This window comes from Aliirhizobium smilacinae, assembly GCF_006335145.1.
In the GTDB taxonomy this organism is placed as follows: domain Bacteria; phylum Pseudomonadota; class Alphaproteobacteria; order Rhizobiales; family Rhizobiaceae; genus Neorhizobium; species Neorhizobium smilacinae.
In genome coordinates this window covers 1-56,319 of the sequence record NZ_VDMN01000002.1, presented here as the reverse complement: position 1 = coordinate 56,319, position 56,319 = coordinate 1, and the positions used below count along the sequence as shown (strand labels likewise).

The following is a 56,319-nucleotide window of genomic DNA, read 5'->3' as shown; positions in this document are numbered from 1 at the left end:
TCTGCTGGTATCGCCGCTTGCCATCACTTGTTCCATTCGCGCAAGCTTGTGGTGAGCGGAAACCAATCTTGCCTCCCATTCCACCCCACCGTTTTCGAAGGATTGCGCCAGCGCATGGGTCTCCAGAAGCAGGCGAAGTTCGGCGGTTTCCTTCAGGTCCGTCACTGAGATGGTCGCCACTTCGAAACCGCGCTGCCCTTCAGCCGTCACAAGTCCCTCCGAAGACAGGCGGTTCAGTATTTCCCGAAGCGTACTGACGCTTGTTGCATAGCCGTCCTTCAGTTTGTCGAGCTTCAGTTTTTGGCCAGGATGCAGCCTTCCGAAAATGATGTCGGCTCTAATTCGATTATATGTGCTCTCGGCAACGGTTTCGGCGGGGGTATCCAGCAACATCAGCATTTCTCGGGCATTTTTCTTATCGTCATATAATCGCACCGATGCCATCTGCTCAAACGATATCGCAATTTTCGACGCGCCAGCTGAAACAAAGGCATGAACAACTTGGCTCACAGCTTTGGTACACCTTCGGGCCGAAGCGCTTTTTTCAAGGCCGCTATACGGAAAATGGCATTGGCGGCACCATAACCACGATAACCGCTGCGCTGCACGATTTCGAAAAAGAAGCCTTCGCCGAAGGTCGAGCTGTAAAGCTGGAAATACTCGCCGTGGTCGTCGCGATCATAGAGGATATTGTCCGCCTTCAGCCTTTCGGTGAGATCCGGATCAAGACCGAAGCGCGCTTCGACGTCGCCGTAATAGTTCGGCGAGATTGTCAGAGGTTGAAACCCGTTGGCGCGCAATGCGGCGGCCGTCGCAAATATGTCGTCCGTGTGGAAGGCGATATGCTGCACGCCGGAACCGAATTTTTCGGCGATGAAATGTCCCGCGAGGGTGCGTCGGTTCTCCGCACCGTTCAAGGTGATCCGCAACGTACCGGAAATGTTCTCCACCACCTGACTGCGGACCACCCCAGCGGGATCTATTATGTCGACCATAGGTGTCTTGTGGGCTTCGAAAATGGAGTTGTAGAACAGAAGCCAGGTGAGCATCTCGTCATAGGCGACCGTTTGCGCCACGTGATCGACATGCTGCAGATGTGTCGGCACGATCTTCTCATCGTCCGTCGCCGGCCGGAAGTCGATTTCGGCAAAACGACCAAGTTCGCTATTGGCGTCGATCAGATAGATCAGCCCACCGCCGACACCTCGAATGGCAGGAATTTCTACCTCGCCGTCGGCCACTTGCTGGATGAACGGATCCGCGCCAAGGGCGATTGCGCGTGAAAACGCTTGCTGCGCATCGTCCACCATCAGCGCAATTGCATAGGCCGACGTGCCGTGTACCGCGAAAGACGCGTTGGCAAAGCCCTGTTGTTCCGTGTTGATCAACAGCCGGATACCGCCTTGCTCGAAGATCGACACCTTTTTGCTGCGATGTGTGGCAGTTCTCCGAAACCCGAGTGCTTTGAGGATCTTCTCAAGGTTTTCAGCGTCCGCCTCGTCTGCGGAAAACTCCACGAACCCAATGCCCTTGACGGCCGCGCGTTCCGGCATTTCGGCCATGGTTAATGTGGAGGCATCCGGATTGCGGCGTACCTGGTCGCCCAGATAGATCAGTGAGCGATGCCCGTCGGCGGCGATTGCCTTGGCCGAGCCGCCGCGAAACTGGTCGTTGAATATCTCCAGCGAAAGATATCCGTCGTAGCCGGTCGCCGCCACCGCAGCAGTAAAATCCACGACCGGGAGGTCGCCTTCGCCCGGCATGTTGCGAAAGTGGCGCGACCAGTACAGCAGATCCATATCGATCAGCGGCGCATCGGCCATCTGCACGATGAAGATCTTTTCCTTGGGGATGGAGCGGATCGAATTGATGTCGATCTTGCGGGACAGGGTGTGAAAGCTGTCGAGGATGATGCCGATATTGGCGTGATCGGCACGGCGCACGATTTCCCAGGCGTCGCGATGATCGTTGATGTGGCGGCCCCATGCCAAGGCCTCGTAGCCGACTTTCAGGCCACGTTTTGCTGCGCGCTCGCCGAGTTCATGAAAATCAGCAGCGGCGCGATCGATGCCGCCAAGTGCTGCGGGCGAGACGTTCGAGCAGACGAGAACGAGATCGGTTCCGAGCTGCTGCATGATATCGAACTTGCGCTCTGCGCGGTCGAAGGTTCGGCTTCGCAAGGGTTCCGGCATGCCTTCGAAATCGCGGAACGGCTGGAATAGCGTAATTTCCAAGCCATGATCGCGAACCATTCGTCCAACATCCGCCGGACTGCCATCAAAGGCAAGAAAGTCGTTTTCGAAGATTTCAACGCCGTCAAAACCCGCGGCCGCAATGGCTGCCAGCTTTTCGGGAAACTCTCCGCTGATCGAAACCGTGGCGATCGACGTTTTCATCGCGTTCTCCTGCCAAGCTCCTCCCGAGCTTTGATCTTCATATAATATAACGTGGATTTGATGCGCAAATGAAAATCATCATACATTTTTAAAAAACTATGTTGATGTTGTGCGAATGTCGTGGCAACTTCACGTTTGTCAGCAGGGGAGTGCTGGTGGGCCTTAGGGCCATTAGAGGAGGATCAGATGTTCAAGTTTGCACTAAAGCGCCGGGATGCGCTTTTGGCCGCCGTTGCGCTTGTTGCCGCGACGTCGCTGTCGCAGCCGGCTTTCGCTGTTACGCCGGCGGAAATCAAAGCCAAGGGAAAGATCGTCGTCGGCATTCAGGGTGACAACCCTCCGTGGGGTTTCGTCACCAGCGGCGGCAAGCAGGATGGCCTTGACGCCGATATCGCCACGCTTTTCGCCAAGGAACTGGGTGTCGAGGTGGAATTCGTCCCGCTTGAGGTCAACAACCGAATCCCGGCACTGACCACCGGCCGTGTCGACGTGCTTTTCGCCACCATGGCCATGCTTCCCGACCGCGCCAAGGCGGTCCAGTTCAGCAAGCCCTATGTCGCCAATGCCATTGTTCTCATTGGCCCAAAAGACAAGTCAATCAAGACGAACGATGACATGGCAGGGCTGACGATCAGTGTCGCCAAGGGTGCGGCACAGGATACGCAGGTGACCAAAAATGCGCCGCCGACGGCCACCATCCGCCGTTATGACGGTGATGCGGCCAGCGTCCAGGCTCTTGCGTCCGGCCAGACCGATGCGCTTGGCGGCAATATTTTTTACATGGACCGGGTAGAAAAGGCAGTTCCTGGAAAATTCGAGAACAAGCTCGAGTTCCAGCGGCTTTACAACGGTGCCTGCACTCGCCTCGGCGAGAAAGAGATCAATGTCGCAATCAATGCCTTCATCGACAAGATCAAAGCCAATGGCGAACTGAAGAAGCTCTACGACAAGTGGATGAAGGTGCCTGTCCCGCAGTTCCCTGAAAGCCTCGAAGGCATTTCGTTTACGACGAACTGACCAACTCGCTTCCGATCCAACTTAGCCACGAGGCGACGCGTCGAACCGCGACGCGCGTGCCGGTGCCGGGCTGCTTGCCCGGCACCGGTTCAGCTGGAGCTATTGTCAATGAGCAAGACCATCTTTGTTCTCAACGGTCCCAATCTCAATCTTTTAGGCGAGAGGGAACCCGCGATCTACGGCACGACGACGTTGTCGGATATCGGTGAGCGATGCCGGGCCAAGGCCGAAACCCTTGGTCTCTCGGTCGATTTTCGCCAGACGAATTTCGAAGGCGAGCTGGTGGAGTCTGTGCATCAGGCACGCCGCGAAGCCGGCGGCATCGTCATCAATCCCGCCGGTTACACGTTCACGTCGATCGCGCTTCTCGATGCGCTCAAGATGTTCGACGGGCCGAAGATCGAGCTTCACATTTCCAACGTCCATGCCCGCGAGAGCATCTACCACAATTCTCTGATCTCCCGCACCGCGACCGGTATCATGATCGGTTTCGGCGCCAGGGGCTATGAACTCGCCATCGAGGCCATGGCGGGCATGATCAATCCGTCCTGAGACGGGACTGCAGGAAAAGCCATGAATTATACAATGGATTTCACTCCGGTCATCGACGGCCTGCCCAATCTGCTGGCGGCCTGTCTTGGCACGTTCACGCTGGCGATCTGCGGCATGCTTCTGGCGACCGTCATCGGTATCGGCGGGGTCGTTCTGCGCCAGTCACCGATCAAGTTCCTGCGCTGGCTGGTCATCGGCTTCGTCGAACTGATCCGCAATACCCCGTTTCTGGTGCAGATCTTCTTTATCTATTTCGCTCTTCCGCTGGCCGGCATCCGGCTTGATCCGACACCGACCGCCATTATCGCCCTGGGTATCAACGGCGGCGCCTATGCGATCGAGATCATCCGGGGCGGGGTACAATCCATCCCCAAGGGCCAGATGGAGGCCGGGCTGGCGCTTGGACTGCACAAGGCACAGGTCTTCAGGCTGATCATACTCAAACCCGCATTGCGGGCGATCTATCCCTCTCTGACCAGTCAGTTCGTGCTGCTGACGCTGTCGACCAGCATTGCATCGGCAATCTCTGCCTACGAACTGACTTCGGTATCGCAGCGCATTGAATCCGAGAGTTTTCGCAGCTTCGAGGTCTATTTCACCGTGACGGCTTTCTACCTCGTCATTTCCTGGGTGATGATGCGCATCTTCGCGCTCTTCTCATCCCGCTACTTCAGCTATCCGGTCAAGTGAGGGAGAGATACCGTGGGTCGCGAGGAATTCGTTTTCCTGCTTATGGGTCTGAAATGGACCGTTGCCCTGTCCGCAGTCGCCTTTGTCTGCGGCTCGATCGCCGGGCTCGTCGTGGCATTGGCCCGAACCTGCGGCATCGCTGCTGTCGAGCGCATCATGGCCGCCTATATCGCCGTGTTTCAGGGCACGCCTTTATTGATGCAGCTTTTCGTCGTCTATTACGGCCTGGCGCTGGTCGGCATCAAGATGGACGCCTGGGCGGCGGTCTCGCTGGGCCTGACCCTGCATGCAAGCGCCTATCTTGGCGAAATCTGGCGCGGCGCAATCGAGGCCGTGCCCAAAGGCCAGACGGAAGCCGCCAAAGCCCTCAGCCTCGGTTATGTCTCGCGGATGAAGGATGTACTCCTTCCGCAGGCACTCCGCATATCGCTGCCGGCAACGATCGGTTTCCTCGTGCAACTGATCAAGGGCACGTCGCTTGCTTCGATCGTCGGGTTCACCGAGCTCACTCGCGCCGGCAACATCATTTCCAACCAGATATTCCAGCCGTTGACAGTCTTTAGCGTGGTCGGTGCCCTGTATTTCCTGATGTGCTGCCCGCTGACGATCTACGGAGCGCATCTGGAACGCCGTTTCGCCGCTACATCCCGCTCATGATCACCACGAGCCAATCTTTCGCCTTCCGTGCAAGGACCATTTCGGAGCTTTATCCATGACACAAGCCGCGATCCGACCGGACGCCTCCGAGCCGATGATCACCATGTCAGGCGTCGGAAAATGGTTTGGCGCCTTTCAGGCGCTCCACAATATCGACATGACCGTCGGCAAGGGCGAAAAGATCGTTCTCTGTGGGCCGTCGGGCAGCGGGAAATCGACCCTGATCCGCTGCATCAACCATCTGGAATCTTATCAGCAGGGCGAAATCCATGTCGGTGGCATTCTGCTTGGTCACGCGTCGAAAACGATCGATGCTGTGCGCCGGGAGGTGGGCATGGTGTTCCAGCAGTTCAACCTCTTCCCGCACCTGAGCGTGCTGCAGAACTGCATGCTCGCGCCGATGAGATCGCTTGGGCTCAGCAAGGCGGAGGCGGAAGAGTGCGCCAGGCTGCTACTGGACCGAGTCAAAATTTCCGAGCAGGCGGAAAAATACCCGGCACAGCTTTCCGGCGGTCAGCAGCAGCGGGTGGCAATCGCGCGGGCCCTTTGCATGCGGCCGAAGGTCATGCTGTTCGACGAACCGACATCGGCCCTCGACCCGGAAATGGTCAAGGAAGTGCTGGATACGATGATCGCCTTGGCGGAGGAGGGCATGACGATGATCTGCGTCACCCACGAAATGGGTTTCGCCCGCCAGGTCGCCGATCGGGTAGTCTTCATGGCGAGCGGCGCGATCGTCGAAGAGGCGCCGCCCGCCGAGTTCTTCTCCAATCCCCGGCACGAGCGTACCCGCAAATTCCTGGGCGAAATTCTCGGGCGGCATTGAAACGGTTCCAGATGGCAGCCGGAAGGTAGAAGCCGATGATCAACGGCAACACGAAACTTATCGCGCATCTCGGATTCCCGACGCATTCGTTCAAGGCGCCGCTGATCTACAATCCCTATTTCGAAAAGAACGGTATCGATGCCGTTGTCGTGCCGATGGGATGCCGCCCGGAAGACTACGGGCTTTTCCTGAAACTCGTGTTCCGACTTTCCAATATCCACGGCGCGCTGATCACCATGCCGCACAAGATCTCGACCATGGCACTGCTTGGAGAGATCTCGAAAAATGCCCAGGTGGCCGGGGCCTGCAATGCCGTGAAGCTCAAGCCGGATGGCACGTTGTTTGGCGATATGTTCGATGGCGAAGGTTTCGTGCGGGGTGTCTTGCGCCGCGGGCGCCGGATTGCGGGTAGCAGGGCAATCATGGCCGGTGCCGGTGGTGTCGGTTCTGCAATCGCCGCCTCCCTCGCCAAAGCCGGGCTTGCGGAACTGGCGCTTTCCGATCCTTCGAGCCTGATGTTGGACGGGCTCGCAGACCGGTTGCGCCGTCATTATCCGAACCTGCGGGTCGAAACCGGCATATCCGATCCCGCCGGATACGAGATCGTCGTCAATGCGACGCCGCTCGGTATGAATGATACCGATCCCCTGCCTTTCGATGTTTCGCGGATCGCACCGACAGCCTTTGTCGGGGAGGTCGTGCTCAGCAAGGAAATAACGCCCTTTCTTGCCGCGGCACGGGCTCTCGGATGCCAGTATCAGGTGGGGACGGACATGCTGTTCGAGCAAATTCCAGCCTATCTCGAGTTTTTCGATCTGCCGACGACAACCGCCGAAGATCTCCGCGCCGTAGCCAGATTGTGATGGAGCTATTATGACCTCGACACCCAAAAGGATTGTGTTGCTGGGCGCCGGCTTGATCGGACGTGAACATGCCCTGTTGCTGTCGAAAACCCCGGATGCCGACCTCATTGCGATCGCTGATCCGGCCGATACGGCGAAGGCCGTGGCGAATGCGTTCGGTGCGCGCCATTACGCCGAATTTCGAACGATGCTCGATGAGATGAGGCCGGACGGTGCGATCATCGCCCTGCCGAATGCTCTTCACGCGGATGCGGCCATCGCCTGTGTCGAGCGCGGCATTCCCTGCCTGGTGGAAAAGCCGGTGGCCGATACGCTTGAAGCCGCGATGCGGATTGTCGAAACATCCGAGCGGGAAAACGTGCCGGTTCTGATCGGTCATCAGCGCAGGCATAGCCCGGATATCGCCAAGGCGCGTGAATTGGTTGAGGCGGGCAAGCTGGGACGTCTTGTCGCCGTCAATGCGATGTGGATGGCCGACAAGCCCGCGGATTATTTCGATACCGCCTGGCGCCGCCAGCCGGGCGGCGGGCCTCTGCTGATCAACCTCATTCACGACATCGATTGTCTCCGGTTCATCTGCGGCGATATCGACGAGGTCATGGCCTTCACCTCGAATGGAGTTCGGGGTTTTGAGGTGGAGGACACAGCCAGTATCGCGCTGCGTTTTGCCTCCGGCGCGCTCGGAACGCTGATGATGAGCGATACCGCCGTCTCGCCCTATAACTGGGATACGGCAGCGGGGCAGGCGCTGTATTTTCCCCATCAGCCGGAAAACGCCTATTTCTTTTCCGGCACCCGCGCCGCTTTGGCCTTGCCCTTGATGGAATTATGGCAGCACGAAACGGAAAACGGCCATTGGCAGGACCCGCTTGTCAGGCGACATGTCACGCTCGACGGCAGCCGCGCCTATGAAAACCAGCTTGCCCATTTCATCGACGTCATCGCCAAAAAGGCAAAGCCGCTCGTGTCCGCCCGCGATGGAATGATGACGCTTGCGACCATCCAGGCAATCGCCAGATCGGCGCAGGAGAGGCGGCCGGTGCGCCCCTGACGCTTGTCGTGGTCTTATGCCGGAGTGCCAATGCGCCGGATTTCACCGACCAGTTGATCGGCAAGCCGAAGCGCAGCCGCGGTTGCCATGGTCATCTGCGGCAGGAGCAACCATTCGAGCGTCCAGGCCGCACCCGACCGTTCCTGTTCATGCACAAGTGACTGGTGCAGGCCCGAGATCTGCACGGCATTAAAGCGGGCGAGCGTCACCAGCATTTCAGCCGCAACGGGGTTTTGTTTGTGCACCATGGCGGAAGACGTCCCGCCGCCGGAAAGCTCGATCTCGCCGCCGGACTGAGCCATCAGGGCGATGTCCTGTCCCATTTTCCCAAGTGTACCACTCACCAGCGAAAGGCAATGGCCGACGTTGATGATGGGGTCCCGCTGGTTTTGCCATTGGCGGAGGTCCGAAAGCGCGAGTTCCCGGGCCAGTTCCGCCCTGACCTGATCCCCGAGATTGCCAAGCCGATCGAGCGATCCCGCCGCACCGCCTAACTGTACGGGAAATTCGAGTGCATTAATGGCCTGCAAGTGCCGCGCAAGAGGGTCGCGCCAGGCACGAAGCCGATCCGAAACGGTAATCGGGATGGCGGCCTGCATGCGGGTATAGGCCATCAGCGGCTGTTCCCCAAAGGCCCGATCCAGCTGATCCAGTCTACCGATCACTCTTTCGACACGACTTGCCAGCAGCGACAGGATTGTCTTCATGCGCAGCATCAGGCTCGTATCTATGACATCCTGGCTTGTCGCGCCGACGTGCAGATATTGCGCCTCTTCATCTCCGATGGCACGTCGCAATTGCCTCACCAATTCCGGTACGACGACGGAATCGGTTGCGACCGCTATTTTCAGTTGTTCCATATCCGGGCGGAAGCTACGGCAGACTTCGGTTATGCGATCTGCCGCAGCGGCCGGAACGATCCCGGCCTTCGCCTCGGCACGCGCCAGAGCTGCCTCGAAGGCAAGCATGGCCGTGATATCGGCTTCCGCCGAAAGATGCACTGCTACCTCTTCATCACCGAAAAGCCCGCAGAGAAAGGGATGATCGAACGCAGAAATGGCCATCGGGTATCCCGGTCTCGAACTGATGTGATCCTATAGTGGTCCCGTCAGATATCCAGGAACACGGTTTCCTTCGGTCCCTGCAGATGGATGTCTATCGAATAGGTGTTGCCATCCCGCTGCGCGATCATCGTTTCGACGCGCGCACGATGCTCGATGCGCAACAGCAATGGATCGACGGCGTTGGCCTCGGCTTCGTCGGAAAAATAGGCGCGGGTATGAAGCCCGATATTGATACCGCGGGCGACGATCCAGAGCGTGATATGCGGCGCCATCCAGCGCCCGTCCTTATAGGGCACTTTGCCGGGCTTGATCGTGTCGAAATGGAAAAACCCGTCTTCGCCGCTTGTCGGACAGCGACCCCAGCCGGTGAAATTGGCGTCTGCCGTGCCGCGCAGCTCCGAGGGGCTGTTATGAAACCCGGCGCTGTCGGCCTGCCAGATTTCCACCATGCTATCGCGCAGGACCGTATCGGCACCGTCGAAGATGCGGCCGCGTAGCGTGATCCGTTCTCCGAGTGTCTTGTCGTTGACCATCGCGGTGCCGAGATCGGTATCGTAGACGCCATGTATGTCGCAGAAATTCGGCGTCAGACCGATATGCACATAAGGGCCAGCTGTTTGCGACGGCGTTTCCTTCAGCCGGTGAGGTTCCTGCACCATCAGTTTCCCTCCAGCCGGTTTTCAAACAGTGTCGAACGGCGGCCGCGCAGCACGATGTCGAATTTGAAGGCGCGAGCATCCATCGGGATCGTCTGGCCCCAGTCGAGCGGCGCGATCAATTGCTCGATCGCGGCACGATCCGGGATGGTCTGAACGATCGGACATTTCCAGATCATCGGATCGCCCTCGAAATACATCTGGGTTATCAGCCTCTGGGCAAAGCCGTGTCCGAAGACGGAAAAATGGATATGCGCAGGGCGCCAGTCATTGACCCCGTTCGGCCAAGGATAAGGACCGGGTTTCACTGTCCGGAAGGCATAATGTCCATCATCGTCAGTGATCGTGCGGCCGCAGCCACCGAAATTGGGGTCGATCGCGGCCAGATAGGTCTCTTTTTTGTGGCGGTAACGACCACCGGCATTGGCCTGCCAGAATTCCAGAAGCGCCCCGCGCACCGGCCTGGCACTCTCATCAAGCACCCGGCCATGCACGATGATGCGCTCGCCGATCGCGCTTTCGCCGGGCCGGGCGTAATTCTGGATCAGATCATTGTCGAGTTCGCCGATCATCGAATGGCCAAAGACCGGGCCGGTGATTTCCGAAATCGTGCCGTCGAGCGACAGAAGCGGGCGCTGCGGTGAACGCAGTATCGATGTCTTGTACTCCGGCGTCAGTGCCGGCGCATGCCAGCCGCGGTCACGCGCAAAGAAGGCGCCGGTCTCCGGGCGTTGATTGGATTGGAACGACATGCCTCACTTCTCCTCCTCCGATGTCCGGGCGGCGTCCACCTCGTTATAAACCCGCCTGGCAATTTTGATGGCATGATTTGCAGCCGGCACGCCGGCGTAGATCGCGACATGCAGCAGCGCTTCACGCACGTCCTCCCGTGACGCACCGGTATTGGCAGTTGCCCGCACATGCATGGCGACCTCTTCGTCCTGGCCGAGCGCGGCGAGCAGCGCGATGGTGACGATCGAGCGCTCCCGTTTGGTAAAATTCGGGCGCGACCAGACATGCCCCCAGGCCGCCTCGGTAATCAGCGATTGGAAGGGTTCGTCGAATTCCGTCATGTTGGCGACGGCGCGATCGACATGCGCATCGCCCAGCACCGCGCGCCGCGTCGCCATGCCAAGACGGTGCCTGTCGGTTTCCGTGTCAGCCATGCGGCGGTCCTTCCGACTGGTCGATTGCAGTGCCGATGAAAACCTTGATCACCTCGGTCATCGCCTCCGGCTGCTCGACGCAGGGGATATGGCCGGCATCGGCAATGATCTCGAAACGTGCGCCGGGAATACGCTCCGCCGTCGCCTTGACGAGTTCCGGCGGTGTCGAACCATCCTGGTCGCCAACGAGGCAGAGCGTCGGCACGCTTATTCGTGCTGCTTCCTGAGTATAATTGGCGTCGCGAATGGCCGCGCAGGTCGCTGCATATCCTTCTGCCGGTTGGCGCAACAGCATGTTGCAATATCCCCGGAATGCAACGTTTTCCGGGCTGCGGAAGGCCGGCGTGAACCACCGTTCCATCACGGCGTCGAGAATGCTCTCGATACCGCCCGTTTCGACCGAGGTTATCCTGGCATTCCACATGTCGGCTGTGCCGATCCTGCTCGCGGTGTCTGCAAGGATCAGTGCTTTCACCAGATCGGGCCTTTTATGACAAAGCGACTGGGCAATCAGCCCGCCGACTGACAGCCCGCAGACGATGGCGCCCGACACGTTCAGCATACCCATCAGGCCGGCAAGATCGCTTGAGTGATCTTCAATGGTATAGGGCGTGGTTCCGATATCGGAGAGGCCATGTCCACGCTTGTCGTAGACGAGAATCGGAAAATCGCCGGCAAGCCGAACGATGACATCGCGCCAGATGCGAAAATCCGTGCCCAGCGAATTGATGAACACGATTACCGGCTTGCCGGCCGGCCCGCCGATCACCTGATAATGGATCGCCACGTCGTTGATACGCGCAAATTGCATGATTGATCTCTCCTGAAATTATCTTGGTATATTAAAACGGTTAGGTAAAATGAGTTATCGGCCGAAACTCATATCCAGTTGGTTATAGATCACATGACCGAAAATCGCGTCAAATTTCGCCACCTTCAGGCATTCACCGAGGTCGCCCGTCATCGAAGCGTGGTGAAGGCGGCAGGCGTGCTCAACATCAGTCAGCCGGCCGTGACCAAGACGATCCGCGAACTGGAGGAAGTGCTTGGCGTAGCGCTGACCGAGCGTGAGGGGCGCGGTATCCGGATCACCCGTTACGGCGAGGTTTTTCTCAGACATGCGGGCGCCGCGATGTCTGCGCTTCGCCAGGGGCTTGATTCCGTATCTCACGAACGGGGCGGCGAGGCGCCACTCCTTCGGGTCGGCGCGCTTCCGACGGTGTCCTCGCATATCATGCCAACGGCGATCGACCTGTTCCTGAAAGAGAAGACCTGGAGCCGTATCAAGATCGTAACCGGTGAAAATGCAGTTCTGCTGGAGCAGCTCAGATTCGGCGAACTCGATCTCGTCGTCGGGCGTCTGGCCAGTGCCGACCGGATGGCAGGTTTTCTGTTCGAGCATCTGTATTCGGAGCAGGTCGTCTTTGCCGTGTGCGCGGGGCATCCGCTTCTGGTCTCTTCGGGCTCAATCTTTTCGCAACTCGGTGACTTTCCGATCCTGATGCCAACCCAATCGTCGATCATCCGGCCTTTCGTCGATCAGTTTCTCATCGCCAACGGAGTGTCGAGCCTTCCAAGTCAGATCGAGACCGTCTCCGATGCTTTTGGGCGGGCGTTCGTTCTGTCGAGCGACGCGGTCTGGATCATATCCGCCGGTGTCGTCACCCGCGATGTCGAGGACGGGCGGTTGCAGACCTTGCCGATCGATACGACCGAGACCCGTGGGCCGGTTGGGCTGACCATGCGGACGGAGACCTTGCCTTCGGTTGCCCTGTCACTGCTGATGCAGACGATCAGGGAGGCGGCCAGCGCCCGTGCCCGCATCGTTGCCTGACAAGTGGTGCCGATTGTTTCACGAGAGGACGGTCCGCAATTCCAGGCTGACGCTACGCAGCGGCGGCAGATAGGTGCGGATGATTTCTTCCATCGGCGCAAGAGATGCGGCAAGGCCGGTATTCAGCGCCGCAACGACCATTCCACGGGCGTTTCTCACCGGCACCGCAATCGAGCGCAATCCTTGCTCCACTTCCTGATCGACGGCGGCAAATCCTTGGCTTCGTATCTCTCCAAGTTCGGCCATGATGGCGTCCACCTGCGTCAGCGTCTGAGATGTCCTTGGTAGGAGCGGACCACTCTCCAGATGCGTGCGGGCCTCGCTGTCGGCCAGCGCCGCCAGCATGACGCGGCCCATCGAGGTGCAATAGGCTGGCAGCCGCGAGCCCGGCATCAGCGCGATCGACATGACCTTCCGCTGGGCCGCCCGCGCCACATACACGATCTCGCTGCCATCGAGAATGGCAACCGATGTGCTCTGGCCGATCTCCTCCGACAGACGGTCAAGCCAGGGCTGGACGATGCGCGGCAGCGGCATCGTTGCAAGGCAAGCGGTTCCAAGCCTCAATACGCGCGGGGTAACGGTAAAGAACTTGCCGTCGTAAGCGCAGTATCCATGTTCGGCGAGCGTCAGCAGGCAGCGCCGCGTCGTGGCTCGGTCAAGCCCGGTGATCGCCGCCGCCTCGGCGATGCTGAGCCGCGGCGTGTCTGACGTGAACGCCTCAATCACCCGCAGACCCTTCGCCAACCCGCCCATCATGTCGCCTTGCTTTGTCGCCATGCGTGCCTTCCGTTTCGTGCGATATTGCAACAAATATCTATTAACGCACAAACCCTTTGAGGTCGAGGTGTGGAGGCGTTACAAATTCGCCATGGGTTCCGAAAGGGACCGGTCATGTCCGAGCCTGAGGAGGAGTTTATGGACAAGACGATCGGCAGCCTTGCTGAGGCTGTCTCTGCAATCGGCGATGGCGCAACGGTGATGATCGGCGGGTTCGGCGGATCGGGCGCTCCGATCGAGCTCATTCATGCGTTGATCGACAAGGGGCCGCGGGATCTCACCGTCATCAACAACAATGCTGGCAACGGCCGTATCGGCATCGCCGCAATGATCGACGCCGGCATGGTCGCCAAGATGATCTGCTCGTTTCCGAAATCCTCCGATCCGCGCGCCTTCACAGAACGTTATCTCCGAGGCGAGATCGAACTCGAACTCGTGCCGCAAGGTACACTTGCCGAGCGCATAAGGGCTGGAGGGGCCGGCATTCCGGCCTTCTACACGCCGACCGCTTATGGGACCGAGCTTGCGGACGGCAAGCCAGTCGCCGAATTCGATGGACGGGATTACGTCCAGGAGCGTTGGCTGAAGGCGGATTTCGCCATTGTCAAGGCGCATGTCGGCGACACTCACGGCAACCTCACCTACAACAAGGCGGCGCGAAACTTCAATCCGCTGATGTGTATGGCCGCCGCGAAGACGATCGCGCAAGTGGCAACGATTGTCCCTGCCGGAGAGATCGATCCTGAACATGTCGTCACGCCCGGCATTTTTGTCGATCATGTCGTCCATGTTGCCGATCCCAAACAGGAAGAAGACCTGATCCGTGCGGGAGTGGCCTACGCATGACGAACGAAGAGACAAAACTCTCCAACGCCCAGATCGCCTGGCGGGCGGCGCAGGACATTGCCGACGGCGCCTATGTCAATCTCGGCATCGGGTTTCCGGAAATGGTCGCCCGCTATCAGCCGCCCGGCCGCGAAGCGGTCTTCCACACTGAAAACGGTATTCTCGATTTCGGCGAAGCACCGAAACCTGGTGACGAAGACTGGGATCTCATCAATGCCGGCAAAAAAGCAGTGACGCTGAAGCCGGGTGCCGCCTTCTTCCACCATGCCGACAGTTTCGCCATGGTCCGCGGGGGGCATCTGGATGTCGCCATTCTTGGCGCATTGCAGGTATCGCAGGCCGGCGATCTCGCCAATTGGCGGGTGGGCTCCAAGGGCGTGCCAGCAGTCGGCGGCGCCATGGATCTGGTGCATGGCGCAAAACAGGTTTTCGTCATTACCGAGCATATGACGAAAAATGGCGAGCCGAAACTGGTCGAAACCTGCACATTCCCGCTTACCGGCGTGGCCTGCGTGACCCGCATCTACACCAGCCATGCGGTGATCGACATCGTCGACCGGCGTTTCGTGCTGAGAGAGAAGCTGAACGCAATCGGCATTGACGAACTGCAGGCCATGACAGGCGCGCAGTTGCATGTCGAAGGGACCGTTGCCGATCTCGTCGTACCTGAACTTACAGGAGCATCCCCATGACCGACGCCTTCATCTGCGATTATATCCGCACGCCGATTGGCCGTTTCGGTGGCGCGCTTTCATCCATCCGCACCGACGACCTGGCATCCATCCCGCTCAAGGTTCTTATCGAGCGCAACGCCGCAGTCGACTGGCAGGCCGTCGATGACGTCGTCTTCGGTTGCGCCAATCAGGCGGGCGAGGACAACCGCAACGTCGCGCGTATGGGGTTGCTGCTTGCAGGCCTGCCGGCATCTGTACCGGGCACGACGATCAACCGGCTCTGCGGTTCCGGCATGGATGCGATCATCACCGCTGCGCGTGCGATCAGGGCAGGCGAAGCCGACCTTATGATCGCCGGCGGCGTGGAAAGCATGAGCCGGGCGCCGTTCGTCATGCCGAAAGCGGAAACGGGCTTTTCACGCCATGCAGAAATTCACGACACGACGATCGGCTGGCGTTTCATCAATCCCGCAATGAAGAAACAGTTCGGTGTCGATTCCATGCCGGAAACCGCCGAGAATGTCGCGGAGGAATACCGTGTTTCGCGGGAGGATCAGGATGCCTTTGCTTTCCGCAGCCAGGCGAAGGCGGCTGCGGCGCAGCAAGACGGACGGCTCGCCCGAGAGATCACGCCTGTCGTCATCTCTCAGCGTAAGGGCGACGCGGTGATCGTTTCGGAAGACGAGCATCCCCGTGCGACGACAATGGAAGCCCTTGCCAAGCTCGGAACGCCTTTCCGAAAGGAGGGGGGCACGGTGACTGCTGGCAATGCCTCCGGCGTCAATGACGGTGCGGCAGCGTTGATCATCGCATCGGAGGTGGCGGTCAATAGATATGGACTTACCCCGATTGCCCGCATCATGGGTGGAGCAACCGCAGGGGTGCTGCCGCGTATCATGGGTATGGGACCGGTACCGGCCACGCGAAAACTCTGCAAGATGCTGAAGCTCTCCCCGGAAGATTTCGACATCATAGAGCTCAATGAAGCCTTCGCATCGCAAGGCATTGCTGTTCTACGCGAACTGGATATTGCCGAGGATGCCGAGCACATAAACCAGAATGGAGGTGCGATCGCGCTCGGGCATCCACTGGGCATGTCAGGTGCGCGAATCACTGGCACGGCCGCGATCCAACTGGCCGCCTGCAAAGGCCGCTACGCGCTTGCCACCATGTGCGTGGGTGTGGGGCAGGGTGTGGCTCTGGCGCTAGAGTGTGTTTGAAACGAGTGTTGGGAAAACCATATTTCAAAGCGAGACATGCATCAATTTCAACGTCTTATTTTGGAGATTCTGGCCTGTAACGATGCTATGCGTAGCTCACCCTCGTAGCAGCGAGGCCATCAGTGCGGTCCTGAGACTGGTCAACGGCTTGCTATCTTTCTAACGGCTTTCTGTTCCATATGCTTCACCCAGCGCCGCCTTTTGCCTGATCTGACGGATGGCATCGTTGAAACCCTTCGGCGTGCCGCTGGAGCCAGCCAGCTTGCCGACTCTGACCTGATCGATCCGCTTGCCCACCACGACCTTCGGGACGGCGGCCGCGAATGCGCGTTGCAGTTCGAGAGAGCGGGGAACATAGGCATGCGGCGTCACTGCCACCGCGGTCACAATCCCGTCCTTGAGCGTCGCCTTCACGGTGATATGCGAAGGCTGGCCTCCATATTCCCCGGTCGCGGTGTAGACACCGTCGGCATATCGGGCGGGTCTTGCGCTATGTGCCTCCGCGGTTCCGGCAAGCGTCATGGTCAAAGCGGTGGTAAGGAGAATTCCACGTGTCTTGTTTCGCACTGGTATTCCTTTCAGGTGAAGACTTCGCCGATGAAATTGTCCGAGACCTCGACGCGTCCGCCGGCGAACATGCGGACAAATGAGAAGTCGAAGGTGGACATCAGCCGGGAAGGCGGGCCGAAGAAGAGTGCGGTCGCCAGCCCGTCGGCGGTTGCCGTGTCGGCCGCAACCGCCCAAGTGGCGATTACATCCGTTGTCGGCCGCCCGGTGCGGCCATCGAGGACATGGTGGAGGCTATTGCCCCAGCTTCTCCTGTTCGAGGCCGATGCGCAGATGGAGCCGTTCCGGATCTTGGTGATCCCGACAACTAGACCCGGATCGAGAGGATGTTCGAGACCGACATCGAGCACAACTTCCCCATGATGGCACATGTCTCCACTGCCATCGACCACGAAGGAATCTAACCCATCCGCCTTCAGAAGTTCGGCGACACGATCGACCAGAGTGCCTTTGCCCACCGCGCCAAGATCGATCCCGAGCGGCTGCAAAGTCGTAACGGCCCTGCCGCTTCTTAGAACATCCCGTCGCCAGTTCGGACGGAGAGCTGCTATCGAAACGAAAGCGTCTTTGCTGGCGACCAGCGAGTAGTGTCGATCATAGCCAAGAAGCTCAAGGTCTCGGCCGACGAGCGGATCGACCGCCCCGTCTGTTGCGGCATGTAGCCGATCATAGAGATCGAACATCGAAACCGCATCGGCGGGAAAGCGGAATGTACCGCCGTGGGCAGCCTGCGCGATCCGCGACACGATCGAATCCTGGCGGAACCTCGAATAGACGCTGTCGAAACCTTCAACTAGATCGAGGATACGATTCCTGATTTTCACTCCGAGCGGCGCAGGCGTGTTGATTTCCCAGGACGTGCCTATGGCATCGAACTCAAAACGGGAGGTCAGCACGCCGTCCATCTCAGAGACCTGTCATCTTGAGCACGGATTCAGGCAGTCGCTCGCCAACGACGTCGAAGTTCGTGAGGACTGCCCCGATCTCCGCCAAGTCGGATGGGGTCAACTCGAGATCGACGCTACCCAGGTTCTCTTCAAGACGATGCTGTTTCGTCGTGCCGGGGATTGGCGCAATCCAGGGCTTCTGCGCGAGCAGCCAGGCCAGCGCGACCTGAGCAGGAGTTGAGCGCTTGTGATCCGCAATCGATGTGATGGCAGCCACCAGTGCGAGATTGGACTTGCGGGCCTCTGGGTTGAATCGCGGCACGAGGTTACGAAAGTCCGTTGCGTCAAATGTCTTGCTTTCGTCGATCTTGCCCGTTAGTAGGCCAGCGCCGAGCGGCGTGAACGGCACGAAGCCGATCCCGAGTTCTTCGAGCACAGGCAGCAGCTCTGCTTCCGGATCGCGTGTAAACAACGAGTATTCGCTCTGAAGGGCGGTGACCGGCTGGACGGCATGGGCCTTGCGGATGGTCGCGACGCCCGCTTCCGACATGCCGAAATGTTTGACCTTGCCTTCAGAAATCAGCTCCTTGATGATCCCCGCGACATCCTCGATCGGGACGGCTGGATCGACGCGGTGCTGGTAGAAGAGATCGATGCGGTCGGTCCTCAAGCGTTTGAGGGAAGCCTCGGCGACGGCCCTGATATGCTCCGGACGGCTATTGGTGCCGCCACGGCGTTCGCCGGTTTTGAGATCGATATCGAAGCCGAATTTGGTGGCGATGACCACCTTGTCACGGATCGGGGTCAGCGCTTCGCCGACAAGCTCTTCGTTGACGAAGGGGCCGTAAGCCTCTGCCGTATCGAACAGCGTCACGCCCTGATCATAGGCGAACCGCATAAGCTTGATCATGTCTGCCTTGTCGGCGGCCGGGCCATAGGCCGCGCTCATGCCCATGCAGCCGAGGCCGAGGGCGGAGACTTCGAGGGTTCCGAGTTTTCTGGTTTTCATCGTCGTTCTCCTGAAGTTACTTGCCCACGCGCGACTGGAGGTGGGCGGGATATCTGTCGCCGACGATGTCGATCTTCGCGAGCGCAGTGGCGATGTCCGCGGCGTCCTCCGTCGAGAGTGCGACAGCTGCAGAACCGAGGTTCTCCTCGAGGCGATGAAGCTTGGTGGTGCCGGGAATCGGCACGATCCAGGGCTTCTGCGCCAACAGCCACGCAAGCGCGATCTGGGCGGGCGTGACTCCCTTGGCTTCCGCGATCTGGGTGAGGGCTGCGACGAGTGCCTTGTTGGCTTTCAGGTTTTCGGTCTGGAAGCGAGGGACGACGTTGCGGAAGTCGCCGGGACCGAAGATCGCCGTCTCGTCGATCTTGCCTGTGAGGAACCCTTTGCCGAGCGGGCTGAACGGAACGAAGCCGATGCCCAGTTCTTCGAGTGTCGGAATGATCTCCTTTTCCGGCTCCCGCCAGAACAGCGAATATTCGCTCTGGAGGGCGGTGACGGGCTGGACGGCATGCGCCTTGCGAATGGTCTGAGCGCCAGCTTCGGATAGACCGAAATGCTTCACCTTGCCCTCGGTGATCAGGTCTTTGACGGTTCCTGCAACATCCTCGATCGGCACGTTTGGATCGACGCGGTGCTGGTAGAGGAGATCGATCATGTCCGTCCGCAGCCGCTTCAATGAAGCTTCGACCGACCGGCGGATATAGTCCGGGCGGCTGTTCATGTGCTGGCCGCCATCGGGGCTTGGAATCTCGAAGCCGAACTTGGTGGCAATCACAACCTTGTCGCGGATCGGCTCCAGCGCTTCTCCGACGACGTCTTCATTGGTGAACGGGCCATAGACCTGCGCCGTGTCGAAGAAGGTAACACCGTGGTCATGTGCTGCGCGGATGAGAGCGATGGCATCGTTGGTGTCGGTTGCAGCACCATAGCCATGGCTCAAGCCCATGCACCCGAGGCCGAGGGCCGAGACTTCGAGAGTGCCGATTTTGCGTTTTTGCATGTCAGTCATCCTTGATTACGCCGCGCTCTTCACGGGCGCGGGTTCTGTTTGGTTAACGTCCTGCCGGCGGGCCGCTGGGACGATGGTCATGAGGGCGATCAGAAGGGCGAGTACGACCAACACCGTTCCGGCATCGAATGCGCGCGAGACGCGGTAGGCGGTAAGGTCGGCTCCGCTCAGGCCCGCTGATCCGATGGCCGCTACCGCGATGAGGATGCTGAGACCGACCGAACTTCCCATCTGATGGGCGACGTTCACCGCACCGGAGGCGGCACCTGCGTCGTCTCGGGCGACACGGGCAACACCTGAGGACGTGAGGGGGCTGAGTGTCAGTCCCTGGCTGATCCCGATCAGCACCATCGGCAGTGCCACGGCGGTCCAGTAGCCTGAGCCGACACCCGCGCGGCTCAACCAGGCCATGGCGACGATGCCGATGATCATTCCGACGATGAGGATCGTGTTGCGGCCAAAGCGGCGGATAAGGCGTGGTACGAGGATCGCGATCGGGACATGCAGCATCGTCGCCGGAACAAACGCCAGACCCGTCACCGCCGGACGGAAGCCTGCGACTTCCTGCAGATACAGCGTCGTGAAGAAAAAGAAGCCGACCATTGCGCCGAGATAGAGGACCCGTGCTGCATAGGCTCCGGACCGCTCGATATCCGAAAACAGGCGAAGCGGCAGAATGGGCTGCTTTGCTCGCCATTCGATCTGCACGAAAGCGGCAAGCAATACGGCTGCGGCGATCAGGGTTACGATGGTGATTCCGTCCCATCCCGATTGCGCCGAGCGGATGAAGCCATAGACAAGCGTGCTCATACCCATAGTCGATGTGATTGCACCCGGGATGTCGAACGTGCCGGGACGTCTGTTCGTTTCCGGGATGTAGACACGTGCCGCGAGGATCATGGCGACACCAATCGGCAGGTTGATGAGAAAGCCGACCCGCCACGAGAGCCAGTCCGCCAGCAGCCCGCCAACGATCAGTCCGACGGTCGCCGAGACACCAGCCGCGGCACTGTAGAGCGAAACGGCGCGGACGCGTTCCTCGCCTTCGTCGAAGTTTGTCTGCAGGAGTGCCAGCGTCGAAGGTGCGAGGACGGCGGAGCCCAGTCCCTGGATGGCACGCCAGGACAGCATCCAAGCAGATGATTGCGACGCGCCGATGGCGATCGAGGCGAGCGTGAAGATCGCCATGCCGACGATGAACATGCGGCGGCGGCCGAGGAGGTCGCCTGCGCGTGCGCCCAGAAGCAAGAGGCCGCCGAAGGTGAGTGTGTAGGCGCTTTGCACCCAGGCAAGGCTCGCGTCGGTAAACCCGAGTTCTTGATGGATTTTAGGCAGCCCAGTTAGCACCACGGAAATGTCGAGCACGATCATCACATAGCTGATCAGGATGATCGAAAGGATGGCGCTCTTGTTCGGGGAGGCGGTTGCATTTGGGCCGATCGGCATATCGTGTTCCGTTCAAGGTCGACCATGCCGTCCTCCACGACGGGGCCTCTGTTTCGTTGGACACAAGATATGCCTTGCCGACCCTTCGGATTAGGGGCAGTAATCAGCATGAAGCTATAAGGATTCCTAATGAATGCCGCAGGAGAATTTCAACGATTTGGTCGCCTTCCTGATGGTGGCGCGCGAGGAGAGCTTTACGAAAGCTGCGGTCAAATTGGGCGTATCTCAGTCAGCGCTCAGCCAGACGGTTCGCGGTCTTGAGGAGCGACTGGGTCTCCGGCTTCTGACAAGGACGACACGGCGGGTATCGCCGACGGCGGCAGGCGAACGTCTTCTCAAGACGGCTGGTCCGCGGTTCGAGGAAATCCAGGCGGAGCTGACGGCGCTTAGCGAAATGCGGGACAAGCCCGCCGGGACTGTGCGGATCACCGCGGGCGAGCATGCCGCGATCTCCGTTCTAGCTCCGGCGCTTGATAAATTTCTGCCGGACAACCCGGATGTGAAGGTCGAAATCACGGTGGACTACGGGCTCACGGATATCGTGGCAGAGCGCTATGATGCCGGCGTGCGTCTGGGGGAACAGGTCGCCAAGGACATGATAGCCGTGAAGATCGGTCCCGAGATGCGCATGGCGGTCGTGGGCGCTCCCTCCTATTTCCGGCAGAACCCGTGGCCCGAAAAGCCCGAAGACCTGACTGGACACAACTGCATCCAGATCAGGATGCCGACCCACGGCAATATCCTCTCATGGGAGTTCGAGAAGGACGGGCACGAACTCAGGGTAAGGGTAGAGGGACAACTGGTATTCAACAACATAGCGATGCGGATGGATGCTGCAAAAAGGGGGCTAGGTCTCGCCTACATGCCCGACGACCATGTTGCCGAGCAGATCGCCCGGGGCGAGTTAGTTCGGGTGTTGGAAGACTGGTGCGCGCCTTTTCCCGGTTATCATCTCTATTACCCGAACCGACGACACGCATCTCCTGCCTTCGCGCTTGTCGTCGAGGCTCTCAGGTATCGTGGATAACGCGCTAATCAACCGTCTGTGATTGATAAGGCAGGCTAATGGCCTCAATCGGAAATAGGTATCTAATCACCTGAGTGCCGCTCGGTTAGCTTTCTCCCAACTTAATGTTGTGAGATCGATATGCCCCGCACACTTGCCAAAGCCTTCTCCGTCTTAGCGTTCTCGACCGCAATCGCGATCTCCGGTGTTGCTCAGGCACAGTCGGCGACGAAGCCAGAAGCGCTCGCCATCCAGGAACAGGGCAGCTTCGCCGTCGGCGGAACCGTCTCCAAGACCGCGGGCACCTATAACAACAACGCACCGACAGCCGAAGGACAGTCGCTTCACGGCGACCACGCCTACGTTTTCTATCAGGTCCCCCAGAACCCGAAGCCCCTCCCGATTATCATGCTGCACGGGGCCTTCCAGTCGGCCAGAAGCTGGGAGACGACACCTGACGGTCGCGAGGGTTTCCAGAACATCTTTCTGCGCAAGGGCTTCTCCACCTATCTCGTCGATCAGCCGCGCCGCGGCCGCGCAGGCAATTCCACCATTGCGGCCACGATCGAACCCACACCCTATGATCAGCTTTTCTTCGACCAGTTCCGACTCGGAAAATGGCCCGACTACTTCCAGAACGTCCAGTTTGATCGCAGTCCCGAAGCGCTCGACCAGTTTTTCCGTTCGGTCACTCCGAACACCGGACCTTACGATGCCAAGGTCATCTCCGATGCGATGTCGGCCCTGTTCGACAAGACCGGACCCGGCATCCTTTTCACCCATTCGCAGGCGGGCGGTCCTGGCTGGCTGACGGCGATCAAGAATCCGAACGTCAAGGGCATCGTCGCGCTTGAACCCGGTAGCGGGTTCATCTTTCCGGAAGGCGAAGTTCCTGCCGACATGCCAAGTGCCGCCGGCACGCTGAAGGGAGAGGCAGTCCCCGTCGCCGACTTCGAGAAGCTGACCAAGCTGCCGATCGTCATCTACTACGACGACAATTTCCCGGTCGAACCGACGACCGACCGTGGTCAGGACAACTGGCGGGTTCGCCTTTCGATGGCCAAGCTCTGGGTCGAGGCCGTCAACAAGCACGGCGGCGACGCGACGCTCGTCCACCTGCCGGAGATCGGCATCAAGGGCGGCACCCACTTCCTGATGTCGGATCTGAATAATGGCGAGATCGCCGACCAGGTATCCAAATTCCTCGCCGACAAGAAGCTCGACTGAATCATTGGCGCTAGCCCGTACAGACAAGGAGCCAGACGATGGCTGACGAAATCATCAACACAAGAAGACGCGAGTTCCTCGGAGCGTCCGCGCTCGTCGTCTCCGGTGCAATCTTAGGAGTGTCAACAATGACGACCAAGGCCGTCGCCGCCGACTACAAGCAGAACCCGTTCACCCTCGTTTATGACGGTGCCATCACCAAGAATGAGCCGGGCAAAGTCAATATCCATCCGGTGAAGTATGAGCTGAACGGCCTCGATATCGTCGCCAACGTCTACACCCCGGCCGACTACGATCCGGCGAAGAAGTATCCTACGCTTGTGCTGGCGCATCCGAACGGCGGGGTGAAGGAGCAGACGACCGGTCTTTATGCCCAGCGTCTGGCGGAACGCGGCTTCATCACCATCACGGCCGACGCTGCCTATCAGGGCGGAAGCGGTGGTGCGCCGCGCAGCACCGACAAGCCGCAGTTCCGCATCGAGGACATTCACGGAATGGCAGACTTCATCAGCCAGTTCCCCGGTGTCGATACGGCCCGTCTCGGCCTGTTCGGCATTTGCGGCGGGGGCGGTTATTCGCTCGCGGCTGCAAAGAGCGACAAGCGCTTCAAGGCGGTAGCGACGCTCAGCATGTTCAATTCCGGACGCGTCCGCCGCAGCGGCTTCCAGGACAGTCAGATGGATACGATCCAGCAGCGCCTTCAGCAGGCTTCCGCGGCACGTGCCCAGGAAGCGGCCGGCGGCGAGGTTCTTTATTCCGGAGACGCCAACCTCACCGATGCTCAGATCGCCGCGTTGCCGTTCGATCTCTATCGCGAAGGCTACGAGTATTATTGGCGCACCCATGCCCACCCTGGCTCGACGTTCAGGTACACGACGAGCAGTCTCATGGACCTGATGCGGTGGGATGCGACCGACGAGATCGCGCTCATCGACGTGCCGCTGCTGATGATCGCCGGCAGCGCCGCCGATACCCTCTACATGACGGAAGACGCATTCCCCAAGGCAACCGGGACCAAGGACAAGGAACTCTTCAAGATCGAGGGTGCCAAGCACATCGAGACTTATTGGGTGCCGGAATACGTCGACGTAGCCCTCGGCAAATTGAAACCATTCTTCGATCGATACCTCGCTTCGGCGTGAGGGCAATCCCAGGCGGGTGCGCTCGGCGCCCGCTGCCACGAACGTCGCAAGATGCGCATCGAGAGGAAACAGACGTGAAGAAAATCATCCCGGGAATCCTGGCCGTATCGTTCTGCCTCGGAGCCGGATTGGAGTCCAGCATGGCACAGACACCAACATCGAACCTTGATTCCGCCAAGTCGCGGACACAGCAACTGATGGGCGATATCGCGCCGAAGCTGGCGGAACTGACCGACGATGTCCTTTACACCGACGTCTGGGAGCGCCCACAGCTTTCTCAACGGGATCGCAGCCTCGTGACGGTCACGGCGCTGATTGCCCTCAATCGTCCGGATCAGCTTCGTTCGCATCTCGTACGCGCCAAGGCCAACGGGCTGACGGAGGAACAGCTCGTCGAAACGATCACTCATATGGCGTTCTATTCCGGCTGGCCTAGCGCGGTCTCGGCCGTGGTGATCGCAAAGGAAGTCTTTGCTGAGTAGCTCAGAAAAGTCCTCCGGCTCCCGATGACAGGTGATCAATGAACATGAAGACCGCAATTACTGTAGCTCTTTCCCTTGGTGCGTCCGCCGCGCTTGCCGAAGCCGATAAGGGTGTGTCGGTGACGCGGGCAGGGACGCATGCATCGACGGCTGGTCCATCGAACAACTTCACCGGAGCCGTCCGGGTCGGCTCCCGCTTCTCGGCGACGGCGCCTGCCACAGTCAGTGGAGGGACCGTGACGTTTGAACCGGGTGCGCGCACCGCGTGGCACACACATCCTCTCGGCCAGACGCTGATCGTCACGGCTGGCGTCGGCCTCGTCCAGCACTGGGATGGCGCAGTTCAGGAAATCCGGCCGGGCGACATCGCGTGGATTCCGCCGGGCGTAAAGCACTGGCACGGGGCGACCGAAACTACGGGCATGTCCCACATCGCCATCTCCGAGACGCTCGACGGCAAGTCGGTCGAGTGGATGGAACAGGTTACCGACGAACAATACACGCGCTAACCCTAGGTGAGGCGCCGAACGAAGAGGTTTCGATGAAGAAAATAATCGGCGCAATTGGCGGTGCGATGCTTGCAGGGCTGACGGTCCTGTTTGCTGGCATGCAGGTCCATGCAGAACCGACGCGCGCGACGATGCCGGACATCGACAAGCTGGTTCACTACACTACGGTGACGCGCGGTGAAGTCACCGAGCACATCATGACGACCCGCGAGGCGATCGAAGCTGTCAAAGCTGGAAAACCGATCCCGAACGGCACTCATGTCGCGCTGGTCGATTACCGCGACGGCAAGGTGTTCCGCTACTTCATCATGGAGAAGGGTGAGAACTGGGGGCAGGACTATGCCGAGAACCGCCGTACAGCCGACTGGCAGTTCCAATGGTTCAAGCCGGATGGCACCATCAACACCGCCGAGAACACTGCTCGCTGTCAGAGCTGTCACATGTCCCGGTCTGATAGGGATTTCCTGTACACGTTCAACGAGATGCGGCGGTTCGAATTCGAATGAACCTGTTCCGCATCCGTCTTCTGCTCGATTTTCTGGCTGTCGCCCTCGTCATCGCGTGCCTTGCCTACTGGTGGCTGGACAATCTGTCCCACGAACTGTTCGGTACGGCTCTTCTGGCACTCGTTATCGTGCACAACGTCTTCAACAGGCGCTGGTACGGCGGCGTGGCCAAGCGCAGGATGGACGCGGCTCGCATCGTCAATCTCGTCACCATCGTCGGTCTTGCCATCGGCATGGCGGTCATGTTGGTGACGAGCTTCCTGGTCTCTCGGGACCTGTTTCCATTCACGGCTCTGAGCGGTGCTTTTGCTGTTCGCGAGATCCATATGTTTGCAGGGTACTGGGTATTGCTGATCATCGCGGTGCATCTGGGAACACGATGGGGCGTGGTGATGAATACTGTCAGTTCGTTTTTGGGTCTCACCTCACGTAACGCCGCCCGCATCATCGGACTCCGCGCAGCGGTAATTGGGACTGCGCTTTGGGGTGTGAAAAGTTCTTTTGAAATGGCGTTCGGTGCCAAGCTGATGCTGACCTACTCGCTCGACATGTGGGATTTCAACGAAAGCACTTTTGGCTTTTTCATCAACTACGCATCGATCGTCGGCCTGTACGCCGCCGCTACACATTATGGGCTGATAATGGTCAGACGCGCATGTTGAAGTCACAAAAGCGGCTGTTTTCTGTTCCACGCTTTAGGTCAACCTACCCGAAGCCTCGGGTATCATTACGATCAATTGAGACCAAAATGGCTTTTTCTGGATTTCAAATATCTGTGGGTGCGGCTTTGGCATTTATCGTCAGCGTTGGCTGGGTTGTCCACTGCTGAGTAGCAAAGCTTGTTCTCTACTGATCGCAGACAGCGGTAATCGGTTGAAGCACCCTCTCCCATCGCGCCTGTCCGAAAGTCTGCATGTGAGCAACGGTTCCTGGCAGTCAAACTCGTTGCGAACGCCGAGCATTTCGTAAGTGGGAAATGACGGGCTCACAGTTGAAATTCCTTCAAGACCCGGGACGAAGATGCTCGGCCTGGATGCAGCATGGTCTGGGCGTCCGGGCCGAGCATCTCATCCGATCTTAGGCAGCTTCCCAAACCTGATTGAGGATCTTGGCGGCCAGTGCGGCCTTGTCTTGCGGTAGGAAGCGACCATAGTGCTGTTGCACGACATCCGGTGTATCCTGAATAGCATACCTCGCCTGCTCGTAGGATCCGGTCTGCTTCAAGTGCCTAGAGACGAGCCGCTTGGTTTTCTAAAGACTGCCCCTGGTTCCGAAACACCGAACCAATACCGATAAGGACGGGCTGATCGTACCCCACGTCCTTCATTGCCGCTTCAAGCGAGCCTAAGACGCCAGACCATCGCTTTTCGGTCTCGCCGAACCGCCGCATGTGATAGGTCAACGCGTCCTGAAAGCTCGCTGGATCTTCTGTCGCCTCGAAAAGCGGCACGGGGTAGGGGCTGATCGGCTTCGGTGCAGGTCCAGGCCGTGTCGGCGCAGACAGGTCAAAGGAACCGTCGGCCGCTGTGCGTTGCGGCTTTCTGGTCGAGGATATGGAAGCTCCCTTCTTGACGGGCACCGTTTTGCGCGGGCTAACTGTCGGCTTTGGTGGCCGTCGTCCTTCGGCTGCCGGTGGAGCGCCGAGCCATCGGATGATTGCATCCAGGCCTGGCTGGAGTTGCTTTTTCAATTCTAGCGTCAGCTCGGCTTCGATCCCACATGCCTGACCAATCGTCGTCCAGTCGATATGGCCATTCAGGAGCGGTGGCGATTTCCGGTAGATGATCAAACTGACTAGGTAAGGCTGGATATTCTCCAGCACCCGCCTGGATGCGATTGGCGCGATACGCAACTCGCAGAATTCGGATATCTTTCGCTGAAAATGACGTGATGAAATGTCGTTTTTGGTCATGCTCATTCCGTTTCTCTCGGCGCCAATGCCGAGGGCGAGCGGAAATAGGGTGTCGCATTTAATAAAATCATACCTGTTGCTGTGCGGATTAGGACGTCAACTATTGTGGTCGGCGCCTCGCGACAGTGAGCCCTTGGGGGCTCATTCTGGACTAGGAGATATGTAAGCAGATCATTTTGATAGCGAAACGCTTGACAAAAGAGCCGCATACATTTCCTTTAAGAAAAAATGATCTGCCTGGGTGTCAATGTGAACGATTTGTCAAAACCTCTGTTGGAAATTGGTAGCCTGTTAAAGGCGGCTCGCAAGGACCTGCAACTCACACAGGAGCAGGTTGCCGATATGGCGGGCATCTCGCGCCCGAGGTATCGCGAAATCGAGGTCGGGAGCGCTGCTGCCCGCGTTACGACATTGATCAACATCGCGCGCGCGCTTGGTCTGGAACTGATGCTCATCCCGAAAGCGATCACCCCGGCAGTCAATGCTCTCCTAAAGCCTCATGATGACTATGATGATCTGCCAGCCTTTGCTGTCAGCTCGGAGAGCGACGATCATGACTGATGTTCCGGTTCATCCGAAGTCCATTTCGTCTCTCGAGGTATTCCTAAATGATCGGAAAATTGGGACGATCGTGAGGACCCCTGGCGACTTTAACGCATTCAGCTTCGAGGACAGCTATCGTGCGACTGGCGGGTTCCCTGTGCTCAGCCTGTCTTTTCGTTCAGCCACCGGTGGTCTCCGCAAAGATCCGAAGCCAATAGCCAGAGCACTGCCTGCGTTCTTTGCCAATCTTCTGCCGGAAGACAAGCTGCGCGAAGCGATGGAGAAGCACCACGCAGGCAGTGTCCGGGCCGGAAACGACTTCGATCTCCTTGTCGCGCTTGGTTCGGATCTGCCCGGAGCCGTTCGTGTCGCGCCGAGCGTAGGCGCTGTTGCTTCTGTCGATGCGCGTTCGCGCGCCAGACCAAAAGCCCGATTTTCTCTGGCAGGTGTCCAGATGAAGCTCTCTGTCATCAAGAACACAGGCAAGGGTGGAGGACTGACCATCCCGCTCGGCGACGAGCAGGGTTCGTACATTGCCAAGTTCCCCTCGACATCTTTCCCCGGCGTCTCCGAGAACGAATACGCTCAACTCGCCTTGGCCGAAGCCATCGGGATGGACGTGCCGGAGCGCGAACTTGTCGAACAAGCAGATTTTGAGGGCATTCCGGAAGAATTTGCGACGCTGTCAGATGGCAAAGTCCTATTGGTCAAGCGGTTCGATCGTGAGGCCAACGGTGAGCGTATCCACATGGAGGATTTCGCCCAGGTATTTGGTATCTATCCTTCCCGAAAATACGAAGGGGCGGCGTATCATGACATCGCCAGAGCGCTCGCAATCGCGGTCTCAACGGCGACCTCGCTCGAATTCGTACGACGGCTGGCTTTCGCTGTCATGACTGGTAACGGCGATATGCATCTCAAAAACTGGTCAGTGACCTACGGTGGTGTGGGCGACAAACCAGCGATCGCCCCAGTTTACGACGTACTATCAACAATCCCGTATGTTCCAGCTGACGCAATGGCACTTTCGCTTGCTGGCGAGCGCTCATTCAAGGCGATGAATGCTCAGAGATGGAAAGCATTCGCCAATCGGGCACAATTGCCGGAAGCTGCAGTCCTCAGAGCGGTGACCGAAATTGTGGGCCAGGTCGACAGGTTTTGGTGGTCCTTACCAGAACGGGCTTATGTTCCCCAAAAAGTGCTGGAACGCATCGACGGGCACGTCAAGGCGATGATGCCAATCCTTGGCACATGCGCTGAGTAGGCCGGCTTCGCACCGCTAGAATCGTCCTGCGAGGGTATCCACCAGAAAATCATGAATCGGTGCCAACTGGGGCGTTGGTTCTGATCCAATCAAGACCAGACAAGGTGCAACAAGCTACTCCACCGCGACGGTGGTAATGCGAAACCGCTGGGCATCCACGCCAGGCGACTCGCCGAATGCCCGTCGATACTCGCGATTGAACTGCGAGGCGCTTTCATAGCCAGTTTCGAAGCCGATCGAAGCCACGCTTTGCTGCTACGGGAGCAGCTTCGTGCGAGCATAGATTAGGCGGACGCGTTTCTGATATTGGATTGGCGTCATCGATGTGGCGCGGCGGAAATGCCGATGAAAAGATGTGACGCTCATACCGGCTCGCGACGCGAGATCTTCAATTTGGATCGGCCTGGCATAATTCTGCTTGAGCCATTCATAGCGGTAACCACCCTCGGGATTGGCCCGCCAGGCCGATCTGGCGGATGCTCGAAAAGAGTGCAGATCGTTACTGAAAAGGGCGGCGGCAGTAGGCCGTAAAACGTCGATTGGTGTCGTTGCTGCGTAGGGTGGGCATGCCTCATTGCCTTGAAAGTTCCATTTTAAAGCGCTAAGTCTCTTTTGTCAGCAGTACCAACAGGATGATCGACAATGGATTTCAACCCGATCGCAACGCCACTTTGCCTTGCCATACGGGAAAACCTTGTCCATGCCGCATTCCGTTACTCTCTCCAATCTGTCCTGGTCCACGCCTGACGGTCGTCCGCTCTTCTCCGATCTGAATATCGTCTTCGGCCCCGAACGAGCTGGGCTCGTCGGTCGCAACGGTGTCGGCAAGACGACGCTTCTGAACTTGATCGCAGGTGACTTGTCGCCGGCGTCGGGATCCGTGGCGGCGCCCGCAGGCATCCACATCCTGCGCCAGAGTGTACAGGTCGCGGAAGGGGACACCGTCGCCGATCTCTTCGGTGTCCGTCATGCGCTGGCGCTGATCGAGCGCGCACAGGCAGGCACGGCAACGCTCGAGGAACTGGCTGATATCGACTGGATGCTGGAGCCGGATATCGAGGCGGCGCTGGCGCGTTTTGGCCTCTCCATTCCTTTGTCGACGTCGCTTGCGCAGCTTTCCGGCGGCCAGCGTACCCGTGCCGCGCTGGCTGCCCAGATCTATCACGCACCCGATTTCCTGATCCTCGACGAGCCGACCAACAACCTCGATCGGGACGGGCGGGCGGCGGTGATCGAGCTTCTCGCTGGCTGGCGACAGGGCGCGATGGTCGTCAGCCACGATCGGGAGATTCTGGAAAATGTCGATGCGATCATAGAGCTGACATCGCTCGGCATCAGCCGTTATGGCGGAAACTGGAGCCATTACCGGGAACGCAAGGCTCTTGAGCTTGACACTGCCCGGCATGATCTGGCCGACGCACAGAAGCGGCTCGGCGAGGTCGAGCGCAAGGCACAGGAGACGATGGAGCGGCAAGCGCGCCGCGATGGCGCAGGAAAAAGAAAAGCGGCAGAGGGCGGCATGCCGCGAATTTCGGCCGGCGGCCGCGCCATGCGTGCGGAGCAGACGGGTGGAGAGAAGGCCGCGGCTGCAGGCCGAATGGCGGGAGAGAAGAGGGCCGATGTGTCTGCTGCCCGCGACCGCCTGGAGGTCCTCGATCCCTTCAAGGTTTCGCTGCCATCCACGGGTATTGTAGCGTCGAGGACGGTGCTGCGGGTGGACAAGGTGACGGCGGGTTATGCGAGCGATGCCCCAGTCCTCTCCGATATTTCGCTGACAATGACTGGTCCCGAGCGGTTTGCCGTCATCGGTTCCAACGGCACGGGCAAGACGACGCTACTGTCCGTCATCACCGGAGGTTTGGCGCCGTTTTCAGGCTCCGTCAGGGTCGAGGTGCCATGCGCCTTTCTCGACCAGAAGGTCAGCCTGCTTCAGCCGCAGCTGTCGATCCGGGACAATTTCATGCGGCTCAATCCCGGAGCCAGCGAAAATGCCTGCCGGGCGGCTCTCGCCCGTTTCATGTTTCGTGGCGATGCCGGCCTCAGGCAAGTGAGACAATTGTCGGGTGGGCAGATGTTGCGCGCCGGCCTGGCCTGCGTCCTTGGGGGAGAAAGGCCGCCGCAACTGCTTATTCTCGACGAACCGACCAATCACCTCGATCTTGACTCCATCGCCGCCGTTGAGGCGGGGCTTGTGGCCTATGACGGTGCGCTTCTGGTGGTCAGCCACGACGAGGCTTTCCTCAAGGCCATCGGCATCACCCGGCGTTTTCTGCTTGGCGCGCCGCTCGGAGCGTAACAAAAGCCGCGCCCAAAAAGGCGCGGCTCAGTTTGATGGGAGATCTGTGGGTCCTTACTGTGAAAGGGCTCTTGCGGCCTTTTCGATCACATCGGCAACTTTTTCGGGCTGAGAGGCGAAAACGGCGTGGCTTGCCGCAATCTCGGTCACGTCGCTGCTCGCACGTCTGGCCATATCGCGTTCGAGATCGGAATTGATCGAACGGTCATGAGTAGCGACGACCGTCCAGCTCTTGCGCGTCTTCCAGGCCGGCTCGCTGATCTTCGCTGCGAAGGCCTGCTTGGCGGCGAAGACCTGCGATCTGGCGAGAAATTCGGCGTCCTTCTTCGGAAGGTCGCCGGCAAAGTCACCCGCGAATGCCGCGGGGTCCAGATAGAGATATTTCCCGTCCTTCGTTTCGCGGATGTTCATTCCGCCGGCAGGCTTGGAGCTTGCCAGATCGAACAGGCTCTCCCCTTTGTCAGGCTGGAAGGCAGCCACATAAACGAGGCCAGCGACATGGGGATTGTTGCCCGCCTCGGTGATGACCATGCCGCCATAGCTGTGGCCGACGAGGAGCGACGGCCCATCCTGCAGGTCCAGCACGCGGTTGGTGGCGGCGACATCGTCGGCAAGAGAGGTGATCGGCTCCTGCACGATGGTGACGTTGAAGCCGCGGTCGACGAGGATTTCGGTTGCCTTGCGCCAGCCGGAGCCATCGGCAAGGGCGCCATGCACGATGACGATGTTCTTCACCTCCGCAGCCTGTGCGGCGAAGGCGATGACGCTGGTGGCAAATGCGATTGCTGCCATGGAGATAAAACGGCGGTTCATGTCGTGATCCTTTGTTGTCTGAATAATTGAGGGATAAGAGCTCAGCCGAAGGTGAAGGCGTAGGCCTGCACGCCCGGATCGAGGAAACGGATGCTGAAGGTTCTGGGCGTGACGTCGCCGGACTGACGGACGAGCTGGTAGAGGCGGGTGGATGTGACCGTGCCATTGCCGTCGGCATCGGTATCCGTGCCGTGATCGGCGCCGGGCGCATGGCCGTCGATCGTCACCTGGAAACGGACCGGCTTTCCCGAGCCGTCCGGCCCCAGCACGAGATGCAGGTCGCGGGCGCTGAACCGGTAGGTGATGGCGCCGTCGCTCTTGTCGAGGGTCGCTTCTTCCGCGCCGACAGTCCAGTTGCCGGAGAGGCCCCATTCGTTCAGGCCCGGTCGGTCGATCGAATAGGTACCGGAAGAGCCGGGACGAAGGCCTTCGTTCGAGGCAAAGCCGGTGGCCTGCCGGTAACCGATATAGGTCTCGCCGGAGCGGATATCCTTCAGGTCGGCGCTGGCTTCTGCGCCTTTTGCCTCAGGCTTGACGGGCGCAGTGGTGGCGACGTCGCTGCCGACTTCTCGCAGCAGATCCTGTATCGCCTGTTCGGTCCGGCCATAATTGCCTTCGCCAAAATGGTGGTAGCGGATATTGCCCTTGGCATCGATCAGATAGCTGGCCGGCCAGTAGCTGTTATTGAAGGCACGCCAGATCCTGTAATCATTGTCGATGGCGACGGGATAACCGATCTTGAAGTCGGAGATTGCCTTTTTGACATTGTCGATCTTTTTCTCGAAGGCAAATTCCGGTGCATGCACGCCGATGACCACCAGACCCTGATCTTTGTATTTCTCGGCCCACGCGCGGACATAGGGGATGGTGCGGATGCAGTTGATGCAGGAATAGGTCCAGAAATCGACGAGCACGACCTTGCCCTTCAGGGCCTCCGCGGAAAGCGGCGGCGAGTTCAGCCATTCCACGGCGCCCCCCAGTGAAGGTGCGCGTCCTTCGACGGGAAGGTCTGCATGAAACGGCTTGCCGTTATCGTCGGGCAGGGAATTGTCGGCGCTCGCGAGTTCCATGCCGCCCGCATCCGGCCGGGCGTTGAAACGATCGAGAATGGCCTCTTCGAAGGAAGAGGTGCTGGCATAGGAATGCCGGGCCAGCGCGCCGGTATCGAAGCCGAGTGCGATGACGCCGACGCTGGCGATGACGGCTGCGCCGACGAACTGGCGAATACGCTCGCTGACACCCAGGGACCGTTTCAAAGTCGCAAAAATCCGGCCACCGACGCAGAGCGCAAGGGCAAGCGAAGTCGCCGCTCCTGCTGCATAGGCGCCAAGCAGAACCGTTGTCTCGATATTGGCGCCCTGCAGGGCGGCGCCGGTCAGCACGAGACCAAGGATCGGCCCGGCGCAGGGCGCCCAGAGCAGGCCGGTGGCAATGCCGAGGACAAATGAGCCCGCAGCCGAAGGCACGCTGCCGGGCCGGCCGGCGGCATTCATCAGGCGATTGCCGAGCCCGACGACGGGCTGGCTCAGAGTATTGGCGATGCGCGGCGAGATGAGGCCGACGCCGAAAAGGGCTAGAAGCAGCAGGGCGGCAAGCCGTCGTATTCATTTGCCTGGATTGCCCAGCTGCCTCCGATCGCGGCAAGCGTCGCGACAAGCGCGAATGTGCCGGCCATGCCGATTAGCATGGGCAGGGTGCTGCGCAGGAACGGCTGTCCCGCGCGGGCAAAGACAAAGGGAAGGATCGGCAGGATACAGGGGCTCAGAATGGTGAGCGCCCCTCCGAGATAGGCAATGACGAGAAGCGTCATGATCGTGTCCTCTGAAGCCCGGGGGGTAAAAACTGTGGAGACTGGTGCAGCCGACACGGGCGCGATCGGCAACTGCGCCAATCTGGTCGGGCGCAGGTATCGCTGATGTGTCCGGCTTCAGGGAGAAGTGTATCGGAGTGTAGCGGGGGCTCGCGCCGCTACAGAGTGAAACAATCGGGCACCAATCCTGTCGTCGGCGGCAAGGCTGGCGGCCCCCTTTTGTATCGAACTGTATCTCCGGATGCCGCTGCTACATTCCCATGCATTTGCGATGGTCACCGGACATATCGACGATACATGCGGACTGTTTTCTGGCCACCGTCATCAACACGGACCGGAGAAAATCCATGACCGACACGTTTCAGCTTCAGCGCCGCCGCTTCTTTGGCCTTGCTGCCATGACCGTCGCAGCCGTAGAACTCGGCGCCACGTCGCTTGCAAATGCGCAATCGCCCTCTCCCGCAGCAAGGCCTCCCGGTGGCTCGAACGGAAAGCCGGGCGGCCATACGGCTTTTGCGGCCCTGAAGCAGATCGATGCCGGTGTGCTCAATGTAGGCTATGCCGAGGCCGGCCCGGCAGGTGGCCCCGCCATCCTGCTCTTGCATGGCTGGCCCTATGACATCTACAGCTATGTCGATGTTGCGCCGATCCTCGCCGAGGCCGGCTATCGGGTCATCATTCCCTATCTGCGCGGCTATGGCACGACACGGTTTCTCTCGTCCGAAACGCCGCGCAATGGCCAGCAGGCGGCGCTCGCGGTCGACATGATCGCGCTCCTGGATGCGCTCAAGATCGAGACCGCTATCGTTGCCGGCTATGACTGGGGTGCGCGCACGGCGGATATCATGGCCGTGCTCTGGCCGCATCGCTGCAAGGGGTTGGTTTCCGTCAGCGGCTTTCTGATCGGCAGCCAGGAAGCCAATCGCAAGCCTCTGCCGCCGAAGGCCGAGCTTGCCTGGTGGTACCAGTTCTATTTCGCCACCGAACGCGGCCGCGCCGGTTACGCCGCACATACCCATGATTTTGCCCGGCTCATCTGGCAGACGGCGTCGCCGACCTGGAAATTCGACGACGAGACCTTCAACCGCTCGGCAAGCGCATTCGACAATCCCGACCATGTCGATATCACCATCAATAATTATCGATGGAGGCTCGGACTGGCAAAGGGCGAAGCCAAGTACGATGCCTATGAGGCCCGCCTTGCCAAGGGGCCCAACGTCACCATTCCGAGCATCACCATGGAGGGTGATGCCAACGGCGCGCCGCATCCGGATCCTTCCGCCTATGCCTCCAAGTTTTCTGGGCCTTACGAACATCGCACGATTGCCGGCGGTATCGGCCACAACCTGCCGCAGGAGGCACCGGCCGAATTCGCCCGTGCGGTGCTGGACGTCGCGAAATTCTGAGCGCAGCGAATTTCCGCATGCAACAGGTCGCCGCGAGCCATTTCCCGGCTTCGCGGCGACCGCGTCCGGCGTTACATGATACTGGTTCGACGCACGACAAATACAGAGGATGCGAAAACCCGAAATGGAGCATATCGACCACATCCTGATCGTCGACGACGATCGCGAGATCCGTGAACTGGTGTCGAGCTATCTGAAGAGGAACGGCCTGCGCACCAGCGTCGCGGCCGATGGCCGGCAGATGCGCAGCTTCCTGGATGCCAATGCGGTCGATCTGATCGTGCTCGACGTGATGATGCCCGGCGATGACGGGCTGGTTCTCTGCCGGGAACTGCAGGCCGGCAAGCACAAGGCAACGCCGGTCTTGATGCTGACCGCCCGCGACGACGAGATGGACCGTGTCATCGGGTTGGAAATGGGTGCGGATGACTATCTGCCTAAACCCTTTGCGGCGCGCGAGCTTCTGGCCCGCATCAAGGCCGTCCTCCGGCGCACGAGAATGCTGCCGCCAAACCTGCAGATCAGCGAGGCGGGCCAGATTCTGACCTTCGGAACATGGCGCCTCGATACCGTCGGCCGGCATCTGCTCGATCCCGAGGGCACGGAAATTGCCCTCAGCGGCGCGGAATATCGGCTCCTCCGCGTCTTCATCGACCATCCACAGCGTGTTCTCAACCGCGACCAGCTCTTGAACCTGACGCAGGGCCGCGATGCGGAATTGTTCGACCGTTCGATAGATCTTCTCGTCAGCCGCGTTCGCCAGCGGCTGGGCGACGACGCGCGCGAACCGACCTATATCAAAACGGTACGTGCGGAAGGCTATGTCTTTGCGGTGCCGGTGGAAATTTCGGAGCCCAGGACATGACGGAACCGGCGGCGGACAAGGCGGGCCGGCATTTCGCCTTCTGGCCGGGCACCCTGCGCGCGCGCCTGTTTCTCATCCTCTTTTCGGGCCTTGCGATTGCCTACGGCCTTTCCTTCAGCATCCTGTTTTTCGAGCGTTACACGTCCGCCAAGGCCGTGATGCTCGGTACGCTCGAAAGCGACCTTGCAACCTCGATTGCGGTGATTGACCGGCTGCCGGCGGCAGAACGCCCAGCATGGCTCGATCGCCTCAGCCGTGGCAACTATCGGCTGGAGCTTGGAACCGGTGTCCCGGGTGTTCCCGACATGTCGGGGCGTGGAGCCGAGATCGCCGCCCGGATCGAGGACGCCGCGGGGCAAAAATTCCCGCTGACGGTACAAGCCATTCCCGGCGAGAACGGCAGGCTGCAGGGACATCTGACGCTTTCCGATGGTTCCCCGCTGACGATCGACGTTACACCGCGGGGTGTCATGCCGCTGGCCAGCTGGCTGCCTTATGTCTTTGCCGTGCAGATGCTGCTGCTCGTCCTCTGCACCTGGCTCGTCGTGCGTCAGGCATTCCGGCCGCTTGGCGATCTCGCCGCCGCCGCCGATGCGCTTGATCCGAATGCGAGGGGCAAGCCGATCAGCGAGACCGGTCCCCGCGAAGTGGCGCATGCAGCGCGGGCGTTCAACGCCATGCGCGACCGGATCGCCCATCATCTCGAGGAGCGGGTTCAGATCCTCGCGGCCATTTCCCACGATCTCCAGACGCCGATCGCCCGCATGCGGCTGCGCGTCGATATGGCTGACGAAAGCCCGGAACGTGACAAGCTGGTCAGCGACCTGCGCGAGATCGAAATGCTTGTAAAGGATGGGATCGCCTATGCGCGAAGTTCGCATGGCAATGGCGAGAAGACGTCGCGCATCGACCTTTCGTCCTTCGTCGACAGTATCGCTTACGACTATCAGGATACCGGAAAGGCAGTCATGGTCATCGGCCCCGTAAACGGCACGATCTCGACCAAGCCGCATGCGCTGCGACGCATCCTGACGAATGCCATCGACAATGCGATCAAATTTGCCGGCGCGGCTGAGCTTGCCGTTGAGCGCAGGGCGGCAGGCGAGATTGTGCTGACCGTACTGGATCGAGGCCCGGGCATACCGGATGAAAAGCTGGAGGCTGCCATGCAGCCATTCGTGCGGGTGGAACAATCCCGCAATCGGGACACCGGCGGCACAGGGCTCGGGCTTGCGATTGCACAGCAGCTGGCGACGACTCTCGGCGGCAATGTTCGCCTCTATAATCGCAGCGGCGGCGGGTTAGCCGTCGAAATCACCTTGCGATGACAGCCGCCAGCGCCACTCGGTGCGCTGGCTTTCCCTGTTGTCCCTACTGCTTTGGCCGCGGTGCCATTGCTACCGTTTGATACACTTCACCGGCTTTCCTGAAACAGCACAGATACTCCCGTGGGCGATAACTCCTCCTGTCAGCGAATGGCGCTGGCTCAAGAGACTTTGCTTGAGATACGAGGAGCATCCCCATGACGAAGGTCGATAATGTTCTCTATACCGGACGGGCCCATACCACGGGCGGCCGCGAAGGCTTTGCGCGCAGTGATGACGCGGCGCTGGAAATCAAGCTGTCTCCTCCCGGCAGCGGACGGCCGGGCACGAACCCCGAGCAGCTCTTTGCCGCCGGTTGGTCGGCCTGCTTCATCGGCGCCATGACCCGCGCCGCCGGCAAGCGGCAGCAGCGACTGCCAGCAGATGTCGCGGTCGACGCGGAAGTGGATCTCGGGACGACAGAGGGCGAGTTCTTTCTCCAGGCACGCCTGAATGTCAGCCTGCCGGGCATGGATCGGGAAACCGCGCGAGCCATCATTCATGATGCTCATCAGATTTGCCCTTATTCGAAGGCGACGCGCGGCAATATCGCTGTGGAGCTCAATCTCGCATGACGCTCGGCCGCCTTCTGACAAAAAGGCTAACGGTCGCCTTCTTCATTTTGACCGTGCTGATGACGCCTTGCCTTCTCAAGGCAACGTCGAACGAGCCTTCCGTCATCAGCGTCATCGCGGCCACCCTCACAAAGTGAGGGGGCATCTCAACCTGTCATATTTGCCTTGGGGAGCCATCGGCCATCCCCATGATGCAGGTCTGTCCGCATCAGGCCTGCATCATGCAAGCGGTTGCGAAACACGACGTCAGAGAGATTGGGCGGCGGTGTCCCCGTCCTGCGCGACAGCTTGCGATATATGCTCTGTGTGCGGCAGGCGGCCAATCAGCTCCGGCAAGGATTTGTCCTCCTTCATCATGCTGACCCATCGAGAGCTAGCCTTGGCACAACCGCTTGCAGTACGTCCGGGACCTTTTACAGCGAAGAGTGTGTCGGCACATCATATCAGTAAAGTTTCAATGGCTTAATCTATCACAGGCGCAGGCCAATGGTTCATACCCGCTTAAGACCAAGACCAAGACGATGACAATCGCGCAGTCCGCCCTTAGGCCTGTTTACTTCGTAGAGATACAAGTTGATGCGCGCCGGTCAGCCGATCGTTCATAAAATGAAGTTGCTGCGGTTATAGCAATGCACGAAGCCCATTTTCGCCAGGTTGGCATTCGAGATGTTCACCTTTTCCGGCGAGGGGGCTTCGGTCTCGACCACAATGTTCGACACGCCCTGAACCGCGCCTTCTTGCAGGCGCGCGTGAATGAGCGCTTTCTGCGCACCGCGGTTTCGAAAGCTCGGAACGGTCGTTCCCCCGCCGAGCCAGGCAAAGGATCCCGAAGCGAACATGGCTCCGGTTCCAACCGGTATCTCTCCGTCCAGGGCGAAGAAACATGACCATCCGTCTCTTCTGACGATTGAGGACCATAAAGCCGCGAGGTTTTCCGGAAAGCCAAACCCGGCGCACATCATCGCTCCGAACAACTCGGCTTCATCCCGCCGAACTTTTCGCGTTTTAACATCTCCCGATGGCGGCAGTGAGCCTGCAGACGCATCTCGCCTCAGCTTTGCCCATCCGGGGCCATAGGCGCGCAATCCTTTCGCCTCGATCCAGTGTCTCAGCTCGTCGGATGCGGCATCCATATTAATCTGCAGGAACCTGTTTCCAGCCTTGTTGCTCATCCAGGCATAGGCTTCGTCGAGGTCTTCCGGCACACCGACACCGAGGATGCGGTTGAGGCCGATGGCAGGCGCGCGCGGAAGTGAGATCGCGCATCCGCCATGGATGGAAATACAATCGAATTGCTCCTCACCCGGCAATCGCTGACGGGCGGCCTGATACAGATCGATAAAAGCCTTGGCCTCGATGGCATCTTCATTTGCCGAGCGGGGAACATCGGAAGGATAAGGATCCAAGAAAATACTCCTGAGTCGGAAACCTGAGGTTGCCGGATAAGGAGGATCATTTGCTTAATAACGCGACAACCGCAGCTGCGATTTCCTGCCCATGTTTCTCAAATTCGAAATGCCTGGTGCCGATACGTTTGCAACCGTCTTTCCAGACGTCTTGCAAATGGGCGAGTGCGATGTAACGTCCGGCTTTTATGTATTTATGAGGGCAAAGTGCCAAACGACGGCGATCTCCGTGCCTTGTCCAAGCAAAACACCTACCAGTTCGGCGATTTCCGGTTGCTGCCGGAGGCGCAGGCTCTCCTCCACAAGGGGCAACCTGTCGCGCTCGGCGGGCGCGGGTTCGATATTCTCACTCTGCTCGTGACGCGGGCTGGCGAGGTGGTCAGCAAGGCCGACCTCTTTGCCCATGTCTGGCCGGACTATATCGTCCACGATCACAATCTGAAGGTCAATGTTGGTAACCTTCGGCGTTCGCTCGCCGAACTCGATCCTCTGACGGAGTATATCGCGACGATCGCTGGCCGTGGCTACAAATTCGTCGCTGCGGTAGACAACAATCGCCCAACGGCGGTGCGACACACGCCTTCAATCCCGAGCCATTATGCCGCCCCGCCCCACGTGCGAGAACTGTTCGGCCGCGACGACGCGATCCGGCAAATTTCTGAAAAGCTCGATCTGCCGGGTTATATCGCCATTGTCGGGCCAGGCGGTGCCGGAAAGACATCGCTTGCGGTCACCATTGCCCGGCATTGCTGCGGCGCTGGCGAAGCCATCGTCTTTGCGGATCTCTCGACGGTCAGCGACCCCCGGTTCGTGGTGCCCGCGATCGCCTCGGCCTTTGGCATTTCGCTTGGACTGGACGATCCGATTTCAGGCGTGATCGATGTCCTTCGAAGCAGCGAGGTTTTTCTGGTCATCGACAATTGCGAGCATGTCATCTCGATGGCGGCGACGCTCGTCGAGCGGATATCATCGGAGGTACCTGCTGCCCGTATCCTCGCGACCAGCCGCGAGCCGCTGCGGACACGGCATGAGCAAATCCATTTCCTCTCCGGGCTCGCTTATCCCGACGATACCGCCTTGCTCTCGACAAGCGAAGCACTGCAGTTTCCGGCAATCCAGCTCTTTATCGCCAAGTCGCAAGAGGCTGGTCTTGCCGAGCCAACGGACGTCTATGTCCGCAGCGTCGTTTCGATCTGCAGGCGGCTGGAAGGCCTGGCACTCGCTATCGAACTGGCTGCCGGCACCGCCAGCGTCCTTGCGCCCTCCGCACTCGGCGATCTCTTCAAGGACGGCTTCGATTCGATGAACCGGGGAGCAAGGGATGCGCCCTTGCGTCACCAGACGCTGGAGGCCACGCTCGACTGGAGTTATCGACTTCTTCCCGAGAGCGAGGCCGTGTTGCTCAGTCTGGTTTCGGTGTTTTCGGGCCGGTTCAGCGCCGAGGATGCGGAGGCACTCTATGCCGCTGGAGCTCTCGATCCCATGGCAGGGCGTGATGCCCTGGCGCAGCTTGTGGCAAAATCGCTGGTCGCAGCGGAGTATGACGGCGGAATTGCTCACTACCGGCTGGCCGAGAGCACCGGCGCCTATGCGGCACAGCGTCTCTTTGGGTCACGTTACAGGGAGAAGGCAAGGCGGCAGTTTGCGATCCGGATAAGGGACAAGCTGCAGATTGCCGAACGAGAGTGGTCCTCGCAGACGTCCCGCGAATGGTTGCGGAAATATCGGCGGCAGATCGACGATGTTCGGGCCGCGATTGGCTGGGCGTTCGATCCGGCTGGCGATGCTGGATTGGGCGTCGGACTGGTGGTTGCAGCATTGCCTCTTTGGCAGGAACTGTCGGCCTTCAGGGAAATGCTGGCCGCCATCGACCTTGCAGGCGAAAACAGCGCTGCCCTTCAAGGGCTCGCGCCCCTGTGCCGGGCGAAGCTCTCGACCGCCAGAGCCTGGGCGATGACGCTGGCGCGCCACATGCACCCGCAAACCGACGACGCCTGGCGTGAAAGCATATTTCACGCGGGCGAATCGAACGATTCCGAATTTCAGATCCGTTCGGTGTGCGGACAAGCCGTTTTCCTAGCCTACTCCGGCCGGCCGCGCACGGCATTGCGCAGCATGAACGATTTTGCGGCCGCAAAGGGTTTGGACTGGGCGGTCGCGCCCGATGGCAAGCGCCTGCTGGCGCATATCAAGATATATGCAGGAGAGTTCAATTCGGCATCGGCTCACCTGGACGCGCTGATGAAGGATTGGGGCCATCTGGAAGAGGGGCATGGATTGTCCCGTTTCCAGGTCGATCTGCCCGTCGGCATTCGTCTGTCTCAGGCATTTTTGCTTTGGCTACAGGGTGACGCGGATCGTGCCTCCAGTCTGGTCGATCGCGCCATCGTTAGGGCCGCCGATCTCGATCACATGATATCCCTAGGAAATGCGATCTCGCTGACCGGCCTTCCGATCGCTTTCGTCGAGGGTGATCTGGAAACAGCTTCGCGACTTCAGCAACAGCTTGCCGAAGTCGGCCGACGTGAGACTGTTGGCATTTACGAGGGTACGGCCAGGTTTTTTGCGGGCGCCATCCAGTCGGCCCGTGGAGAAGGGGCTGGTTTCGCCTTGATGCATGACAGTATCGCCGGCTTGCTGCGCGGCGGCTGGCGCGCGCGTGTTCCCTTCTACCGCAGTCTGCTGGCGGAGGCTTATATCGCCGTGGGCGATATGCTGTCGGCGGAAGAATGCTTGCGGGCCGCGGCTGGTGAAATCGGGATTCGTGAGGAACGTTGGTGGCATCCGGATCTCTGGCGCGTCGCGGGTATGATTGAAGCTGGAAACGCGCAGTCACAAAAGGCTGCGCGATATTTCCGAAGATCCCTGGATTGCGCCCGCACCATGGGTGCGGGCGCAGCAATACGGCGGACCCGGCTTGCCATGGCTGAAATGGACTAAAGCCGCTCCCGCTTTCCTGTCTCTTTATCGGTTCTCGGGGCATCGACGAATGCAGGCCTAGCCCGTTTCCCGTGCGGCCTGCTGTGCTCGCGCATAGCTTTCGGCGACCGCTGCATAATCGGGTGCGACAAGCCCGTAGAGCGCGCCGAGTTCGGCAGCTTCCGGCCGCGCCCAGGTGCGGTGGAGCTCGGACAGCAATGCATTGGTCGATGTCGGTTTGACGCCACCCTGCACGAAGCGGGCGAGCGAAATGCGCGAGGCCATTTCGCTCGGATCCCCGCACGCATCGAGTACCGCATAAACGTCATAACCGGCAGCGCGGGCATCGAGCGCCGGAAACATCACGCAGACGCTGGTCCAGACGCCGGCCATGATGAGCGTCATGCGACCGGTCGAGCGGACCGCGCCGACGAAATCGTCATTATCCCATGCATTCACTTCGCCCTTGCGCGGCACATGGACGCCGTGCGGTGCATGTTCGTGGATCTCGGGCATCAGCGGGCCATGGGTGCCGGCCGGCTCCGAGGCGGTGGTGATGACCGGGATGTTGAGAAGCGCGGCAAGCTTTGCGATCACCACAACGTTCCGGCGAAGATCGGAAACCGATATGTCCCTGACCGTCTGGAACAGTCCCGATTGATGATCGAGAAGCAGGATCAGGGCGTCGGATGGATCGATGAGTGTCATGCCCCCACCGGTCGGAAGCACGCCCGACTTGGATTTACTGTTATACATGGCCGTTATCCTTCCCGAGTGCCGGCTGGTCGATCAGGTTTCGTGCGAGGAAGTCGCGCATGATCGGGATCATCTCGTCCGCCTTGTCTTCGAGGGCGAAGTGCCCTGTATCGAAAAAATGAAGCTCGGCTTTGGGCAGGTCGCGCAGAAAGGCGCGCGCGCCGGCGGGCAGGAAGATGGGGTCATTTTCGCCCCAGAGGATCAGGGCCGGTGGCCGATGCGTGCGGAAATAGGCGTGAAAAGCCGGGTAAAGCGCAACATTGGTGCGGTAGTCGTAGATGATATCCAGCTGGATTTCCGCGCTGCCGGGGCGGTCGAGGAAAAGCTGGTCGTGGAGCCATCCCGCGGGATCGATCCGTGCCGGGTCCTTCATGCCGGTGAGATATTGGAAGCGTGTCCCGTCAAGCGACAGAAAAGGCCGCATCGCATCGCGGTTGGTGGAGCCGTTATCGGCCCAGTAGGCGCGTGTCGGCGCCCAGAAATCGCCTATGCCATCCTCATAGGCGTTGCCGTTCTGGATGATCAGCGCGGTCACCCGCTCGGGATGGGCCTGCGCCACCCGAAACCCGGTCGGCGCCCCGTAATCCATGACGTAGAGCGCGTAGCGTTCGACACCCAGCTGATCGAGAAGGCCGACGATGATGTTCGCGAACATGGCAAAACCATAGTCGAAGTCGCCGGAAGACGGCATTCCGGACAGGCCGAAGCCAGGAAGGTCAGGTGCGATCACATGATACCGGTCGGCAAGCGCCGGGATGAGGTTGCGGTACATATGCGAGGAGCTCGGAAAGCCGTGAAGCAGCACCACGACGGGTGCTTCGCGCTCGCCTGCCTCGCGATAAAATATGTCTACTCCGGCAACGCTTGTGGTTCGGTGATAGGTGACGGCCTGCGTCATTGCTCGTCTCCTCCTTCGGTGGACGTTACGGTGGAGGCAGCTGCAGCAATGAACGCGGCCACCTCCTGCGGATGCGACATCATCACGGCGTGGCTGCTGTCGATTTCGGTGATTTTCGCTCCTGCGCGCTGGGCCATCCGGCGCTGTGCTGTCGGAGGTATCATCCTGTCTGCGGAAGCGACGAGATAGAAGCTTGGTTTGGTCTGCCATGCTGCGCGGGTAAGCGGCGCGACGGCCGCCGCGATGGCCCAAGGCAGCTGTGCAGCGGCCAGGAACCGGGTGGTAGCAGGTTCAACATCGGCTGCAAAAGCTTCCGGAAAACGGGCCGGATCGACAAGGAGATAGCCGTCCTGAGGAGGCCGCAGCGGTGCTTTCGTCTCGCCGGGACCTTCCGGAGCTTCGTTCAGCGCCGCAACGGACTCGCCGGCATCGGGGACGAAAGCCGCAATATAAGCCAGAGCCCGGACCCGCGGATGGTTGCCTGCCTCGGTGATGATGGCCCCGCCATAGCTGTGGCCGACCAGGAAAACCGGGTGGCTGGCCGCTGCGATCAGGCGCTCGACGGTGGCAACGTCTCCCTCGAGCGAGGCGGTCGAATGCTGGCCGACAAGCACTTCAAATCCGCGGTCGACGAGTTCGTCGTAGACCTTCTGCCAGCCAGAGCCATCGACGAAGGCACCGTGCACAAGGACGACCGAGAGGGCTGGCCCGCCAGTTGCTGGGGCGCCTAAAGTGGAATTGCTCATGTCTTTTCCTTTCGGGATGTTGGGTGCGGGGCCGCAAAAGGCCCCGCGGAGTGCCTTATTTGCAGAGCTTGCGGTCGAGGAAGTCTCGGATGAGGGGCGCCATCACGTCGAGCTTGTCTTCCAGCGCAAAATGGCCGCTGTCGAGAATGTGCATTTCGGCCTTGGGGAGATCGCGAAGATAGGGATGCGCGCCGGCCTCGGGAAAGATCTTGTCATTCTTGCCCCAGACAATCAGCGTCGGCGGCTGGCGGTCGCGGAAGAAGGCCTGAAACTGCGGGTAAAGCGGCACGTTGCTGCCGTAATCGCCCAGCAGGTCCAGCTGGATATCCTTGTTGCCCGGCCGGTCCAGCAGAGCTTGGTCGACGACCCAGTTGTCGGGGCTGATCCGCGCAACATCGCCCATTCCGTCGGTATACTGGAATTTGGTGGTTTCGAGCGTCACGAGGCCGGCCAGTGCTTCACGGCGCTGTGGCGTCTTTTCGGCCCAGTAGGCCTTGATCGGATCCCAGAATGCGGCGAGGTCTTCGGTATAGGCATTGCCGTTCTGCACGATCAGGGTTTCGACCCGTTCGGGGTGCTTGAGGGCGAGCCTGTAGCCGATCGGAGCGCCGTAATCCATGACATACATGCTGTAGCGGCTGGCTCCGACCTTTTTGGTCAGCTTGTCGACGATATTGGTCAGGTTCGCGAACGAGTAGTCGAACTTGGTGTGGTCGGGTGCGTCGCTCTGGCCATAACCCGGATAGTCGGGGGCGATGACGCGGTAGCGGTCCGCGAGCAGCGGAATGAGGTTGCGGAACATGTGCGACGAGGTCGGAAATCCATGCAGCAACAGGAGGACTGGCGCATCCTTGGGACCGGCTTCGCGATAGAAGATCTTCACGCCGTCGATCACGGTGTCCTTGTAATGAATGACGGATACCGCCTTCGCGGCAATGACCGCGTTGGCCGGCATGCAACGGTTGTCCGCCATGGCGGGAGCGACGGCTGCCATGAGTGCGATGGCGCTGATAATAAGCTTTTTCATGATCCTTACCTCTCCAAAAATGGGTGCCGATCCACATCAGCACCTCTGGAAAGAGGACTAGCACCGACCTTCTTCCGGGCCGGGATAAATAAGGGTAAAAAGTTGAACGATGGAGTGCAGTTCAAAACCCGACAAGTTGGTAAGCCGTTGAGCCACAGAGAAAATAATCCAACAAATTATGGGTCGCCGGTTCGAGTCCCTTCAAGACCTTAGGACCTGTTTCTCTGCGTTTCGAACTGCGCGGTCTCATATCTATGACGGAAATCATTCTCCACGGAAATTGCCTGGAAACAGTTCGGGAAGGCAGGTCTGAGCGATTGTCCGAAGTCGTGCTACCTGCTCGTCCCTGATAGACCTGTATGGCCAACGCAACCGTGCATTGACCGGTCCCCAATTGCCGGCAGCACAAAGCGCCTTGTCCAAAGCTGCATTGGAATATCCCTGTTGGTTACGAAGCGGCACGACATGGTTGCTCATAAAGGTATCAATGCGGACTTCTATGGCCAAAGCCGCTTCTATGTCGGTCTTCATCAAGTCGGTCCACGCCTGAGCGCCATGGGGGCTGAGACAGGCGACATTGGAAAAGGCGCCTGCGGCCACACCACGTCTTACACCCGTCGCCAGATGATGGCCGGGAATGAAAAGAGCGAATGCGGCAAGGTGGCTACGCGCTTCGGCATACCAATGGTCGTCGCCGTCCGCCAGCTTGATGCCAACGACGGAAGGGCAGGGGTCGCATACTTGCAGAAGCTCGGCTGGCGAGAGAATACGTTTGGCATGCGGCGGATTATAGAGGATCAGCGGGATGCCATCGGCAGCAGTTGACACCCGTTTCAGGAAGTCGGTTGCCTCGGAATTGCTCAGCGGCCACCAGTCAGGCAGAATGACCTGGAAGGCTGTCGGTCGATGTAGCACGGCCCGTTTCAAGCGTTCGAGCATGATCAGCGGATCCGGCTGGCAGGCGCCTATCACGAATGGCATGCCGGCCTGTCTGCAGCGGCTCGCCAGCAAGGCCTGTATCCGGTCGTATTCCGCTTCCGTCTGGTTGTGAAACTCGCCGGCGGTACCGTTCGAATAGATGCCATCCACCCGCGCGTCGATGAGAATCACGATCTCTTCCTCAAGGGCGGCGAAGTCGATGCTGTCGTCGTTCCGGATCGGCAGCAGGAGGCTTGCCCAGTTTCCGGCGATGGGATGGCGGCGGCTCATGAAACGCTCCCGTTCAAGTCGTCGCGAATGCAGGCTTTGAAACGTCCCGGTGCCGTTTCCCTCAGTTCCGGAACGACTTCCGCGCATCTTGAAATGGCCTTCGGACATCGCGTCCGGAAAACGCAGCCGCTTGGTGGGTTGGCGGGGCTAGGTATGTCGCCCTTCAGGATCTGCCGGTTGCGATGGGCATCGGGATCGGGCGAGGGGATCGCCGACAGTAGCGCCCGTGTGTAGGGGTGATGGGGATCGGCATAAAGCTCTGCGCTTGGCGCGATCTCCATGACGCGGCCGAGATAGAGCACGATCACCCGGTCGCAGATATATTCCACCACCGCCAGATCATGGCTGATGAACAGCATGGTCAGTCCGAGCCGCTGCTGCAGATCGCGCAGAAGATTGATCACCTGCGCCTGGATCGAGACGTCGAGTGCCGAAACAGGCTCGTCTGCAACGATGAATTCCGGTTGAAGCGTCAGCGCCCTTGCGATGCCGATCCTCTGCCGCTGCCCTCCAGAAAACTCGTGGGCATATCTGTTGACGGCATCCGCGGGCAGATCGACCTGTTCGAGCGCCTTGCGGGCGCGATCCAGCCGCTCTTTCGAGTTGCCGGTTCCCTGGATTTTCAAACCCTCGGTCAGTATTTCGCCGATCGTCATGCGGGGGGAAAGGCTGGCGAACGGGTCCTGGAAAATATACTGCATCCGCGGACGTGCGCGCCGCATTTGCGAGGCCGATAGCTCCGTCAGCTCCGTGCCGTCAAAACGGACGCTGCCTGCCGATGGCTCGATCAGCCGCAGAACGGAGCGGCCGATCGTGGTCTTGCCGCTCCCGGATTCGCCGACAAGGCCGACGACCTCGCCCTTGCCGATGTCGAAGGAAATATTCTGCAGGATCGTCAGCGTCGAGCCGCGGGTCGTGTATTGTTTTGCCAGATCGCGGACTTCAAGAAGGGGTGCGCTCATCTAGACCTCCTGCCAGTGGATGCAGCGGCTTTTATGGTGGGGACTGACATCGAAGAGCGGGGGCACCGCCTTGCGACAGTCCTCTGTCGCGAATTTGCAGCGTGGTTCGAAGGCGCAACCGGCCGGCATGTTCATCAGGCTCGGCACCATGCCCGGAATCGCTGCAAGCTTTTCGCCTGCCTGCTTCATGCGCGTCGCATCGCCGAGCTTCGGCATCGAGGCAAGCAGTCCCATCGTGTAGGGATGTTTGGGGTTGCGGAATACGTCCACCACCGGTCCCGTCTCGACGATTCGCCCGGCATACATCACTGCCACCCGGTGGGCGATTTCCGCGACGACGCCGAGATTGTGAGTGACGAACAACATGGCCATCCCGCGCTCCCGCTGGAGCTTCTGCAAGAGATCGAGAATCTGCGCCTGGATTGTGACATCGAGCGCGGTGGTCGGTTCATCTGCGATCAGCAGCGTCGGGTCACAGGCAAGCGCCATGGCGATGGTCGCGCGCTGGCGCATGCCGCCGGAAAGTTCGTGCGGATATTGTTTGACGCGTCGCGCGGCATCCGGGATGCCGACTTGGTCGAGAAGTGAAATGGCCGCATCCATCGCGCTTTTACGGTCCGCCCCGCGATGGATGCGGATCGGCTCCGAAATCTGGTCACCGATCGTGTAAACAGGATTGAGGCTGGACATCGGCTCCTGAAAAATCATGCCGATATCATCACCGCGAATGGAGCGCATTTCCTGTTCGCTGAGCGAGACGAGGTCTCGGACCTTGCCGTCCTTGCGTTTCAGGTGGACGCTGCCGGCCGCGATGGCGCCGATCTTGCGGGTGAGCAGACGCATCACCGAGAGACTGGTGACCGACTTGCCGGAGCCTGACTCTCCGACAAGTGCCAATGTTTCGCCGGCTGCGACGGATAGATCGATGCCGTTGACCGCCGTCACTTCGCCGGCGCGAACGCGGAAGACGGTCCGCAATCCCTTAACGTCGAGTATGGTTTCAGCGGCCTGTTGCATGGCTTACCTCAGGAAAGAAGCCCGGTTGAGCGCAGGATCTCGTCGATCCTTGCCGTCTCGGCGTCATTGAGGGCGGCACGCGGGCGAGGCATCAGCGCGGTGTCGATGATGCCGAGGCTCTTCATCGCCGCCTTGAACGCACCGATTCCGGACGCGCCGCCGCTGACGCGACCCGCGCCGACCCAGACGATTTCGAACAGCCGGCAGAGGCGCTCCTGTTCCTTGCGGGCGGCGGCCCAGTCACCGCGCTGGGCGGCATCCCAGAGCCGGACATAACCGTGCGGATCGACATTGGCGATGCCTGGCACGACACCATGCGCGCCCATCAGAAGCGCGTTGTCGACGACGATCTCGGATCCGGTCATCAGGAAGACGTCGGGTCTGTCGGCGAGATCGAGCAGCACATAGCGGAAGTTGCCGTCGTCGCCGCTGGAATCCTTGATGCCGATAATCGTGCCTTCGCGTGCGAGCGTCACGCTCGTCTGGCGCTGCAGCTTGACGTGGACGCAGACCGGGATGTCGTAGGCGATCAACGGCACATCGACGGCATCGCGGATGAAGCGGAAATGGTCGAGAATTTCCGGCTGACTGGTAACAGTATAATAAGGGGCCGTCACGACGACCGCATCGGCGCCGGCTGCCTTGGCGATCCTTGCATGGTTGATGACCAGATCGGTCGTTGCGTCGATGACGCCGACGATCAGCGGTACGCGGCCATTGATGACCTTTGCCGAATGTTCGATGATTTCCTGTCGCGTCTTTGCGTCATGGAACACCACTTCGCTGGTCGAGCCGAGCACGAAAAGACCGTGACATCCGGCATCGATCAGATTTTCGAGCACCCGCGTGTAGGACGGATAGTCGACGGTGAAATCCGCATTGAGCGGAGTTACGACTGGAGGAACGACACCCTTGAATTTGCTCATGTTCACTTTCTTTCGATCGTCAGTTTAGTTCGGCGCGAGGGTCGAAGGCATCGCGAAGACCATCGCCAATGAAGTTGATGGCAAGGACTGCAGTGACGAGCGCACCGCCGGGAAACAGCCATTGCCAGGGATATTGTTCGAGAACAGCGGTGGAGCGTGCGGCGTTCAGCATGTTGCCCCAGCTCGCAGCCGGAGGGGCGATGCCGAGCCCGAGGAAGGACAGCCCCGCCTCGAGAAGGATTGCATTGGCGATCTGCAGGGTCGCGAAGACGACGAGAATATCGATCGAATTCGGCAGACCGTGGCGGAAGAGAAGATGCGGGAGCCCTGCACCCATGCCTCTTGCCGCCATCACGAAGTCACGCTCGCGCAATTCGAGGAGCCGCGAGCGCACCATTCGCGCCAATAGGGGCCAGGACAACAGCGAGATGACGAACACTGTCGGCCAGATGCCGGTGCCGGCGATGGAGGCGAGCACCAGCAGAAAGATTACCGGTGGCAGTGTCATCACCAGATCGACGAACCGCATCGTGACGGCATCCGCCCAGCGTCCGGCCAGCGCCGACATCGCTCCGACGAGGAAGCCGATGATGGCGGAAATGATTGTCGAGGTCAGCGCCACAAGGAGCGAGATCCGCCCGCCATCCATGACGCGAGCAAAGATGTCGCGGCCGACACCGTCCGTGCCGAACCAGTGTTTTGCACTCGGTCCCGCATTCATGGCGAGCAGGTCGATATCGTTGGGTTTGAAACCCCACCACAACGGATAGGTGAGGATCGCCAAGAACATCGGGACGATGATCGCCACGCCACAGATCGCTGCATGGTTGAGCCGGAAACGCTCGAAAGCACGAGCTAGGGGGCCGGGACTGCTTGTTGAGGTGCGTGCCAGCATCGCTCAGCCCACCTTGATCCGGGGATCGACCGCCGCATAGGCAAGATCGGTCATAAGGTTGACCACGATCACGCAGGCTCCGATGACCAGCGTCGAGCCCATGATGACTGGGTAGTCGCGGTTTTCGACGGCTGTCACCATCAGCAATCCCATGCCGGGCCAGTTGAACACGCTTTCGATGAAGATCGCGCCGCCGATGGCAAGGCCGATGGTTGAGCCGATCAGCGTAATGACCGGTAACAGCGCGTTGCGCAGCGCATGTTTGGTGATCACCCAGAATTCCGAAACACCCTTGGCGCGTGCGGTACGCACGTAATCCAGATTGAGGACTTCCAGCATTGAGCCTCGCATATAGCGCATGATCAGCGCCGTCTGGGCAAGCGCCAGCAGTGAGGCGGGCAGGATCAGGTGATGGATGAGGTCGAGAAGCGAGAACTCGCGGCCGGGCGTCAGCATGCCGCCCGAGGGCATCCAGTTGAAATAGACGGAAAAGAGATAGAGCCCGACCAGGCCGCTCAGGAATGGCGGGCTGGAAATGCCGGTGACGGCAAGCACGGAGAAGGATATGTCTGCCAGAGAATTCCGGCGCACGGCGCTGACGATGCCGGTTGCGATTCCGGCAATGATGGCGATGACGATCGCCGTTCCCATCAGCAGAACCGTCGGTCCGACCCGCGAGACCACCAGCCCGAGGACGGCCTGATCGGGCCGCTGGATCGAATAACCGAGATTGCCGGTTAGCGCCTGCTGCAGCCAGGCGAGGTATTGCACCGGCAATGGCTGGTCGAGACCGAGCGTTGCGCGCAGTTCCACGAGGTCTGATGGCGACATCGGCACATTGGGATCGATATACGCGTCGATCGGATCGCCGGGGGTAAGGCGCAGCATCACGAAGATCAGCATGCTCAAGGCAAGCAGCATGCCTGCGCCGATCAGCAGGCGCCGAAGACTGTATTTCAGCATGGATGTGTTCCTGTGAGGGTGGCGGGCCAAGGCCGGCCACCCTTTGTTTCTCAGGAGCGGTGCCGCCCTAATCGGCGATCGACCATTTTTCCGGATGCGCCTGGTAAGGGCCACCGCCCGGCGCGGGCGTCCAGACAAAGTCCTTCAGCTTGGCAGATGCCACGCCATAGCGGTTTGCGACCCAGAGCGTGCCCCAGGGCAATTCCGCATTCATCACCTTGCAGACGTCCTGATATCGGGCGTCGCGCTTGGTGGCGTCGGTTTCTCCAAGCGCCGTATCCAGTGCCTTGGTCAGTTCCGGCATTCGGGCACGCACCACGTTCGGGCCGGCCGGCGGGATCTGCTTTTCGTTAAGGCCGACATTGATGCTGCTCGGATCGGGACCATTCTGAAGGCCGGCATAAACCATCTGGAATTGGGCGACATCCGGCGTCGGGTTGAGCACGATGCTGTTATAGGTCGGGGTATCGACGGCACGCGGCGTGACGTTGATGCCGACCTGTGCCAGCATCGCCTGAACGGCAGCCATGACATTGGCGGCCAGCGGTGTCGTATAATAAGTCAGGAGCGTGATCGGCTTGTTGCCGTTGATCTTGTCCCATCCTGCCTCTTCCAGCAGTTTTTTTGCCTTTTCGGGATCGTAGGCATAGGCCTCGATATCCTGCGGCACTACCTGATCGGCCACATAACCGCAGTTCGCCGGCTTGGCTGCTCCGCCATAGAGGCTCTGGATGATCGCATCGCGGTTGATCGCATACATCACCGCCTGCCGGACCCGCAAATCCTTCCAGATCGACGAATCGTGGTTGAAGCCGAGATAGTTGACCACGAAGGAATTGCCTTCGATAATGCGGAAATCCTTGTTGTCGCGGAATGTGTTGAGGTCGTTCGAATCCACATAGGTGAATTGGATTTCTCCCGCACGGAGCGCGGCGATCGCAGCAGCTGGGTTGGCGAAATAGCGGTTGATGACCTTCTCAAGTGCCGGCTTGCCGCCGCGGTAATCGGTATTGGCGGTCAGCTCGACATACTGGTCGGTGACGTATCTGCCGAACTTGAACGGACCGGTGCCGACCGGTGCGGCCGACCACCAGCTGTTCTTGGCGAGCTGGTCCGCCGGGATCTGCGTCAAGGCATGTTCCGGCAACATCATGACCTTGGTCAAGGTGTCCAGCAGACTTGCCGAGGGCGCCGAAAGTTTGATGACCAGCGTCTTGTCATCGGTGGCTTCCACCGAGGATATTGCCGTCAGGCGCGCGGCGAGAACTGAACCGGTCTTGGCGTTCTTGGCCAGCTCAAGGGTGAAGCTGGCGTCCTTGGCGGTAAACGGTTTGCCGTCGTGCCATTTCGCATCGGCCAGCTTGAACGTATAGGTCTGCTGATCGTCGCTGACCTCGTAGGACGAAGCGAGCAGGCCGACAACCTTCTGCAGTTTTTCGTCATAGGTGACGAGCGGTTCGTAATAGACGCTTAGCCAGGTGAAGCCGCTGGTCGCGGCAAGCGGATTGAAATTGCCCTGAAAACCACCGGGGCCGACGTCGAACCCTCCGGACAGTGTCGCAGCCTGAGCCGGTACGACGAAGGCTGGCAATGCGCTTGTCGCCATCATGGCGGCCAGCGCGGCGGCATATGTCAGTCTGGACACTCGTTTCATTGTGCTCCTCCCACATTGAACCTAGCTTGCTATTTGTTTGCGGCGATAACCCGTGAAATTCCCTCGTAGTGATGGTCCAGGCGTTTTTTTACCTCGACCAGGTCCTTCTTCTCGACGGCATCAACGATGGCAGCGTGATCCTTCCAGGTTGCGACAGGGTCGGCATTATCGAGATTGACGAAATCGGATGCCTTGTAAAAGGCGAGCCAAAAGATATCGATGAGCCGGGTGAAGGTCTCATTGTTCTGGCAACGGAACAGCAAGGTGTGAAACCGCTGGTCCTCGTCGGCAAAGGATTCGCCGCGTTTGGCATGGGCTCCCATCCGATTGACGGTGTCGCGCAGTTCCGCAATGTCGTGGTCGCTGATCATCGCCAGCGTCCTGCCGATCATGCCTGCTTCAAGAACGCGGCGGATTTCGATCAATTCCTCGACTTGGCGTAGCGCACCACCGAGGCCATAGGCCAGATTGTCCAGCAATGGCTCGAAGGAAAACGCCTTCACGAAAATTCCAACGCCACGACGAGCCTCCAGCACCCCGAGCGATTCCAGCGCCTTTATGCCTTCGCGCAAAGAATTCCGGCTTACGCCAAGCTGATTGGCCAAATCCGATTCTGCCGGAAGCATCGTTCCGGGTATCAGGCCGTTATCGCTGATGAAGTTACGCAGGCTTTCCTGCACGGAAACGTGGAGGAGAGGTGCGCGTGTCAGCGGCTTGATGGACTTCAGAGACATACTGCCAATCCGATGTCGGTGCCATTACCGGATCAATAGATATCCTCTTGTAGGATATCTGTCAATGCCTGCGTATTTGTGGATGCGGGTTCGCTGATGAACCTCAGGTATTTAAGCGTGAAGCGGGACGCGACATGATTGCTGCACAAAGTGAGTATCGGCAGGCAAAGCAGGAGGAATGGCGGCCATCGATGCTAAGGAGACGCTCGCGAGAGATCGCTATGGAATAAGGCACGCGCACGAGCGTCTGGAACAGCAATCGCGAAGGCAGATGGATATATATTGCAGCTACAGCAGCGGCGAATAGCCTTGCCGTAGCAACTCGAGACACAAGCCGCCTTCGAGGCTGCCGGATAGAAGTGCTAAATCTAGGGCAGTGATAACGGTGCGTTAAATCGCCAGGGCGTTGGTTTTAATCCCATCAGGAACACATAATGTCTCTGACAAGTCGGAAGAATCCATTCTGGATTAAACTTCTGGTCTCAGGCCTATGGTGCTGAGCCCCCCGACGGAAGAAGATTGATATTGGTGGGTGATGTAGGGCTCGAACCTACGACCCGCTGATTAAGAGTCAGCTGCTCTACCAACTGAGCTAATCACCCGCACCACCATCTATGCAGCGATAGGGGCCCTATAGAGTGGAGCCATCTGTTTGTCCAGACCGGTTTGGTCGCACTGATAGCAATCTTCTGTTGCGCCTCTCGTTGTCATTAGGTGACCCGTTTTACCTCGAAAGTCACCGTCTCGTCGTTCAGCTTGACGCCAAATTATGCACTGAGCCGATAGTCGGCTTATGCGGCGGCCTTGAACTCGGGCTGCGCGATCACAGCACGCAACGAGCAGAAAAATTGAAGCTTGATAGTCAGATGATGCGCATGTAGATAGCGCATCCCAACGTCCGCGCTCGCGCGAGAGCGTATTGGAATGTAGCTCAGTTGGTAGAGCAGGCGACTGTTAATCGCCCGGTCGCAGGTTCGAGCCCTGCCATTCCAGCCATTGCTTGCCGATTTTGTCCTAGTTCGACGGTTGGTTTCATCCAGACTGGCTCGGGCACGAACGCCTTCTTCAAGCAATATTGCCGGCTATGTTTGGGTCGGTGACGAGTCTGGATTTTGTCTGTTTGCAATCTGCGTAAAACAACGCCGATATAGCCGCGGAATTCAAATAAATCATTTAAATACAATCACTTGCGAGATTTTTGTAGTTTTATGAATTTGGCCTGTTGACGTTTTTGGGTGAGTGGGACTATAACCCGGTCACTGACGAGGGCGGCGGCG

The 56,319-nt window shown here is 59.5% G+C and carries 54 protein-coding genes, 2 tRNA genes and 3 pseudogenes (1 of these 59 only partly in view); 28 read left to right on the top strand and 31 right to left on the bottom strand.

The annotated features are described in order from the left end of the window. Both FHP24_RS11115 and FHP24_RS11110 read right to left on the bottom strand, forming a co-directional pair. A protein-coding gene (locus FHP24_RS11115; protein ID WP_139676278.1) for a GntR family transcriptional regulator crosses the window boundary here: on the bottom strand, positions 1-393 show its 5' portion. 282 nt of this gene lie to the left of the window's left edge; only the first 393 of its 675 coding nucleotides appear in the window; the start codon lies at positions 391-393; its stop codon lies off the left edge, out of view. Between the two features lie 113 nt (positions 394-506). Next, entirely contained in the window at positions 507-2,396 is a 1,890-nt protein-coding gene (locus tag FHP24_RS11110; protein ID WP_139676277.1) for a bifunctional sugar phosphate isomerase/epimerase/4-hydroxyphenylpyruvate dioxygenase family protein, read from the bottom strand. A 186-nt stretch (positions 2,397-2,582) separates the two neighbouring features. Between FHP24_RS11110 and FHP24_RS11105 the strand changes: the two genes are divergently transcribed. The 7 genes from FHP24_RS11105 (at position 2,583) to FHP24_RS11075 (ending at position 8,052) form a co-directional block, all read left to right on the top strand. Then, on the top strand, positions 2,583-3,413 hold the full coding sequence (locus tag FHP24_RS11105) for a transporter substrate-binding domain-containing protein (RefSeq protein ID WP_139676276.1): 831 nt from the start codon (positions 2,583-2,585) through the stop codon (positions 3,411-3,413). A 108-nt stretch (positions 3,414-3,521) separates the two neighbouring features. Next, positions 3,522-3,965 carry a type II 3-dehydroquinate dehydratase gene (gene aroQ / locus FHP24_RS11100; protein WP_139676275.1) on the top strand — a complete coding sequence of 148 codons (444 nt, stop codon included), beginning with the start codon at positions 3,522-3,524 and terminating at the stop codon, positions 3,963-3,965. A gap of 21 nt (positions 3,966-3,986) precedes the next feature. After that, positions 3,987-4,655 (top strand): amino acid ABC transporter permease, encoded by a 669-nt coding sequence (locus FHP24_RS11095; protein WP_139676274.1) that lies wholly within the window; start codon positions 3,987-3,989, stop codon positions 4,653-4,655. Positions 4,656-4,667: 12 nt separating this feature from the next. After that, positions 4,668-5,312 (top strand): amino acid ABC transporter permease, encoded by a 645-nt coding sequence (locus FHP24_RS11090; protein WP_139676273.1) that lies wholly within the window; start codon positions 4,668-4,670, stop codon positions 5,310-5,312. A 94-nt stretch (positions 5,313-5,406) separates the two neighbouring features. Next, positions 5,407-6,138 carry an amino acid ABC transporter ATP-binding protein gene (locus FHP24_RS11085; RefSeq protein ID WP_139676928.1) on the top strand — a complete coding sequence of 244 codons (732 nt, stop codon included), beginning with the start codon at positions 5,407-5,409 and terminating at the stop codon, positions 6,136-6,138. A 35-nt stretch (positions 6,139-6,173) separates the two neighbouring features. Beyond that, complete coding sequence (locus FHP24_RS11080; protein ID WP_139676272.1) at positions 6,174-7,001, top strand: shikimate dehydrogenase family protein; 828 nt, start codon at positions 6,174-6,176, stop codon at positions 6,999-7,001. Positions 7,002-7,011: 10 nt separating this feature from the next. Next, positions 7,012-8,052 (top strand): Gfo/Idh/MocA family protein, encoded by a 1,041-nt coding sequence (locus tag FHP24_RS11075; protein WP_139676271.1) that lies wholly within the window; start codon positions 7,012-7,014, stop codon positions 8,050-8,052. Positions 8,053-8,066: 14 nt separating this feature from the next. Here the strand turns inward: FHP24_RS11075 and FHP24_RS11070 are convergent, their stop codons facing one another. Genes FHP24_RS11070 through pcaD form a run of 5 tightly spaced genes read right to left on the bottom strand, consistent with a single transcriptional unit; the run spans position 8,067 to position 11,749 of the window. Further along, the gene (locus FHP24_RS11070; protein ID WP_139676270.1) at positions 8,067-9,116 is read right to left on the bottom strand and encodes a 3-carboxy-cis,cis-muconate cycloisomerase; all 1,050 of its coding nucleotides are present in this window, start codon (positions 9,114-9,116) and stop codon (positions 8,067-8,069) included. 44 nt (positions 9,117-9,160) lie between these two features. Further along, positions 9,161-9,775: a protocatechuate 3,4-dioxygenase subunit alpha gene (gene pcaG, locus FHP24_RS11065; protein ID WP_139676269.1), complete on the bottom strand. Its 615-nt coding sequence runs from the start codon at positions 9,773-9,775 to the stop codon at positions 9,161-9,163. Continuing rightward, positions 9,775-10,524, bottom strand: a complete 750-nt coding sequence (gene pcaH / locus FHP24_RS11060; protein WP_139676268.1) for a protocatechuate 3,4-dioxygenase subunit beta — start codon at positions 10,522-10,524, stop codon at positions 9,775-9,777. The genes pcaG and pcaH overlap by 1 nt, the downstream gene beginning before the upstream one ends. A gap of 3 nt (positions 10,525-10,527) precedes the next feature. Further along, complete coding sequence (gene pcaC / locus FHP24_RS11055) at positions 10,528-10,938, bottom strand: 4-carboxymuconolactone decarboxylase (RefSeq protein WP_139676267.1); 411 nt, start codon at positions 10,936-10,938, stop codon at positions 10,528-10,530. Further along, positions 10,931-11,749, bottom strand: a complete 819-nt coding sequence (pcaD, locus tag FHP24_RS11050; protein ID WP_139676266.1) for a 3-oxoadipate enol-lactonase — start codon at positions 11,747-11,749, stop codon at positions 10,931-10,933. Before pcaD ends, pcaC begins: the two co-directional genes overlap by 8 nt. 93 nt (positions 11,750-11,842) lie before the next feature. Here pcaD and pcaQ point away from each other — a divergent pair, with 93 nt between their 5' ends. Next, positions 11,843-12,772, top strand: a complete 930-nt coding sequence (pcaQ, locus tag FHP24_RS11045) for a pca operon transcription factor PcaQ (protein ID WP_139676265.1) — start codon at positions 11,843-11,845, stop codon at positions 12,770-12,772. An 18-nt stretch (positions 12,773-12,790) separates the two neighbouring features. Here the strand turns inward: pcaQ and FHP24_RS11040 are convergent, their stop codons facing one another. Continuing rightward, complete coding sequence (locus tag FHP24_RS11040; protein ID WP_139676264.1) at positions 12,791-13,552, bottom strand: IclR family transcriptional regulator domain-containing protein; 762 nt, start codon at positions 13,550-13,552, stop codon at positions 12,791-12,793. A gap of 138 nt (positions 13,553-13,690) precedes the next feature. Between FHP24_RS11040 and FHP24_RS11035 the strand changes: the two genes are divergently transcribed. Genes FHP24_RS11035 through pcaF form a run of 3 tightly spaced genes read left to right on the top strand, consistent with a single transcriptional unit; the run spans position 13,691 to position 16,292 of the window. Beyond that, positions 13,691-14,398: a 3-oxoacid CoA-transferase subunit A gene (locus FHP24_RS11035; protein WP_139676263.1), complete on the top strand. Its 708-nt coding sequence runs from the start codon at positions 13,691-13,693 to the stop codon at positions 14,396-14,398. Next, the gene (locus FHP24_RS11030) at positions 14,395-15,090 is read left to right on the top strand and encodes a 3-oxoacid CoA-transferase subunit B (RefSeq protein ID WP_139676262.1); all 696 of its coding nucleotides are present in this window, start codon (positions 14,395-14,397) and stop codon (positions 15,088-15,090) included. The genes FHP24_RS11035 and FHP24_RS11030 overlap by 4 nt, the downstream gene beginning before the upstream one ends. Next, complete coding sequence (gene pcaF, locus FHP24_RS11025; RefSeq protein ID WP_139676261.1) at positions 15,087-16,292, top strand: 3-oxoadipyl-CoA thiolase; 1,206 nt, start codon at positions 15,087-15,089, stop codon at positions 16,290-16,292. The genes FHP24_RS11030 and pcaF overlap by 4 nt, the downstream gene beginning before the upstream one ends. A 159-nt stretch (positions 16,293-16,451) precedes the next feature. Here the strand turns inward: pcaF and FHP24_RS11020 are convergent, their stop codons facing one another. The 5 genes from FHP24_RS11020 to FHP24_RS11000 are packed head-to-tail and all read right to left on the bottom strand — an operon-like array spanning position 16,452 to position 21,210. Next, positions 16,452-16,859, bottom strand: coding sequence for a hypothetical protein (locus tag FHP24_RS11020; protein ID WP_246091701.1), 408 nt, complete (start codon positions 16,857-16,859; stop codon positions 16,452-16,454). An 11-nt stretch (positions 16,860-16,870) separates the two neighbouring features. After that, positions 16,871-17,764: an FAD:protein FMN transferase gene (locus tag FHP24_RS11015; RefSeq protein WP_139676260.1), complete on the bottom strand. Its 894-nt coding sequence runs from the start codon at positions 17,762-17,764 to the stop codon at positions 16,871-16,873. Position 17,765: 1 nt separating this feature from the next. Next, the gene (locus FHP24_RS11010; protein ID WP_139676259.1) at positions 17,766-18,755 is read right to left on the bottom strand and encodes an aldo/keto reductase; all 990 of its coding nucleotides are present in this window, start codon (positions 18,753-18,755) and stop codon (positions 17,766-17,768) included. Between the two features lie 16 nt (positions 18,756-18,771). Continuing rightward, the gene (locus tag FHP24_RS11005) at positions 18,772-19,755 is read right to left on the bottom strand and encodes an aldo/keto reductase (RefSeq protein WP_139676258.1); all 984 of its coding nucleotides are present in this window, start codon (positions 19,753-19,755) and stop codon (positions 18,772-18,774) included. A gap of 15 nt (positions 19,756-19,770) precedes the next feature. Then, positions 19,771-21,210 (bottom strand): MFS transporter, encoded by a 1,440-nt coding sequence (locus tag FHP24_RS11000; protein WP_139676257.1) that lies wholly within the window; start codon positions 21,208-21,210, stop codon positions 19,771-19,773. A 133-nt stretch (positions 21,211-21,343) separates the two neighbouring features. On the opposite strand from FHP24_RS11000, the gene FHP24_RS10995 reads away from it, so the two are divergent. The 7 genes from FHP24_RS10995 (at position 21,344) to FHP24_RS10965 (ending at position 26,744) form a co-directional block, all read left to right on the top strand. Further along, on the top strand, positions 21,344-22,237 hold the full coding sequence (locus FHP24_RS10995; protein ID WP_139676256.1) for a LysR family transcriptional regulator: 894 nt from the start codon (positions 21,344-21,346) through the stop codon (positions 22,235-22,237). 120 nt (positions 22,238-22,357) lie between these two features. After that, positions 22,358-23,443 carry an alpha/beta hydrolase gene (locus FHP24_RS10990; protein ID WP_139676255.1) on the top strand — a complete coding sequence of 362 codons (1,086 nt, stop codon included), beginning with the start codon at positions 22,358-22,360 and terminating at the stop codon, positions 23,441-23,443. 38 nt (positions 23,444-23,481) lie between these two features. After that, entirely contained in the window at positions 23,482-24,585 is a 1,104-nt protein-coding gene (locus FHP24_RS10985) for an alpha/beta hydrolase (protein WP_139676254.1), read from the top strand. Positions 24,586-24,725: 140 nt separating this feature from the next. After that, positions 24,726-25,067, top strand: a complete 342-nt coding sequence (locus FHP24_RS10980) for a carboxymuconolactone decarboxylase family protein (protein WP_139676253.1) — start codon at positions 24,726-24,728, stop codon at positions 25,065-25,067. Positions 25,068-25,105: 38 nt separating this feature from the next. Beyond that, positions 25,106-25,576, top strand: coding sequence for a (R)-mandelonitrile lyase (locus FHP24_RS10975; protein ID WP_139676252.1), 471 nt, complete (start codon positions 25,106-25,108; stop codon positions 25,574-25,576). Positions 25,577-25,608: 32 nt separating this feature from the next. Continuing rightward, the gene (locus FHP24_RS10970) at positions 25,609-26,082 is read left to right on the top strand and encodes a cytochrome P460 family protein (protein ID WP_139676251.1); all 474 of its coding nucleotides are present in this window, start codon (positions 25,609-25,611) and stop codon (positions 26,080-26,082) included. Beyond that, the gene (locus tag FHP24_RS10965; RefSeq protein WP_139676250.1) at positions 26,079-26,744 is read left to right on the top strand and encodes a DUF4405 domain-containing protein; all 666 of its coding nucleotides are present in this window, start codon (positions 26,079-26,081) and stop codon (positions 26,742-26,744) included. Before FHP24_RS10970 ends, FHP24_RS10965 begins: the two co-directional genes overlap by 4 nt. 707 nt (positions 26,745-27,451) lie before the next feature. On the opposite strand, the pseudogene FHP24_RS10960 reads toward FHP24_RS10965, so the two are convergent. After that, positions 27,452-28,000: pseudogene (locus FHP24_RS10960) on the bottom strand (hypothetical protein); the annotation flags it as partial. A 222-nt stretch (positions 28,001-28,222) separates the two neighbouring features. Between FHP24_RS10960 and FHP24_RS10955 the strand changes: the two are divergent. Next, positions 28,223-28,555 carry a helix-turn-helix domain-containing protein gene (locus FHP24_RS10955; protein ID WP_139676249.1) on the top strand — a complete coding sequence of 111 codons (333 nt, stop codon included), beginning with the start codon at positions 28,223-28,225 and terminating at the stop codon, positions 28,553-28,555. Then, on the top strand, positions 28,548-29,801 hold the full coding sequence (locus FHP24_RS10950) for a type II toxin-antitoxin system HipA family toxin (RefSeq protein WP_139676248.1): 1,254 nt from the start codon (positions 28,548-28,550) through the stop codon (positions 29,799-29,801). Before FHP24_RS10955 ends, FHP24_RS10950 begins: the two co-directional genes overlap by 8 nt. Before the next feature lie 114 nt (positions 29,802-29,915). Here FHP24_RS10950 and FHP24_RS29420 read toward each other — a convergent pair. Then, positions 29,916-30,296 (bottom strand): annotated as a pseudogene (locus FHP24_RS29420) (helix-turn-helix domain-containing protein). Positions 30,297-30,501: 205 nt separating this feature from the next. On the opposite strand from FHP24_RS29420, the gene FHP24_RS10940 reads away from it, so the two are divergent. Then, positions 30,502-32,097, top strand: coding sequence for an ABC-F family ATP-binding cassette domain-containing protein (locus tag FHP24_RS10940; protein WP_139676247.1), 1,596 nt, complete (start codon positions 30,502-30,504; stop codon positions 32,095-32,097). Between the two features lie 54 nt (positions 32,098-32,151). Here the strand turns inward: FHP24_RS10940 and FHP24_RS10935 are convergent, their stop codons facing one another. Together FHP24_RS10935 and FHP24_RS10930 are read right to left on the bottom strand one after the other, a co-directional pair. After that, on the bottom strand, positions 32,152-32,910 hold the full coding sequence (locus FHP24_RS10935) for an alpha/beta hydrolase (RefSeq protein WP_139676246.1): 759 nt from the start codon (positions 32,908-32,910) through the stop codon (positions 32,152-32,154). A 41-nt stretch (positions 32,911-32,951) separates the two neighbouring features. Then, a pseudogene (locus FHP24_RS10930) lies at positions 32,952-34,720 on the bottom strand (cytochrome c biogenesis protein DipZ). A gap of 347 nt (positions 34,721-35,067) precedes the next feature. Between FHP24_RS10930 and FHP24_RS10925 the strand changes: the two are divergent. The 5 genes from FHP24_RS10925 to FHP24_RS28715 all read left to right on the top strand — a co-directional run bounded on the left by FHP24_RS10925 (position 35,068) and on the right by FHP24_RS28715 (position 39,067). After that, entirely contained in the window at positions 35,068-36,126 is a 1,059-nt protein-coding gene (locus FHP24_RS10925; RefSeq protein WP_139676245.1) for an alpha/beta fold hydrolase, read from the top strand. Between the two features lie 124 nt (positions 36,127-36,250). Beyond that, entirely contained in the window at positions 36,251-36,991 is a 741-nt protein-coding gene (locus FHP24_RS10920; RefSeq protein WP_139676244.1) for a response regulator, read from the top strand. Continuing rightward, a complete protein-coding gene (locus FHP24_RS10915) occupies positions 36,988-38,319 on the top strand; it encodes a sensor histidine kinase (RefSeq protein ID WP_139676243.1) in 1,332 nt (443 codons plus the stop codon). Before FHP24_RS10920 ends, FHP24_RS10915 begins: the two co-directional genes overlap by 4 nt. 194 nt (positions 38,320-38,513) lie before the next feature. Continuing rightward, positions 38,514-38,930, top strand: a complete 417-nt coding sequence (locus tag FHP24_RS10910; RefSeq protein WP_139676242.1) for an organic hydroperoxide resistance protein — start codon at positions 38,514-38,516, stop codon at positions 38,928-38,930. Beyond that, a complete protein-coding gene (locus tag FHP24_RS28715) occupies positions 38,927-39,067 on the top strand; it encodes a hypothetical protein (protein WP_180355970.1) in 141 nt (46 codons plus the stop codon). The genes FHP24_RS10910 and FHP24_RS28715 overlap by 4 nt, the downstream gene beginning before the upstream one ends. Positions 39,068-39,529: 462 nt before the next feature. On the opposite strand, the gene FHP24_RS10905 is transcribed toward FHP24_RS28715, so the two are convergent. Continuing rightward, a complete protein-coding gene (locus FHP24_RS10905) occupies positions 39,530-40,336 on the bottom strand; it encodes an N-acetyltransferase (protein ID WP_139676241.1) in 807 nt (268 codons plus the stop codon). Positions 40,337-40,543: 207 nt separating this feature from the next. Here FHP24_RS10905 and FHP24_RS10900 point away from each other — a divergent pair, with 207 nt between their 5' ends. Then, positions 40,544-43,276: an ATP-binding protein gene (locus tag FHP24_RS10900; RefSeq protein WP_139676240.1), complete on the top strand. Its 2,733-nt coding sequence runs from the start codon at positions 40,544-40,546 to the stop codon at positions 43,274-43,276. 57 nt (positions 43,277-43,333) lie between these two features. Here the strand turns inward: FHP24_RS10900 and FHP24_RS10895 are convergent, their stop codons facing one another. From FHP24_RS10895 to FHP24_RS10830, 13 genes are all read right to left on the bottom strand, one after another. After that, positions 43,334-44,011 (bottom strand): isochorismatase family protein, encoded by a 678-nt coding sequence (locus tag FHP24_RS10895; RefSeq protein ID WP_139676239.1) that lies wholly within the window; start codon positions 44,009-44,011, stop codon positions 43,334-43,336. Beyond that, positions 44,004-44,909 carry an alpha/beta fold hydrolase gene (locus FHP24_RS10890; RefSeq protein ID WP_139676238.1) on the bottom strand — a complete coding sequence of 302 codons (906 nt, stop codon included), beginning with the start codon at positions 44,907-44,909 and terminating at the stop codon, positions 44,004-44,006. The genes FHP24_RS10895 and FHP24_RS10890 overlap by 8 nt, the downstream gene beginning before the upstream one ends. After that, positions 44,906-45,655: an alpha/beta fold hydrolase gene (locus FHP24_RS10885; protein WP_139676237.1), complete on the bottom strand. Its 750-nt coding sequence runs from the start codon at positions 45,653-45,655 to the stop codon at positions 44,906-44,908. The genes FHP24_RS10890 and FHP24_RS10885 overlap by 4 nt, the downstream gene beginning before the upstream one ends. 55 nt (positions 45,656-45,710) lie before the next feature. Beyond that, a complete protein-coding gene (locus FHP24_RS10880) occupies positions 45,711-46,682 on the bottom strand; it encodes an alpha/beta fold hydrolase (protein WP_139676236.1) in 972 nt (323 codons plus the stop codon). Positions 46,683-46,946: 264 nt separating this feature from the next. Continuing rightward, positions 46,947-47,891: a dihydrodipicolinate synthase family protein gene (locus FHP24_RS10875; protein WP_139676235.1), complete on the bottom strand. Its 945-nt coding sequence runs from the start codon at positions 47,889-47,891 to the stop codon at positions 46,947-46,949. Then, a complete protein-coding gene (locus tag FHP24_RS10870; protein WP_139676234.1) occupies positions 47,888-48,853 on the bottom strand; it encodes an ABC transporter ATP-binding protein in 966 nt (321 codons plus the stop codon). The genes FHP24_RS10875 and FHP24_RS10870 overlap by 4 nt, the downstream gene beginning before the upstream one ends. After that, on the bottom strand, positions 48,854-49,870 hold the full coding sequence (locus FHP24_RS10865; protein ID WP_139676233.1) for an ABC transporter ATP-binding protein: 1,017 nt from the start codon (positions 49,868-49,870) through the stop codon (positions 48,854-48,856). 8 nt (positions 49,871-49,878) lie between these two features. Further along, positions 49,879-50,796 (bottom strand): dihydrodipicolinate synthase family protein, encoded by a 918-nt coding sequence (locus FHP24_RS10860; RefSeq protein WP_139676232.1) that lies wholly within the window; start codon positions 50,794-50,796, stop codon positions 49,879-49,881. A 19-nt stretch (positions 50,797-50,815) separates the two neighbouring features. Further along, on the bottom strand, positions 50,816-51,691 hold the full coding sequence (locus FHP24_RS10855; protein WP_139676231.1) for an ABC transporter permease: 876 nt from the start codon (positions 51,689-51,691) through the stop codon (positions 50,816-50,818). Between the two features lie 3 nt (positions 51,692-51,694). Further along, a complete protein-coding gene (locus FHP24_RS10850) occupies positions 51,695-52,654 on the bottom strand; it encodes an ABC transporter permease (protein WP_139676230.1) in 960 nt (319 codons plus the stop codon). A 67-nt stretch (positions 52,655-52,721) separates the two neighbouring features. Beyond that, complete coding sequence (locus FHP24_RS10845) at positions 52,722-54,308, bottom strand: ABC transporter substrate-binding protein (protein ID WP_139676229.1); 1,587 nt, start codon at positions 54,306-54,308, stop codon at positions 52,722-52,724. Between the two features lie 29 nt (positions 54,309-54,337). Next, a complete protein-coding gene (locus tag FHP24_RS10840) occupies positions 54,338-55,042 on the bottom strand; it encodes a FadR/GntR family transcriptional regulator (protein ID WP_139676228.1) in 705 nt (234 codons plus the stop codon). Positions 55,043-55,568: 526 nt separating this feature from the next. Further along, positions 55,569-55,644, bottom strand: a tRNA-Lys gene (locus tag FHP24_RS10830). Positions 55,645-55,962: 318 nt separating this feature from the next. On the opposite strand from FHP24_RS10830, the gene FHP24_RS10825 reads away from it, so the two are divergent. Continuing rightward, a tRNA-Asn gene (locus FHP24_RS10825) sits at positions 55,963-56,038 on the top strand. Positions 56,039-56,319 lie beyond the last annotated feature (281 nt).

Coding starts and splice junctions, on each gene's coding strand:
- FHP24_RS11095 (WP_139676274.1), top strand. CDS start 3,987: ATGAATTATACAATGGATTTCACTCCGGTCATCGACGGCCTGCCCAAT.
- FHP24_RS10965 (WP_139676250.1), top strand. CDS start 26,079: ATGAACCTGTTCCGCATCCGTCTTCTGCTCGATTTTCTGGCTGTCGCC.
- FHP24_RS10840 (WP_139676228.1), bottom strand. CDS start 55,042: ATGTCTCTGAAGTCCATCAAGCCGCTGACACGCGCACCTCTCCTCCAC.
- FHP24_RS11035 (WP_139676263.1), top strand. CDS start 13,691: ATGGACAAGACGATCGGCAGCCTTGCTGAGGCTGTCTCTGCAATCGGC.
- FHP24_RS10975 (WP_139676252.1), top strand. CDS start 25,106: ATGAACATGAAGACCGCAATTACTGTAGCTCTTTCCCTTGGTGCGTCC.
- pcaG (WP_139676269.1), bottom strand. CDS start 9,775: ATGGTGCAGGAACCTCACCGGCTGAAGGAAACGCCGTCGCAAACAGCT.
- FHP24_RS10940 (WP_139676247.1), top strand. CDS start 30,502: ATGCCGCATTCCGTTACTCTCTCCAATCTGTCCTGGTCCACGCCTGAC.
- FHP24_RS10855 (WP_139676231.1), bottom strand. CDS start 51,691: ATGCTGGCACGCACCTCAACAAGCAGTCCCGGCCCCCTAGCTCGTGCT.
- FHP24_RS10895 (WP_139676239.1), bottom strand. CDS start 44,011: ATGTATAACAGTAAATCCAAGTCGGGCGTGCTTCCGACCGGTGGGGGC.
- FHP24_RS11040 (WP_139676264.1), bottom strand. CDS start 13,552: ATGGCGACAAAGCAAGGCGACATGATGGGCGGGTTGGCGAAGGGTCTG.
- pcaH (WP_139676268.1), bottom strand. CDS start 10,524: ATGTCGTTCCAATCCAATCAACGCCCGGAGACCGGCGCCTTCTTTGCG.
- FHP24_RS11070 (WP_139676270.1), bottom strand. CDS start 9,116: ATGGCCATTTCTGCGTTCGATCATCCCTTTCTCTGCGGGCTTTTCGGT.
- FHP24_RS10875 (WP_139676235.1), bottom strand. CDS start 47,891: ATGAGCCGCCGCCATCCCATCGCCGGAAACTGGGCAAGCCTCCTGCTG.
- FHP24_RS10920 (WP_139676244.1), top strand. CDS start 36,251: ATGGAGCATATCGACCACATCCTGATCGTCGACGACGATCGCGAGATC.
- FHP24_RS11010 (WP_139676259.1), bottom strand. CDS start 18,755: ATGAAAACCAGAAAACTCGGAACCCTCGAAGTCTCCGCCCTCGGCCTC.
- FHP24_RS10925 (WP_139676245.1), top strand. CDS start 35,068: ATGACCGACACGTTTCAGCTTCAGCGCCGCCGCTTCTTTGGCCTTGCT.
- FHP24_RS11075 (WP_139676271.1), top strand. CDS start 7,012: ATGACCTCGACACCCAAAAGGATTGTGTTGCTGGGCGCCGGCTTGATC.
- FHP24_RS10980 (WP_139676253.1), top strand. CDS start 24,726: ATGGCACAGACACCAACATCGAACCTTGATTCCGCCAAGTCGCGGACA.
- FHP24_RS10865 (WP_139676233.1), bottom strand. CDS start 49,870: ATGCAACAGGCCGCTGAAACCATACTCGACGTTAAGGGATTGCGGACC.
- FHP24_RS11085 (WP_139676928.1), top strand. CDS start 5,407: ATGATCACCATGTCAGGCGTCGGAAAATGGTTTGGCGCCTTTCAGGCG.
- FHP24_RS11000 (WP_139676257.1), bottom strand. CDS start 21,210: ATGCCGATCGGCCCAAATGCAACCGCCTCCCCGAACAAGAGCGCCATC.
- FHP24_RS11110 (WP_139676277.1), bottom strand. CDS start 2,396: ATGAAAACGTCGATCGCCACGGTTTCGATCAGCGGAGAGTTTCCCGAA.
- FHP24_RS11105 (WP_139676276.1), top strand. CDS start 2,583: ATGTTCAAGTTTGCACTAAAGCGCCGGGATGCGCTTTTGGCCGCCGTT.
- FHP24_RS10910 (WP_139676242.1), top strand. CDS start 38,514: ATGACGAAGGTCGATAATGTTCTCTATACCGGACGGGCCCATACCACG.
- FHP24_RS10880 (WP_139676236.1), bottom strand. CDS start 46,682: ATGAAAAAGCTTATTATCAGCGCCATCGCACTCATGGCAGCCGTCGCT.
- FHP24_RS28715 (WP_180355970.1), top strand. CDS start 38,927: ATGACGCTCGGCCGCCTTCTGACAAAAAGGCTAACGGTCGCCTTCTTC.
- FHP24_RS11005 (WP_139676258.1), bottom strand. CDS start 19,755: ATGCAAAAACGCAAAATCGGCACTCTCGAAGTCTCGGCCCTCGGCCTC.
- pcaD (WP_139676266.1), bottom strand. CDS start 11,749: ATGCAATTTGCGCGTATCAACGACGTGGCGATCCATTATCAGGTGATC.
- pcaF (WP_139676261.1), top strand. CDS start 15,087: ATGACCGACGCCTTCATCTGCGATTATATCCGCACGCCGATTGGCCGT.
- FHP24_RS11015 (WP_139676260.1), bottom strand. CDS start 17,764: ATGGACGGCGTGCTGACCTCCCGTTTTGAGTTCGATGCCATAGGCACG.
- FHP24_RS10955 (WP_139676249.1), top strand. CDS start 28,223: ATGATCTGCCTGGGTGTCAATGTGAACGATTTGTCAAAACCTCTGTTG.
- FHP24_RS10995 (WP_139676256.1), top strand. CDS start 21,344: ATGCCGCAGGAGAATTTCAACGATTTGGTCGCCTTCCTGATGGTGGCG.
- pcaQ (WP_139676265.1), top strand. CDS start 11,843: ATGACCGAAAATCGCGTCAAATTTCGCCACCTTCAGGCATTCACCGAG.
- FHP24_RS10970 (WP_139676251.1), top strand. CDS start 25,609: ATGAAGAAAATAATCGGCGCAATTGGCGGTGCGATGCTTGCAGGGCTG.
- aroQ (WP_139676275.1), top strand. CDS start 3,522: ATGAGCAAGACCATCTTTGTTCTCAACGGTCCCAATCTCAATCTTTTA.
- FHP24_RS11080 (WP_139676272.1), top strand. CDS start 6,174: ATGATCAACGGCAACACGAAACTTATCGCGCATCTCGGATTCCCGACG.
- FHP24_RS10890 (WP_139676238.1), bottom strand. CDS start 44,909: ATGACGCAGGCCGTCACCTATCACCGAACCACAAGCGTTGCCGGAGTA.
- FHP24_RS11030 (WP_139676262.1), top strand. CDS start 14,395: ATGACGAACGAAGAGACAAAACTCTCCAACGCCCAGATCGCCTGGCGG.
- FHP24_RS10850 (WP_139676230.1), bottom strand. CDS start 52,654: ATGCTGAAATACAGTCTTCGGCGCCTGCTGATCGGCGCAGGCATGCTG.
- FHP24_RS10985 (WP_139676254.1), top strand. CDS start 23,482: ATGGCTGACGAAATCATCAACACAAGAAGACGCGAGTTCCTCGGAGCG.
- pcaC (WP_139676267.1), bottom strand. CDS start 10,938: ATGGCTGACACGGAAACCGACAGGCACCGTCTTGGCATGGCGACGCGG.
- FHP24_RS10860 (WP_139676232.1), bottom strand. CDS start 50,796: ATGAGCAAATTCAAGGGTGTCGTTCCTCCAGTCGTAACTCCGCTCAAT.
- FHP24_RS10870 (WP_139676234.1), bottom strand. CDS start 48,853: ATGAGCGCACCCCTTCTTGAAGTCCGCGATCTGGCAAAACAATACACG.
- FHP24_RS10845 (WP_139676229.1), bottom strand. CDS start 54,308: ATGAAACGAGTGTCCAGACTGACATATGCCGCCGCGCTGGCCGCCATG.
- FHP24_RS10950 (WP_139676248.1), top strand. CDS start 28,548: ATGACTGATGTTCCGGTTCATCCGAAGTCCATTTCGTCTCTCGAGGTA.
- FHP24_RS10935 (WP_139676246.1), bottom strand. CDS start 32,910: ATGAACCGCCGTTTTATCTCCATGGCAGCAATCGCATTTGCCACCAGC.
- FHP24_RS10885 (WP_139676237.1), bottom strand. CDS start 45,655: ATGAGCAATTCCACTTTAGGCGCCCCAGCAACTGGCGGGCCAGCCCTC.
- FHP24_RS10990 (WP_139676255.1), top strand. CDS start 22,358: ATGCCCCGCACACTTGCCAAAGCCTTCTCCGTCTTAGCGTTCTCGACC.
- FHP24_RS10915 (WP_139676243.1), top strand. CDS start 36,988: ATGACGGAACCGGCGGCGGACAAGGCGGGCCGGCATTTCGCCTTCTGG.